General features: G+C 69.0%; 55 protein-coding genes and 1 riboswitch (2 of these 56 only partly in view). Of the genes, 39 read left to right on the top strand and 16 right to left on the bottom strand.

The genetic code is table 11. The features are described from left to right. Positions 1–260, top strand: the 3' portion of a protein-coding gene (locus HF877_RS05690; RefSeq protein WP_169620197.1) for a hypothetical protein. It extends 133 nt beyond the left edge of the window; the window shows 260 of its 393 coding nt (coding positions 134–393); its start codon lies off the left edge, out of view; it ends in the stop codon at positions 258–260. 70 nt (positions 261–330) lie between these two features. Here the strand turns inward: HF877_RS05690 and HF877_RS05685 are convergent, their stop codons facing one another. From HF877_RS05685 to HF877_RS05670, 4 genes are all read right to left on the bottom strand, one after another. After that, a complete protein-coding gene (locus HF877_RS05685) occupies positions 331–1,998 on the bottom strand; it encodes a cytochrome bc complex cytochrome b subunit (protein WP_169620196.1) in 1,668 nt (555 codons plus the stop codon). Next, positions 1,995–3,125 (bottom strand): ubiquinol-cytochrome c reductase iron-sulfur subunit, encoded by a 1,131-nt coding sequence (locus tag HF877_RS05680; RefSeq protein WP_169620195.1) that lies wholly within the window; start codon positions 3,123–3,125, stop codon positions 1,995–1,997. Before HF877_RS05680 ends, HF877_RS05685 begins: the two co-directional genes overlap by 4 nt. Further along, on the bottom strand, positions 3,122–3,994 hold the full coding sequence (locus HF877_RS05675; protein WP_206036642.1) for a cytochrome c: 873 nt from the start codon (positions 3,992–3,994) through the stop codon (positions 3,122–3,124). The genes HF877_RS05680 and HF877_RS05675 overlap by 4 nt, the downstream gene beginning before the upstream one ends. Before the next feature lie 62 nt (positions 3,995–4,056). Then, positions 4,057–4,671, bottom strand: coding sequence for a heme-copper oxidase subunit III (locus HF877_RS05670; protein ID WP_169620194.1), 615 nt, complete (start codon positions 4,669–4,671; stop codon positions 4,057–4,059). 136 nt (positions 4,672–4,807) lie between these two features. Here HF877_RS05670 and HF877_RS05665 point away from each other — a divergent pair, with 136 nt between their 5' ends. Next, the gene (locus HF877_RS05665; RefSeq protein ID WP_240952034.1) at positions 4,808–5,263 is read left to right on the top strand and encodes a hypothetical protein; all 456 of its coding nucleotides are present in this window, start codon (positions 4,808–4,810) and stop codon (positions 5,261–5,263) included. 62 nt (positions 5,264–5,325) lie between these two features. Further along, positions 5,326–6,402 carry an anthranilate phosphoribosyltransferase gene (gene trpD / locus HF877_RS05660; RefSeq protein WP_169620193.1) on the top strand — a complete coding sequence of 359 codons (1,077 nt, stop codon included), beginning with the start codon at positions 5,326–5,328 and terminating at the stop codon, positions 6,400–6,402. A gap of 68 nt (positions 6,403–6,470) precedes the next feature. Here trpD and HF877_RS05655 read toward each other — a convergent pair whose 3' ends face one another. Next, positions 6,471–6,746: an Lrp/AsnC ligand binding domain-containing protein gene (locus tag HF877_RS05655; RefSeq protein ID WP_072699135.1), complete on the bottom strand. Its 276-nt coding sequence runs from the start codon at positions 6,744–6,746 to the stop codon at positions 6,471–6,473. Between the two features lie 33 nt (positions 6,747–6,779). Continuing rightward, on the bottom strand, positions 6,780–8,531 hold the full coding sequence (locus HF877_RS05650) for a DEDD exonuclease domain-containing protein (protein WP_169620192.1): 1,752 nt from the start codon (positions 8,529–8,531) through the stop codon (positions 6,780–6,782). A 504-nt stretch (positions 8,532–9,035) separates the two neighbouring features. Then, positions 9,036–9,198: riboswitch (cyclic di-AMP (ydaO/yuaA leader) on the top strand. Between the two features lie 14 nt (positions 9,199–9,212). Between HF877_RS05650 and HF877_RS05645 the strand changes: the two genes are divergently transcribed. From HF877_RS05645 to HF877_RS05590, 12 genes are all read left to right on the top strand, one after another. Then, a complete protein-coding gene (locus HF877_RS05645) occupies positions 9,213–9,788 on the top strand; it encodes a C40 family peptidase (RefSeq protein WP_169620191.1) in 576 nt (191 codons plus the stop codon). A gap of 201 nt (positions 9,789–9,989) precedes the next feature. After that, entirely contained in the window at positions 9,990–10,979 is a 990-nt protein-coding gene (locus tag HF877_RS05640; RefSeq protein ID WP_169620383.1) for a C40 family peptidase, read from the top strand. A 30-nt stretch (positions 10,980–11,009) separates the two neighbouring features. After that, positions 11,010–12,347: a hypothetical protein gene (locus HF877_RS05635; protein WP_169620190.1), complete on the top strand. Its 1,338-nt coding sequence runs from the start codon at positions 11,010–11,012 to the stop codon at positions 12,345–12,347. A gap of 48 nt (positions 12,348–12,395) precedes the next feature. Beyond that, positions 12,396–13,592: a glycosyltransferase family 4 protein gene (locus HF877_RS05630; RefSeq protein WP_169620189.1), complete on the top strand. Its 1,197-nt coding sequence runs from the start codon at positions 12,396–12,398 to the stop codon at positions 13,590–13,592. 10 nt (positions 13,593–13,602) lie between these two features. Next, positions 13,603–13,992 carry a polyketide cyclase / dehydrase and lipid transport gene (locus tag HF877_RS05625; RefSeq protein WP_169620188.1) on the top strand — a complete coding sequence of 130 codons (390 nt, stop codon included), beginning with the start codon at positions 13,603–13,605 and terminating at the stop codon, positions 13,990–13,992. Between the two features lie 93 nt (positions 13,993–14,085). Next, positions 14,086–14,523 (top strand): SRPBCC family protein, encoded by a 438-nt coding sequence (locus HF877_RS05620; protein ID WP_169620187.1) that lies wholly within the window; start codon positions 14,086–14,088, stop codon positions 14,521–14,523. Positions 14,524–14,552: 29 nt separating this feature from the next. Beyond that, on the top strand, positions 14,553–15,743 hold the full coding sequence (locus HF877_RS05615; RefSeq protein ID WP_169620186.1) for an ArsA family ATPase: 1,191 nt from the start codon (positions 14,553–14,555) through the stop codon (positions 15,741–15,743). Further along, positions 15,740–16,153, top strand: coding sequence for a hypothetical protein (locus HF877_RS05610; RefSeq protein WP_169620185.1), 414 nt, complete (start codon positions 15,740–15,742; stop codon positions 16,151–16,153). The genes HF877_RS05615 and HF877_RS05610 overlap by 4 nt, the downstream gene beginning before the upstream one ends. 17 nt (positions 16,154–16,170) lie before the next feature. Continuing rightward, positions 16,171–17,151 carry an ROK family protein gene (locus HF877_RS05605; protein WP_169620184.1) on the top strand — a complete coding sequence of 327 codons (981 nt, stop codon included), beginning with the start codon at positions 16,171–16,173 and terminating at the stop codon, positions 17,149–17,151. Positions 17,152–17,302: 151 nt separating this feature from the next. Next, the gene (locus HF877_RS05600) at positions 17,303–18,052 is read left to right on the top strand and encodes a lysophospholipid acyltransferase family protein (RefSeq protein WP_169620382.1); all 750 of its coding nucleotides are present in this window, start codon (positions 17,303–17,305) and stop codon (positions 18,050–18,052) included. 55 nt (positions 18,053–18,107) lie between these two features. Beyond that, on the top strand, positions 18,108–18,599 hold the full coding sequence (locus HF877_RS05595; RefSeq protein WP_169620183.1) for a polyadenylate-specific 3'-exoribonuclease AS: 492 nt from the start codon (positions 18,108–18,110) through the stop codon (positions 18,597–18,599). Positions 18,600–18,654: 55 nt separating this feature from the next. Then, the gene (locus tag HF877_RS05590) at positions 18,655–20,040 is read left to right on the top strand and encodes a 3-deoxy-7-phosphoheptulonate synthase class II (RefSeq protein ID WP_169620182.1); all 1,386 of its coding nucleotides are present in this window, start codon (positions 18,655–18,657) and stop codon (positions 20,038–20,040) included. A 57-nt stretch (positions 20,041–20,097) separates the two neighbouring features. Here HF877_RS05590 and pknB read toward each other — a convergent pair whose 3' ends face one another. Then, positions 20,098–22,164, bottom strand: a complete 2,067-nt coding sequence (gene pknB / locus HF877_RS05585; protein ID WP_169620181.1) for a Stk1 family PASTA domain-containing Ser/Thr kinase — start codon at positions 22,162–22,164, stop codon at positions 20,098–20,100. A 211-nt stretch (positions 22,165–22,375) separates the two neighbouring features. Between pknB and HF877_RS05580 the strand changes: the two genes are divergently transcribed. Further along, on the top strand, positions 22,376–22,747 hold the full coding sequence (locus HF877_RS05580; RefSeq protein WP_296549052.1) for an Rv2175c family DNA-binding protein: 372 nt from the start codon (positions 22,376–22,378) through the stop codon (positions 22,745–22,747). Here the strand turns inward: HF877_RS05580 and HF877_RS05575 are convergent. The 4 genes from HF877_RS05575 to HF877_RS05560 form a co-directional block, all read right to left on the bottom strand. Continuing rightward, positions 22,716–23,684 carry a phytoene/squalene synthase family protein gene (locus tag HF877_RS05575; RefSeq protein ID WP_169620179.1) on the bottom strand — a complete coding sequence of 323 codons (969 nt, stop codon included), beginning with the start codon at positions 23,682–23,684 and terminating at the stop codon, positions 22,716–22,718. The genes HF877_RS05580 and HF877_RS05575 overlap by 32 nt on opposite strands. Before the next feature lie 8 nt (positions 23,685–23,692). Beyond that, positions 23,693–25,330 (bottom strand): alpha-(1->6)-mannopyranosyltransferase A, encoded by a 1,638-nt coding sequence (locus HF877_RS05570; protein WP_169620178.1) that lies wholly within the window; start codon positions 25,328–25,330, stop codon positions 23,693–23,695. Between the two features lie 92 nt (positions 25,331–25,422). After that, positions 25,423–26,997: a phytoene desaturase family protein gene (gene crtI / locus HF877_RS05565; protein ID WP_169620177.1), complete on the bottom strand. Its 1,575-nt coding sequence runs from the start codon at positions 26,995–26,997 to the stop codon at positions 25,423–25,425. After that, complete coding sequence (locus HF877_RS05560; protein WP_169620176.1) at positions 26,997–28,070, bottom strand: polyprenyl synthetase family protein; 1,074 nt, start codon at positions 28,068–28,070, stop codon at positions 26,997–26,999. The genes crtI and HF877_RS05560 overlap by 1 nt, the downstream gene beginning before the upstream one ends. Positions 28,071–28,281: 211 nt before the next feature. Between HF877_RS05560 and metF the strand changes: the two genes are divergently transcribed. Continuing rightward, a complete protein-coding gene (gene metF, locus HF877_RS05555; protein WP_169620381.1) occupies positions 28,282–29,208 on the top strand; it encodes a methylenetetrahydrofolate reductase [NAD(P)H] in 927 nt (308 codons plus the stop codon). Positions 29,209–29,232: 24 nt separating this feature from the next. Here metF and HF877_RS05550 read toward each other — a convergent pair whose 3' ends face one another. Genes HF877_RS05550 through HF877_RS05530 form a run of 5 tightly spaced genes read right to left on the bottom strand, consistent with a single transcriptional unit; the run spans position 29,233 to position 34,136 of the window. Beyond that, on the bottom strand, positions 29,233–30,357 hold the full coding sequence (locus HF877_RS05550; protein WP_346765071.1) for a glycosyltransferase: 1,125 nt from the start codon (positions 30,355–30,357) through the stop codon (positions 29,233–29,235). Positions 30,358–30,380: 23 nt separating this feature from the next. Continuing rightward, complete coding sequence (locus HF877_RS05545; RefSeq protein WP_240952066.1) at positions 30,381–31,064, bottom strand: DUF3153 domain-containing protein; 684 nt, start codon at positions 31,062–31,064, stop codon at positions 30,381–30,383. Positions 31,065–31,102: 38 nt separating this feature from the next. Next, positions 31,103–31,954, bottom strand: a complete 852-nt coding sequence (locus HF877_RS05540) for a carotenoid biosynthesis protein (protein ID WP_169620174.1) — start codon at positions 31,952–31,954, stop codon at positions 31,103–31,105. Beyond that, the gene (locus tag HF877_RS05535; protein ID WP_169620173.1) at positions 31,951–33,546 is read right to left on the bottom strand and encodes an NAD(P)/FAD-dependent oxidoreductase; all 1,596 of its coding nucleotides are present in this window, start codon (positions 33,544–33,546) and stop codon (positions 31,951–31,953) included. The genes HF877_RS05540 and HF877_RS05535 overlap by 4 nt, the downstream gene beginning before the upstream one ends. Continuing rightward, positions 33,543–34,136, bottom strand: coding sequence for a GNAT family N-acetyltransferase (locus HF877_RS05530; RefSeq protein WP_296549101.1), 594 nt, complete (start codon positions 34,134–34,136; stop codon positions 33,543–33,545). Before HF877_RS05530 ends, HF877_RS05535 begins: the two co-directional genes overlap by 4 nt. A gap of 268 nt (positions 34,137–34,404) precedes the next feature. On the opposite strand from HF877_RS05530, the gene HF877_RS05525 reads away from it, so the two are divergent. The 22 genes from HF877_RS05525 to ileS all read left to right on the top strand — a co-directional run. Next, entirely contained in the window at positions 34,405–34,944 is a 540-nt protein-coding gene (locus tag HF877_RS05525) for an SAV_6107 family HEPN domain-containing protein (RefSeq protein ID WP_346765070.1), read from the top strand. Between the two features lie 174 nt (positions 34,945–35,118). Continuing rightward, on the top strand, positions 35,119–35,538 hold the full coding sequence (locus HF877_RS05520; RefSeq protein WP_169620171.1) for a DUF3040 domain-containing protein: 420 nt from the start codon (positions 35,119–35,121) through the stop codon (positions 35,536–35,538). A gap of 413 nt (positions 35,539–35,951) precedes the next feature. Further along, entirely contained in the window at positions 35,952–36,383 is a 432-nt protein-coding gene (mraZ, locus tag HF877_RS05515) for a division/cell wall cluster transcriptional repressor MraZ (protein WP_169620170.1), read from the top strand. A gap of 259 nt (positions 36,384–36,642) precedes the next feature. Continuing rightward, positions 36,643–37,653 carry a 16S rRNA (cytosine(1402)-N(4))-methyltransferase RsmH gene (gene rsmH, locus HF877_RS05510; RefSeq protein WP_169620169.1) on the top strand — a complete coding sequence of 337 codons (1,011 nt, stop codon included), beginning with the start codon at positions 36,643–36,645 and terminating at the stop codon, positions 37,651–37,653. A 3-nt stretch (positions 37,654–37,656) separates the two neighbouring features. After that, complete coding sequence (locus tag HF877_RS05505; RefSeq protein ID WP_240952031.1) at positions 37,657–38,457, top strand: hypothetical protein; 801 nt, start codon at positions 37,657–37,659, stop codon at positions 38,455–38,457. A 125-nt stretch (positions 38,458–38,582) separates the two neighbouring features. Next, positions 38,583–40,355, top strand: a complete 1,773-nt coding sequence (locus HF877_RS05500) for a penicillin-binding protein 2 (protein ID WP_346765080.1) — start codon at positions 38,583–38,585, stop codon at positions 40,353–40,355. A gap of 179 nt (positions 40,356–40,534) precedes the next feature. Beyond that, positions 40,535–42,136, top strand: a complete 1,602-nt coding sequence (locus tag HF877_RS05495; RefSeq protein ID WP_346765069.1) for a UDP-N-acetylmuramoyl-L-alanyl-D-glutamate--2,6-diaminopimelate ligase — start codon at positions 40,535–40,537, stop codon at positions 42,134–42,136. Next, positions 42,133–43,662 carry a UDP-N-acetylmuramoyl-tripeptide--D-alanyl-D-alanine ligase gene (murF, locus tag HF877_RS05490; protein WP_169620166.1) on the top strand — a complete coding sequence of 510 codons (1,530 nt, stop codon included), beginning with the start codon at positions 42,133–42,135 and terminating at the stop codon, positions 43,660–43,662. The genes HF877_RS05495 and murF overlap by 4 nt, the downstream gene beginning before the upstream one ends. Then, entirely contained in the window at positions 43,659–44,738 is a 1,080-nt protein-coding gene (mraY, locus tag HF877_RS05485; protein ID WP_169620165.1) for a phospho-N-acetylmuramoyl-pentapeptide-transferase, read from the top strand. Before murF ends, mraY begins: the two co-directional genes overlap by 4 nt. Before the next feature lie 4 nt (positions 44,739–44,742). Then, positions 44,743–46,239 (top strand): UDP-N-acetylmuramoyl-L-alanine--D-glutamate ligase, encoded by a 1,497-nt coding sequence (gene murD / locus HF877_RS05480; protein WP_169620164.1) that lies wholly within the window; start codon positions 44,743–44,745, stop codon positions 46,237–46,239. Positions 46,240–46,307: 68 nt separating this feature from the next. Next, positions 46,308–47,738 (top strand): putative lipid II flippase FtsW, encoded by a 1,431-nt coding sequence (gene ftsW / locus HF877_RS05475; protein WP_169620379.1) that lies wholly within the window; start codon positions 46,308–46,310, stop codon positions 47,736–47,738. Continuing rightward, positions 47,735–48,889 (top strand): undecaprenyldiphospho-muramoylpentapeptide beta-N-acetylglucosaminyltransferase, encoded by a 1,155-nt coding sequence (murG, locus tag HF877_RS05470; RefSeq protein ID WP_169620163.1) that lies wholly within the window; start codon positions 47,735–47,737, stop codon positions 48,887–48,889. Before ftsW ends, murG begins: the two co-directional genes overlap by 4 nt. Further along, entirely contained in the window at positions 48,886–50,415 is a 1,530-nt protein-coding gene (murC, locus tag HF877_RS05465; RefSeq protein ID WP_169620162.1) for a UDP-N-acetylmuramate--L-alanine ligase, read from the top strand. Before murG ends, murC begins: the two co-directional genes overlap by 4 nt. Before the next feature lie 68 nt (positions 50,416–50,483). Continuing rightward, on the top strand, positions 50,484–51,143 hold the full coding sequence (locus HF877_RS05460) for an FtsQ-type POTRA domain-containing protein (protein ID WP_169620161.1): 660 nt from the start codon (positions 50,484–50,486) through the stop codon (positions 51,141–51,143). Between the two features lie 187 nt (positions 51,144–51,330). After that, the gene (gene ftsZ / locus HF877_RS05455; RefSeq protein ID WP_169620160.1) at positions 51,331–52,530 is read left to right on the top strand and encodes a cell division protein FtsZ; all 1,200 of its coding nucleotides are present in this window, start codon (positions 51,331–51,333) and stop codon (positions 52,528–52,530) included. Continuing rightward, positions 52,527–53,285, top strand: coding sequence for a peptidoglycan editing factor PgeF (gene pgeF / locus HF877_RS05450; RefSeq protein ID WP_169620159.1), 759 nt, complete (start codon positions 52,527–52,529; stop codon positions 53,283–53,285). The genes ftsZ and pgeF overlap by 4 nt, the downstream gene beginning before the upstream one ends. After that, positions 53,282–54,022, top strand: a complete 741-nt coding sequence (locus HF877_RS05445) for a YggS family pyridoxal phosphate-dependent enzyme (RefSeq protein WP_169620158.1) — start codon at positions 53,282–53,284, stop codon at positions 54,020–54,022. The genes pgeF and HF877_RS05445 overlap by 4 nt, the downstream gene beginning before the upstream one ends. 31 nt (positions 54,023–54,053) lie before the next feature. Next, positions 54,054–54,713 carry a cell division protein SepF gene (locus HF877_RS05440; protein ID WP_169620157.1) on the top strand — a complete coding sequence of 220 codons (660 nt, stop codon included), beginning with the start codon at positions 54,054–54,056 and terminating at the stop codon, positions 54,711–54,713. Between the two features lie 113 nt (positions 54,714–54,826). Then, complete coding sequence (locus HF877_RS05435; protein WP_169620156.1) at positions 54,827–55,117, top strand: YggT family protein; 291 nt, start codon at positions 54,827–54,829, stop codon at positions 55,115–55,117. 151 nt (positions 55,118–55,268) lie between these two features. After that, on the top strand, positions 55,269–56,108 hold the full coding sequence (locus tag HF877_RS05430; RefSeq protein ID WP_169620155.1) for a DivIVA domain-containing protein: 840 nt from the start codon (positions 55,269–55,271) through the stop codon (positions 56,106–56,108). Positions 56,109–56,153: 45 nt separating this feature from the next. Beyond that, positions 56,154–56,399, top strand: a complete 246-nt coding sequence (locus tag HF877_RS05425; RefSeq protein ID WP_169620154.1) for a hypothetical protein — start codon at positions 56,154–56,156, stop codon at positions 56,397–56,399. A 362-nt stretch (positions 56,400–56,761) separates the two neighbouring features. Beyond that, positions 56,762–57,671 carry the 5' portion of an isoleucine--tRNA ligase gene (gene ileS / locus HF877_RS05420; RefSeq protein WP_346765079.1) on the top strand. Its footprint extends 2,189 nt past the window's final position, so 910 of the gene's 3,099 nt are visible here — the first part of the coding sequence; the start codon lies at positions 56,762–56,764; its stop codon lies off the right edge, out of view.

Here is a 57,671-nt window from a genome sequence, read left to right as displayed (position 1 = left end):
TGGATCGGTGGCTGCAATACACCGTCGCCGGGCTCCTAGTGGGCAACGGGATCGCGCAATTGCGGGCCGAGGACAGTCCCGAAGGGCACCGCCATGCTCGACGGGTCGGCGTGGCCACAGCCGCGACCCTCCTGGCCGTGGACCTGATCTACGTGCCGGCAGGCAGGATCCCCAAGACCTACCTGCTCGACGCCGCGATGGAAGCCGCACTGCTGGCGGGCTGGGGGATGCACGCCGCCGGTGGGGGAGGGAAGCGTTAGCGTCCCTGCACACGAGTGGGGCCCCGAACCTTGGAAGGTTCGGGGCCCCACTCGTGATGAAACGTGCCGGTCAGTGCTTCGTGTCGGGCAGGTTCGTCGTCGTCTCGGAACCGTTCGACTCGCCGTGCACGCGCTCCTGGTACTCACGGAGCGTGGTGCGCAGTTCGGCCTCGGCCTCGTGATGAGCCGCTTCGAGTGCAGCCGTCTCCTCAGCGGGGTCCGGACGCCACCAGCTGCCGGCCCCGGGCTTACCGGCGGTACCGAGACGGTTCATCGTCTTCGGGATCGCGGCGCCCTGGTACTCGAGCGGAACCGGGTGGCCGTGCTCGTCCACCGGGCCGAGCGGCTGGTGGATCTCGACGTACTCACCGTGCGGCAGGCGACGGACGATGCCCGTCTCGATGCCGTGCTCGAGGACCTGGCGGTCGCTGCGCTGGAGGCCCAGGCAGAACCGGTAGGCGATGTAGTACGCGAGCGGCGGCAGCACGACCAGGCCGATACGGCCCATCCACGTCGTTGCGTTGATCGAGATGTCGAACTTGTACGCGATGATGTCGTTGACGCACATGATGGTCGCGACCGCGTAGAAGGCCAGGGCCATCGCGCCGATGGCGGTACGAACCGGCACGTCGCGCGGACGCTGCAGCAGGTTGTGGTGTGCGTCGTCCTTGGTGAACCGCTTCTCGATCCACGGGTAGATCGTCAGGATCACGAACACCAGGCCCATGATCAGGGCGATCCAGAAGGGCTGCGGGATCGTGTAGCGGTTGAACAGGTACAGCTCCCATGCCGGCCAGATACGTGCCAGGCCGTCCGTCCACATCATGTAGATGTCGGGCTGAGAACCTGCGGAGACCTGCGATGGGTTGTACGGGCCGATGTTCCAGACCGGGTTGATCTGGAGGAGGCCGGACATCAGCGCGAGGACCGCGAAGGTCATCGCGAAGAACGCACCGGACTTCACTGCGAAGACCGGGAGGATGCGCACGCCGACGACGTTCTGCTCGGTGCGGCCGGGGCCGGGGAACTGGGTGTGCTTCTGGTACCACACCAGCGCGAGGTGCGCGGCGATGAGCGCCAGGATGATGCCCGGAACCAGCAGGACGTGCAGGACGTAGAAGCGCGGGATGATCAGGTCACCCGGGAAGTCGCCACCGAACAGGGCCCAGTGCATCCACGTGCCGATGACCGGGATGCTCAGCGTGATGCCGGAGAACGCGGCGCGGAGACCGGTACCGGAGAGCAGGTCGTCGGGGAGCGAGTAACCGAAGAAGCCTTCGAACATCGCCAGGATGAGCAGCAGCGAGCCGATCACCCAGTTGGCCTCACGAGGACGCCGGAACGCACCGGTGAAGAAGATGCGCAGCAGGTGCACCACGATGGACGCGGCAAACATCAGGGCAGCCCAGTGGTGGATCTGCCGGACGAACAGGCCGCCACGAACCTCGAAGGACAGGTTCAGGGTGGTCTCGTAGGCACGGGACATCCCCACGCCGCGCAGCGGCTGGTAGACGCCGTCGTACACGACGTGAGCCATCGAGGGGTCGAAGAACAGGGTCAGGTAGACACCGGAGATCAGCAGGATGATGAACGCGTAGAGCGCGATCTCGCCCAGCAGGAACGACCAGTGTGTCGGGAAGACCTTGTTGATCTGCCGACGGATGCCTGCCGACAGGTGATACCGGGAATCGATGTTCTCGGCGGCCTGTGCGGCGCGGGATGGAGTTGCAGTACTCACGGGCGACGCTCCCAAAATGCCGGGCCGAGTGCCTCGGTGAAGTCACCGTTGGCGACCAGGAAGCCCTCTTCGTTCACTGTAATAGGCAGCTGCGGCAGTGCACGAGCAGCGGGACCGAAAATCGGCTTGCAGTACTCGAGTGCGTCGAACTGCGACTGGTGGCACGGGCAGAGAATGCGGTTGCTCTGCTGCTCGTACAGCGAGGTGGGGCAGCCGAGGTGGGTGCAGATCTTCGAGAAGGCGAAGTAGTCGCCGTAGTTGAAGCTCTCCTGGCCCTTGCGCTTGATGGCGCGTTCGGCATCCTCCGTGCGCAGACGGATGAGCATGACGGCGTTGCGGATGCCGCGAAGGCTCTGCAGCAGCGCGTGGTCGTCGCCACGGTCGGATTCACGGAACGGGAAGACCGTCTCCATGCCGCCGGCGTCGAGATCCTCCGGGCGAACCAGGACGATGTCCTGGGGCCGTCCGGTGTCGCGGCGCAGGTAGATGGTTTCGCCCTCGTAGTTCGGGGTCCAGCCCGAGACCCACAGCGGCGACTTGTCGCCCTGTGCCCACGGGTTCTTGATCAAGCCGCCGAGCGGCATGATCAGGCCGACGCCCAGTGCGCCGCCGCCGAAGATCGCGGTGCGCTTGATCAGCTTGCGACGCGGGAGCGTCGACGTGTCGAGCGAATCGGCGAGCTCGGCGACGATCGTCTTGCGATCGACCTCCGTCGACGGGCCGTCGTGGCGATCCTGGATCGACACCTCTTCGGGGATGAACTTCTTCGTGAACTGCACCGCGCCGACACCGATACCGAGGATCGACAGACCCAGGGTGAGGCCGAGCATCGGGGTGTACAGGTTGTACAGGGTGTAGTTCGGGTCGCCCGGGCCCTGGTACTCCCACGGCCAGAACAGGTAGATCGCGATGAACGCGATACCTGCGATGCCGGCGAGCGCGAACCAGATCGCGACGCTTCGCTCGGCGCGCTTCTCGGCGCGGGTGCCCTCGACGGGCCACCGATCCTTGCGGAATGCGACATCGACACCGTCGAGATTCGTCCCGAGCGCGACGAGGTCGTCGCGGCTCATCTGTTCGAGGTTCTCGACCGAGTGCTTGTTAGTCGGCGTTTCGCCGCCACTCATGACCTTGCTCCGATCCACAGTGCAGCGCCGACGACGGCGACAATGCCGATGACCCACATCGTCGGGCCTTCGGCGGCCGGGCCGAACCCGCCCAATCCGTAGCCGCCGGGGTTCGTCGTCTCGCTGGCCGACTTGACGTACGCGATGATGTCCTGCTTCTCCTCGACCGTCAGCTGACGGTCGGAGAACTTCGGCATGTTCTGCGGCCCGGTGAGCATGGCCGTGTAGATCTGCTGTTCATTGGCCGGATCGAGGTTCGGCGCGAACTTTCCGGACGACAGCGCGCCGCCGCGGCCGGTGAAGTTGTGGCACGAAGCGCAGTTCTGGCGGAACAGTTCCGAACCGCGGCCGATGTCGTTGCCACGGAGCGAAGACTGGGAGATCTCGCCGTCTTCGTCACGGATGACCGTCGGGCCGCCGCCGTTCGCCTGGATGTAGGCACCGAGGGCGTCGGTCTGGGCCGCGTTGAACTTCGGTTCCTTGCGGAGCGCCTGGGCCTCGTTGCGCGAGGCCGGCATGCGACCGGAGGACACCTGGAAGTAGACGGCTGCCTCACCGACACCGATCAGGGTGGGACCGCGGTCCTGCACACCCTGCAGGTTGATGCCGTGGCATGTCACGCAGGAGGTCTCGTAGAGCTGCTTGCCCTCGCGGATCAGTGCGCTCTGATCGTCCTGCGCAGTGGCCACCTGCGGGGCAGGGGTCAACGCGGAGGCGAGGAAGCCGGCGCTGAGCAAGCCGACCGCCAGAACCAGGGCGCCCGTGACGCGCCGGCGGAATTTGCGCTGGCGGCGGGACTTGGCAGCGGAAGCTGTCGAGGATCGACCGGGCATGTCACCCTCGGAACCGAGAGGTGGGGATGAACTCATCTGTATCCCTTTTTGTTTTGGGACGGACTGGACGTCAGGGGGCTGCCTGTGCGTTCAGCTGGCTAACGGATGAAATAGATCGTGGCAAACAGTGCGATCCACACGATGTCGACAAAGTGCCAGTAATACGAAACGACGATGGCTGCGGTGGCCTGCGCGGGCGTGAACTTGCTGACGCGGGTACGGACCAGCAGGAACACGAAGGCGACGAGGCCGCCGATCACGTGGAGGCCGTGGAAGCCGGTGGTGATGTAGAACACCGAGCCGTAGACGCTGCTCGAGATGGACGTGCCGTCCGAGACCAGCGTGATGTATTCGTAGCCCTGCCCGAGCACGAAGAACGTGCCCATGGCGAGGGTGATCAGGTACCACCGTCGCAGCCCGAAGACGTCGCCGCGCTCGGCAGCGAACACGCCCATCTGGCATGTGAAGGAGGAGGCGATCAGCACCGTGGTGATCGGAACCGCCAGCCACAGGTTCAAGTGGGTGGGCGGCGGGGGCCACATGCCCTCCGGCGCCTGCGCCCGTGCCACGAAATACATGGCGAAGAGCCCTGCGAAAAACATGAGCTCGCTGGACAACCACACGATGGTGCCGACGCTGACCAGGTTGGGCCGGTTCAACGAGTGCACGCGCTGTGTGATTGCAGATCCTGAAGTCCCTACTGCGCTCGTCACGCTGGCTAGTATGACCCGTCGTAGTACGTCTTGGGCAATCGGGGCCGAAATAGGCGCGTCAGTGCTGGTCGCGCCCAGATAATTTCCCTGGTGGGGTCACTGTGCGGGCCTTCGGGGGACGTGCGAACCTGGTGCTATGAGTACCGGAAGTGGCTTGTGGGACCGGCTCCGCGCGATGGTGTCCAGGCGCCGGGCCCCCCTCGACCGGGAGCGTACGGATCTCGTCGTAGTGGTGTCCTCGTTCGACGACGCCGAGGCGTGTTCGACGGCCTTGACGCGCGGTGCCGAATCGGAGCCGTATTGGACGGAATCCGACGAGGCGGTACTGCGCCACCATCTCACCCTTCCGCCCGACGCTGTCGACCGAGCCGTCGAACTGGCCGCACAGGACGGCTATACCGTCAGCGGCGCCCCGATGGAGGCGCCGGTCGCCGGGGACGCAAGCCTGACAGCACTGGTGTTGCAGCGCACCCAGGTTCTGGACGCGATGCACTGCGCCCAGGAGAAGTCCCGCATGGTCTCGCTCGCGCAGCGACTCGGTGGCACCGCGCTGGGGTGGGACGCGCTACAGCCCCCGGTATCGCCTGACTAAGCTTCGCGGCGGAGGGCACACCGGTGCCCGGTAGGGAGCGGCATGCGGCGAGGTCAGGTGCGATGAACGCGACTCGAGTGGTGGACGGGACGGGGACCACCTGGTCGTCGGTCCTCGGTGCGCTGACTGCCGGGCACGATCTCTCGCGCGAACAAGCACAGTGGGCGATGGAGGAGATCTTCTCCGACAACGCGACCGCCGCGCAGATCGCCGCCTTCGGTGTCGCGCTGAAGATGAAGGGGGAAACCCCCGACGAGCTGCGCGCGCTCGCGGACACCATGCTCGGCTACGCCCGGCTCGTGCCCGTCGACAACGACGTGGTCGACGTCGTCGGCACCGGCGGTGACCGCGCCGACACCGTGAACATCTCGACGATGGCGTCGATCGTCGTCGCGGCGTCCGGCATCCGCGTCGTCAAGCACGGCAACCGGGCGGCATCGTCGAAGAGCGGCGGCGCCGACGTGCTCGAGGCACTGGGCGTCCACATCGACCTCGGGCCGGAGGCGGTGGCCCAGTCGGTCGCCGAGGCAGGCATCGGTTTCTGCTTCGCGCCGGTCTACCACCCCGCGCTCCGGTTCGCCGCGGCCCCGCGCAAGCAGATCGGCATCCCGACAGCGTTCAACGTGCTGGGGCCGCTGACCAACCCGGCGCGCCCGCGCGCGGGTCTGATCGGATGCGCTTTCGAGAACCTCGTCGGCACGGTCGCCGGTGTGCTCGCCCAGCGCGGGAACTCCGCGCTGGTGGTACGCGGCGACGACGGCCTCGACGAACTCACCACCTCGACCACATCCACCGTCCACATCGTGCGGGACGGCGAGGTCCGGGTCGTCACCCTCGACCCGACCGATCTCGGCATCACCCGGGTACCGCTCGAGGCGCTACGCGGCGGAGACGCAGAGAAGAATGCCGCCATCGCCCGCGCGGTCCTGGCGGGGGAGACCGGGCCGGTGCGCGACGCGGTCCTGCTGAACGCGGCCGGCGCGATCGCAGCGTTCCGGGGGATCGGCGACAGTCTCGAGGAGGCACTCGCGGCCGGACTCGAGGCCGCTGCTGCCGCGATCGACACCGGCCGGGCCGAAGAAGTCCTCCGCACGTGGTCCGAGGTGACCACCCGGCTCGGTGCCGCGCCGGGAATATAAGGAGTACGCGAACGGAGTGTGGGCCCGGACTCGTCGGAGTCCGGGCCCACACTCGTCCGCCGGGCGGATCAGCTACCGATCGAGAAACCCGCGTCCACGTCCGCGCTGGAGTAGGACTGGAAAGCGATGTGCGTGACGGTCTTCGTCACGCCTTCGACCTTGTTGATGCCGCGCGTGACCACTTCGGCGATCTGCTCGTGGTCGCGGACGCGCACCAGGGCCACCAGGTCGACGTCCCCGGCGCACGAGTACACCTTGTCTACCCCGGCCAGGTCGGCCACCGCTTGCGCGGTCTCCGGAATGCGGTGCGCTTCGGCGTCGATCAGGACGATGGCGTTGATCATGAGGGCTCCTTGCCTTCCTCGGGTTCCATCAGACTAGGTGGTCGTCCGCTCGTCGGGCGCCACCGCCGATACCGCGCGGGCGTCACGTGCCTTCTCGGCCCACTCGTTCCAGCGACCGGCGCCGAGAGCCGGTTCGCACCACCCGTGGCTGGTGCGGACGATACGGACGCCCCCGGAGTCCAGCCAGCGTGCCACCAGGCCCAGTTCTTCGGGCGAGGCGCCCCGGAACGGCCCCGGGATCGGTCGCACCGTCTCCGCAGCCGCGACGATCGCGTCCACGACGGGCATCGGCGGCACCCCCCGAGGCGCCACCCCGGCGGAGGCGAGTCTTCCCGCCCGCACGACCGCGAACTCCCACCCGCCCTCGTCGCGTGGACGCGCCGCGACGAGTTCGTCCACCGCGGCGAGCGCGGCGAGTCGCTGGGTGCGTCGCAGGGCCAGCAGCGTGCCGGCCGCGCGGTCGCGCAGACGTGCCGCATTCTCGAACAGTTCGTCGAGAACGAGCCGGTCGAGCCGGCCGTGCAGGTCGCGGAGAACCTCGTCGTCGCTACCCCGGATCACGGCGCGGGCCCGTTCGACCTGCGTCGAGTACGCGGCCGCGTCCTGAACTCCGAAGGTCGCGGCTGCACACGCACCCACGGCCTCGGGCAGGCACCGGTCCCCGTGCTTGCCCGTACGGCCGATCCGGCGCGTACAGGTGCGGATCCCGCACAGTTCGGCGAGGTGGGCCGCGACCTCGGACGCCGCTGTGCGCGCCGAGAACGGCCCGATCGCATCGGTCGCGGGGGTGCGGCTGACCGCGAAACGCGGGAACGGGTCGTCTGTGAGCACGATCCACCACCCGCGGGTGGGGTACTTCGAGCGGCGGTTGTAGGGCGGCGCATGCGCTGCGAGCAACCGGAGTTCGCGCACACCCGCTTCGAGGCCGTGGGCGCACTCGACGTGGTCGATGCGGGTGGTCACCGCGACCATTTCACGCAGCCGTGGACGCGTCTCCGACCCGGTGAAGTAGGAGCGGACCCGGCGGTGGAGATCGACGGCGGTGCCGACGTAGAGCACTTCGTCCGACGGTCCGCGGAACATGTAGACACCCGGTCGCCGGGGCAGGTGCGCGGCGAGCGTGCGCTTGGCCCGTTGTTCGCCGGTGACGGCCGGGATGTAGTCCCGGAGCTCGGTGAGACTGTGGACGCCGAGATTGCCGACGCGCTCGATGAGCGCGTGCAGGACGTCCACGGTGGCGCGGGCGTCGTCGAGCGCGCGGTGTGTCGGCTGCGTCGAGACGCGGAAGAGCTGGGCGAGTGCCGAGAGTTTCACCGAGGGTGCCTCGTCGCGGCCGAGGACGCGACGCGCCAGTTTGACTGTGCAGACCACGGGGAAACGCGGCCACGCCGCGCCGCAGTGGGCAGTCGCGGCCTTGAGGAAACCGACGTCGAATCCGGCGTTGTGGGCGACGAGTACCGAACCCGCGGCGAACTCGAGAAACGCCGGCAGCACCTCGTCGATCTTCGGTGCGGCGTACACCATCGCGGTGGTGATGCCGGTGAGCTGCACGATGTGCGGTGGGATCGCACGTCCCGGGTCCACCAGCGTCGCGAACTCGCCGAGGACCTCTCCACCGCGGATCTTGACCGCGCCGATCTCGGTGATCGCGTCGTCGCCCGCCCGGCCCCCGGTAGTTTCCAAGTCGACGACGACGAAGGTGGTGTCTCGGAGCGGGGTGTCCAATTCGTCGAAGCCGAGCTGGACTCCGCGACCGGATTCGGTGAACCGTGGCGGCGACGTCATGCGGCGAGCCTAGGAATCGGCACCGACACGGCCTCCGGCCCCTCCGTCACGGCGTGTGCCCGGGCCGTGACATCACCTCGGAAAACGACGCCGGCAGGGGTCTGGACGGGCGCAAGAGACGAGCGTCACAGGGGTCTTTCGGTTTGGGACACAGGGCCGTTGGACTGCCTCGAAACATACCGATCGGCCCGCCCCCGCGGCCGCGCCGGCACGGGGCGGCCGCGAGGGCGCACCCGCCGGGAGAATGGGCCGGAGACCTGGGAAAGCGTCCGCACGGACGTCGTGGGAACCGGGGTGGACCCCGCCGCGGCGCGCGCGGCGCGCGAGGTAAAGCAGACCGGTCGTTATTGCTTCGTTACCGAAGGGGAGCGTCCGGCGTAAAAGTGACGAAAATTAAACCAAAAGGGACAATGCTCACGCGAGGCACTCGACTTCTCCGTTGCCGTTTCGTAATCTTCTCGAGACCAAGCGGAGAGTTTTCCGGCCCACTCCCGTGTCGGAGCCGCTCGGTCACCGCCTAATCGGAGGCTCCAGTCGCGGAGCATCCGAGCCGGGGACCCACTTAGTACCTGGGGTGAATCCCTTCAGCCGCTCGCCGGCGAAGGGTAGGGCTGACTTCCGGCCCGAACCCGTCAGCTAACTCGGTCGGCGGGTGAACGGAAGAAATGGAGCACCCCCCTCGTGGTTTCGCAGAACAACAAGCGCACCGTTCGGCGCGCGCTCGTCGCCGGAGCCATCGCGCTCGGCGCAGTCACCGTCTCGGCCGGCCCCGCCATGGCGGACACCGTCACCATCCCCGGTGTGGGATCCTTCGACCTCCCCGCCGGCGTCACCCTGCCGCCCGAGGTCGCCAACCTCATCCCCCAGCAGGCCGGAACCGCCCCCGCGCCTGCGGCATTCACCGCCCCGTACACCTCGGTCGGCCAGCGTGCGGCCGACGCCGCCCAGAGCAAGATCGGGTCCCCCTACGTGTACGGCGCCGCCGGCCCGAACTCGTTCGACTGCTCCGGTCTCGTGCAGTGGGCCTACCAGCAGGCCGGACTGAACGTTCCCCGCACCAGCTACGACCAGGCATCTGCCGGTCAGGCCGTGAACATCTCCGACCTGATGCCGGGCGATGTCGTGTCGTTCTACGGCGGAAGCCACACCGGGATCTACGTCGGTGGCGGCAACATCGTGCACGCGTCCACCTCGAGCCAGCCGGTGAAGATCGCGCCGCTCGACTCGATGCCGGTCGATGGAGCACGCCGCTTCTGATCCGTCGGTATGCAGCTACGTGAGGGTGGGTCCGGCTCAGGCCGGGCCCACCCTCACGTCGTAGTCCGGGTTGCTACCACCGGGTAGACACAAACGTATGCCGTTCCGTAACCTCATCGAGACCTTTGGAAAGGATGCGCCTTCGTGGTTTCCGATAGGACGAAGCAGGCAATTCGTGCGTTGCTGGCGGTTGCGGTCTTGATGGCACTGGCCGTCTCCACCTCGCCCGCGGGGGCGCAGCCGGTGGGCGACAGCCCCACGGCCAAGCTCGAACACCTGGCGGACCTGTCCCGTCGGTCCGAACAGACCACCGAAGCCCTTCACAACGCCGGGCTGGACCTCGAGAAGAAGATCGCCGACCAGCAGTCCACCGAGGCGGTCGCCGCCGAGGACCGCGACGCGCTGGATCTGGCGCGCGCCGAGGTCGCCCGGTTCAAGCCCACCGTGGACAAACTCACGCAGGCGAACTACCGGGGTGCCCGCACCAACCGGCTCTTCGCCCTCATGGTCAGTGATTCCCCGCAGCAGATGCTCGACCAGATGGTGCTGCTCGACGTCCTCGGCGCCCAGACGGCCCGCGACGTCGAACGATTCAAGGTCGCCACGGCCGCGGCCGCCGAAGTGGCCGCCTCGTCACAGCGATCGGCGGAAGCCGCCGCCGTCGCCGCCGCGGAGGCGCAGGTACTCCGGGACGATCTGCAACGCCGCAAGGCCGAACTCGAAGCCGATATCGCCGGCGTCCTCGACGCCTTCGACGCGCTGAGCGACCAGGAAAAGGAAGTGCTCGCGGGCACTCCCTTCCCGCCCGGTCTCGACGCCGACACGATCCTGCAGCACCTCGTTCCCGGCACCGGTGGGGGAGCGCTCCGTGCTGCCATGACCCGGATCGGCGACCCGTACGTGTGGGGCGCGACCGGACCGAACCAGTTCGACTGCTCGGGTCTCGTCGTGTGGGCGTACAACCAGGTGGGCAAGACCCTGCCGCGCTCGAGCCAGGCCCAGGCGCAGGGCGGTATCCCCGTCTCGCGCGACAACCTTCAGCCCGGCGACGTGGTGATCTTCTACGACGACGCCTCCCACGTGGGCCTCTACGCGGGTGACGGCAACATCGTGCACGCGTCCACGTTCGGTGTGCCGGTGAAGGTGCAGTCGATGGCAAGCTTCCCTTTCCACAGCGCACGCCGCTACTGACCGGGCGGGCGGCCCCTTACACTGGCCGCCGTGCCTGCGCCTGCGTCGACAAACCGTCATCGGCGGTGGGAACGTCTCGGCTTGGCCGGGCTCGTCCTCGCCGTCGTCACTGCCGGTGTGCTGCTCGTCGTCGCACCCGCGGACTCGGCCGACACCGATCGGACGACCCGCACCGAACTGCAGTCGCTGGTCGATCGCTGGGCGGATGCGGTGCGCCGCGCCGACCGCGACGCGCTGGCGTCGGTGATCGACCCGGCCGCCACAGCGCTGCTCGAGTCCGAAACGCTGCGCGCGGAGTCGCTCCGGGCGGTGCCCCTCGCCGATTTCGGATACGAGATGGGACCCGAACCGGACCTCGACGTACCCACGACGCTCACCGCCGCGTTCGGCGCGGACCCGGTGCGCGCGCACATCGTCTATCTCCGCTACGCGGTCGACGGCGTCGACGAGGAACCGACCCGCCGTCCCGTCACGGCGTTGTTCGTCGAGCGGTCCGGCGGATGGCTGCTCGCAGACGATGCACCCGTGATCCCCGGCGCGGTCACGTGGCGCGGCCCCTGGGACCACGGACCCCTCCACGTCGCGGAGGTCGCGACCTCCGGAGGCCGCTCGCTGGTGATAGGACCCACCGATCGCCGCGACCTCATCGAGGCGACGGCGACCGAACTCGACTCCGCCGTCGACGCCGTCTCCGAGGTATGGGGAGAGGAATGGTCACGGCGCGCCCTCGTCGTCGCGACGGGATCGCGGGAGGAATTCACACACCAGGTGGGAACCCGCCACGACGGCGAGGAAATCGCGGCCGTCGCCGTCTCGGACGCCGTCCGGCCGGGGACGGACACCGCGACCGGGCAGCGGATCGTCTTCGCTCCGGATGCTGGGGAACGCCTCACCCGTCAGGGTCTGCGCGCGCTGCTGCGGCACGAGATGGTGCACATCGCCACCCGGACCGAGACGGTCGACGGCTCCCCGCTGTGGGTCCTCGAGGGATATGCCGACTACATCGGGTACCGCGGAACGGGCACGGACCCAGCGGGCGGCGTCACCGCGAACGACCTTCGTCGGATCGCACCGACCCTCGTCCAGGATTCCCTCCGCAACGGCCTGCCCCGTGCGCTACCCGACGATGCCGAGTTCACCGCCGGTCAGGGCGCACGCAGCGCCTACGAGAAGGCGTGGTCGGTCGCGGCATTCACCGCCGAGGAGTTCGGCGTCGACAGTTTGACGTCGCTGTACCGAGCGCTCTCGACGGGACCGGCCGAGCCGGACGAGGTCGACGACGCGCTCCGGGAGGTCGTGGGACTCGGGACCGGCGACTACGTCGGCCGGTGGGGCGACTGGGTCTCCGAACGACTCACCGTGGGCTGAGCCGACCCGTCCATCCGGACCCGGTCCGGACATCGCTACGGTGTAGCCATGTCGCGAACTCTGCTGGTCACGAATGACTTTCCGCCCCGACCCGGCGGTATCCAGTCGTACCTGCAGGCGTTCGCCGGGCAGTTGCGTGCCGAGGATCTCGTTGTCTATGCGCCTCGCTGGCGCGGGGACAGTCACGTGACGTTCGACGCGCAGCAGCCGTACGAGGTGGTGCGGCATCCCACGACGCTGATGCTCCCCACCCCGGACGTCGCTCGACGCGCCGCGCGCCTCGTGTCCGAGTACGGCTGCGACAGCGTGTGGTTCGGAGCATCCGCACCGCTGGCGCTGATGGCTCCCGCCATGCGACGCGCCGGGGCGCAGCGCGTGATCGCGAGTACCCACGGTCACGAGGTCGGCTGGTCGATGGTGCCGGGCGGACGTCAGGCGCTACGCCGGATCGGCGACCACACCGACACCATCACCTATGTGAGCCGCTACACGCGCAGCCGATTCGCGTCGGCTTTCGGCCCGCATGCCGCGCTCGAGCACCTCCCGTCGGGCGTGGACACCGACGTCTTCTGCCCGGACCCGGTCGCACGCGCCGAGTTGCGCGCCCGGTACCGGCTCGGCGACCGCCCGACGGTGCTGTGCCTGTCGCGGCTCGTGCCGCGCAAAGGCCAGGACATGCTGATCCGCGCGCTGCCCGAGATCCGGCGCCGGATCGACGGCGCGGTCCTCGTCATCGTCGGCGGTGGCCCCTACGAGGACCGGCTCCGCGACCTCGCGCACCGCACCGGTGTCACCGACCACGTCGTCTTCACCGGTGGCGTTCCCGCCGCCGAACTCGCGGCGCATCACACCATCGCCGACGTGTTCGCCATGCCGTGCCGGACCCGGGGTGGGGGACTCGATGTCGAAGGACTCGGCATCGTGTATCTCGAAGCGTCCGCGACGGGTGTCCCCGTGGTCGCGGGGCGGTCCGGGGGCGCGCCCGAAACCGTGCGGGACGGGGAGACCGGGTTCGTCGTCGACGGCACGTCCGTGACCGCGATCGCGACAGCCGTCAGCGGGATCCTCGCCGACCGGGACCGGGCCGCGACGATGGGTGCGGCGGGACGCGAATGGGTCTCGACAGAGTGGCGATGGGACGTACTGGGCGCAAAGCTGCGCCGGCTCCTCGAGGTGGACCCTGCGCCTTCGGCGACGGATCCCGATCGGCGGGGCGACGGACGGACACCCTCGGCGGATATGTGAAGCTGTCCCCGTGAGCAGCATTCAGGTGGCGGACCAAACCTTCATCGCCGCACCCCCGGAACGGATCGCGACCGCGCTGGCGTCGCCCGCGCGATGGCGCGAGTGGTGGCCCGAGCTCGCGCTCACGGTCCGGGAGGACCGAGCCGAGAAGGGCATCCGATGGGCCGTCGCAGGCCCGCTGAACGGAACGATGGAAGTGTGGATCGAACCGGTTCTCGACGGAGCCGTCGTCCACTACTTCCTGCACTGTGAACCGACGGGTGTCGCACCGTCGCGCATCGCATCGCTGAACATCGCCGGCATCACCCGCGAGCGGCGCGTCGCGGGAAAGAAGATGGCGTTCGAGGTGAAGGCACGCCTCGAGGCGGGTCGTCCGGCGGGCGAATCCCCGCGCCTGTGAGGTCGTAGCCGCCGGATACGGTGTGTGGTAGACAACGGCGACGGCGCCGAGCGCGCCGTGTCGGGTGGACGGACGAAAGGGAGCATTCATCGCATGGCCGATAAGACCAAGAGGTCGATCACCATCGATGCGCCGGCCGATCGGGTCATGGCTGTCATCGCCGACTTCGCCGCCTACCCGACATGGGTCGAAGCCGCCAAAACCGTCGAGGTACTGAGCACCGGGCCGGACGGTCTCGCCGACCGGGTCCGCTTCGTGCTCGACGCCGGAATCGTGAAGGACACGTACGTCCTGCGATACCAGTGGGCCGAAGACGGCCGCGCCGTGAGCTGGGAACTCGAATCCGGAGAGATCCAGAAGGCGCAGTCCGGCTCGTACGTTCTCAACGACACCCCGGACGGCGGAACGGTCGTCGACTACCAGCTCACCGTGGACGTCAACATCCCGATGATCGGACTGTTCAAGCGCAAGGCGGAGAAGGTCATCACCGACACCGCGCTCAAGGAACTGAAGAAGCAGGTGGAGGGCTGAGCACCTCGAGCGAGGCCACCCCCGCGCGCGTGCGTGTGTTCTTCGGCAAGGGCGGAGCAGGCAAGACCACGCTGGCCGCGGCGACGGCGCTCGGCATCGCCCGCACCGGCGCACCGGTGCTCATCGCCTCGATCGACCAGGCGCATTCGCTGTCCGGCGTCCTCGACGTCGCCCCCGGTGAAGGTGTGCGCTCGGCAGGCGACGGAGTCGACCTGATCGAGGTCGATTCGCTCGCGTTGCTCGAGCAACGCTTCGCGAGCCTGGCGTCGCTGGCGTCCATCGCCGCGGGCCACGAGCACGGCGACCGCTTCGCTCTGCCCGCGCCCGAAGAACTCACCGGCCTTCCCGGGGTGGAGGAACTGCTCGCCCTCTCGGAAGTGGCGCGCTTGGCCGACAGCGGACGCTGGCACACCGTGATCGTCGACGCCCCCGCATCGGCCGACGCGGTGCGCATGCTCGCGGCGCCGCGCACGATCTCGGATTACATGGACCGCATCTGGCCGCAGCACAGCCGCGTCGAGGCGGCGATCGGACCGGACCCGCGCCTGACGGTCGTCGTGGCGTTGTTCGACCGGATTCTCTCCGGGATCGCGGCCACCCGCGACCTGTTCGAGAACCCGGACAGGACCACCGCCGTGCTCGTCTCCACTCCCGACCGTGCGGGTCGTGCGGAGATGGTCCGGCTCCGCTCGTGGGCCGCTCTGATCGGCCTGACACTCGAGGCCGTCGTCGCCAACGGGATCGTGCCGGCATTCGACGGCGACGGTCCGGCAGCCGGGTGGCTCGCGCGCCGGCGTGCCGACCAACTGGCGGTGCTCGACGAGATGACCTCGATCGTCACCGAGGTGCCGGTGGTCGGGTGTGAGCAACGCGACGAAGAACCGGTAGGGTGGGCGTCTCTCGGAGACCTGGCGACCGATATCCGGGATCTCTGCGATCCGGCCACCCTTCGCGACGGCGTGGAACGGGTTCGCGTACAGCACGAATCGGGGACGGGGGTGGACGCGGTGTATGCGATGCGGATGTATCTGCCGCTGGCGGACCCGGCGTCGCTGACATTGGGACGAGTCGACGACCACCTGGTGGTCGGTGCCGACGGCATCCGCCGCCGGGTGCACCTCGCCTCGGTGCTGCGCAGATGCACGGTGTCCGACGCGGAGTTCGACGGCACCGATCTGCTCGTGCGCTTCGTGCCCGACCCGGCGGTGTGGCCGCAGTGAGCAAGAACGACCACGACGCCCTCCTCGCCGACTTGCGGGTCCTGGCCGACACGGTTCTCGACTACATGGACGGCGTGGCCGAACAACTTGCCGGTCGCGGCGACGTCCCGGACCCGGTTCCGGAGAAGGCGGCAGCGCACGCCGACGCAGGCGAATCCGGGCGGCCGGCGACCACCGGATGCTCCTGGTGCCCGGTGTGTGCGGTGGCGGCGCTGGTCAACGGCGAGAACCACGAGTTGCTCACACGCCTCGCGTCCCAGCTCGCGGCGTTCATCGCGCTGGTACGCGAACTGCTCGCGCGGTATCTCCCACCGCGGCCCGACCCGTCGGCGCCCACGGATCCGACGCCCCCGGAGCCTCGCGACAACGGCGGGGGATTCGTGCCGATTTCCGTCACCATCCGCCCCTGACCCCGCAGGCTGTAGGTATGAACCCGGACCCGCGGCAGCGCGATTCATCCGACCGCCACACGATCGGAATCGATGTGGGCGGCACCAGCATCCGCGCTGCGGTGGTGAACCGTGGCGGCGAAGTGGTCGATTCGGTGCGAGCGCAGACTCCCGGGTCGGCCCCCGTACTCGAGGACGCCCTGCACCGCGTCGTACGGCAGCTCGCCGAACGTAACGATGTCGCTGCGGTCGGTCTTGCGGTCGCGGGATTCCTCACGGCCGACTGCACCACCGTGCGGTTCGCGCCGCATCTCCCGTGGGTCGGTGCCCCGGTCGGGGCGACGCTCACCGAGAGATTCGGGTTGCCCGTAGTGCTCGAGCACGACGCCAACGCCGCGGCGTGGGCCGAGTACCGGTTCGGGGCGGCGGCCGGGAGCAGAGTCGCGGTGGTCGTCGCACTCGGAACCGGAATCGGTGCCGCCCTGCTTATCGACGGCCGGCTGTACCGCGGGGCCTACGGCGTCGCGCCGGAACTCGGCCATCTCCAGGTGGTGCCGGACGGGCGGCCGTGCCCGTGCGGCAAGCGTGGGTGCTGGGAAAGATACTGCAGCGGAACAGCACTCGTCGATACCGCGGTGGAGATGCTTGCCGCGGACCCCGGCAGGTCTCAGCTCGCGGCACACGTCGCCGCCGATCCCGGTTCGCTCACCGGGCGCCGGATCGCCGGCGCCGCGCAGGACGGCGACCCACTCGCGGTGGCCGCGATCGCGGAGTTCGCCCGGTGGCTCGGGCTGGGACTGGCGATGGTGGCCGACATCTACGACCCCGAAATCATCGTGGTGGGAGGCGGGGTGTCCGGCTCGGCGTCGTTGTTTCTCGACGACGCCCGAGAGCGCTACGCCGCCGCGACCACCGGTGCCGGGCATCGGCCTCTCGCGCGGGTCCGCGTGACCCAACTCGGCGACGCGGCCGGGCTCGTCGGGGCGGCGGACCTCGCCCGCACGGCGATCGAGGAGTGAGATCCTCGTCACCTCGGCGGCGTATGCGTGGGGCCGGGCACGTTGCCGATGTGCGTGTGGTGGGCGCATCGTCGTAGAGTCGACCGACGGGCCGGTTGTGCTGCCCGCACCGATCTATGTCGGGGACCGATCTATGTCGGGGAAGGATGCCATGTGGTACTGGCTGTTGAAGTACGTTCTGCTGGGCCCGCTGCTCTTGCTGATGGGACGCCCGAAATTCGAAGGCGGCGAACATATCCCCGTCAACGGTCCGGCCATCCTGGCGAGTAATCACCGCGCGGTCCTCGACTCGTTCTACCTTCCCCTCCTGGTGCGGCGGCGGATCACCTTCCTCGCCAAGAGCGAGTACTTCACCGGCACGGGCCTCAAGGGTCGCTTCCAGCGCTGGTTCTTCTCCGCGGCCGGCCAGGTGCCCATCGACCGCACCAGCGCCGATGCCGCGCAGGACGCTCTCGCGGCCGGCATCCGCGTCCTCGGTCAGCAGAAACTCCTCGGCATCTACCCGGAGGGCACCCGCTCGCCCGACGGGCGTCTGTACAAGGGCAAGACCGGCCTCGCCCGGCTCGCGCTCGAGACCGGCGTCCCCGTCATTCCGGTTGCGATGATCGGGACCGACCAGATGAACCCCATCGGATCCAAGATGTGGCGTCCGGCGAAGGTCACCGTACGCATCGGCAAGCCCATCGACTTCTCGCGTTTCGAAGGGATGGGCGGCAACCGGTTCGTCGAGCGCACCGTCACCGACGAAGTCATGTACGCGCTCATGCAGTTGTCGGGCCAGGAGTACGTCGACATCTATGCGGCCTCCCTCAAGGAGCCGAAGCCCCAGGACATCGCGGAAGGGAAGGCTGCCGTCGAGCCTCCGGCGGCGGATCGCCTGCCCGACACCCAAGCGGGCTGATCGCGCCGCGACCCCGCGGGCACGCTCGCCGGTCCCACCGGCATAATGTGAGTACGTGCGCTACTTCTACGACTGCGAGTTCATCGAGGACGGTCGAACCATCGAACTCGTATCGATCGGTGTCGCCTGCGAAGACGGACGCGAGTTCTACGCGGTGTCAACGGAGTTCGATCCCGACCGGGCCGGGGAGTGGGTGCGCCGCAATGTTCTCCCGAAGCTGCCTCCTCGGTCGCATCCCGCGTGGCGTTCGCGCGAGCGGATCCGCGACGACCTGCTGAAGTTCCTCGTTCCCAGGCCGGGCGTCCAGCCGGAACTCTGGGCGTGGATCGGCGCATACGACCACGTCGTCCTGGTGCAATTGTGGGGAACCATGCCGGAACTGCCGGAGGTACTCCCGAGGTACACGCGCGAACTGCGCCAGCACTGGGAATACGCAGGCCGGCCCCCGCTGCCCCGGGTCCCGGACGACAACCACGACGCGCTCGCCGACGCCCGCCACAACCTCGCGAAGTTCGAGGCGATCGAGGTCGCGCGCCGCTCCCGGTGACACCGCGATACGGGGTGATCGCACGGCAGAGCGCGCCGGGTCATATCCTGGTTCTGTGAACTGGACTGTGGACGTGCCGATCGACCGCTTGCCCGAACTGCCTCCACTTCCGGCGGAGCTGCGCGACCAACTCGACGCGGCGCTCGCCAAGCCGGCGTTGCAACAGCCGAGCTGGCCGGAAGATCAGGCGGCCGCGATGCGGACCGTGCTCGAGAGCGTGCCCCCGATCACCGTGCCGAGCGAGGTCGAGGAGCTGCAGCGACAGCTCGCGTCCGTCGCCCGCGGCGAGGCCTTCCTCCTGCAGGGAGGCGACTGCGCGGAGACGTTCGCCGACAACACCGAACCGCATATCAAGGGCAACATCCGCACGCTGCTGCAGATGGCCGTCGTCCTCACCTACGGAGCGTCGACGCCCGTGGTCAAGGTCGCGCGGATCGCCGGTCAGTACGCCAAGCCCCGCTCGTCCGACACGGACGCGCTCGGCCTGAAGTCCTACCGCGGCGACATGATCAACTCTCTCGTCGCCGAGGAGAGTGTGCGCGCACACGACCCGTCGCGGCTGATACGCGCCTACGCCAACGCCAGTGCCGCGATGAACCTCGTGCGCGCCGCCACCGCCGCCGGTGAGGCCGACCTGCACCGCGTGCACGACTGGAACCGCGCCTTCGTGGCGTCGTCGCCGGCCGGTGCGCGGTACGAGGCGCTCGCCTCCGAGATCGACCGCGGCCTGCGCTTCATGGATGCCTGCGGCGTGGTCGACCCCAACCTGCGCGCCGCGACCATCTTCGCCAGCCACGAGGCACTCGTCCTCGACTACGAGCGCGCGATGTTGCGTCTCGACACCTCCGGTGACGAACCGCGTCTGTACGACCTGTCGGCCCACTTCCTGTGGATCGGCGACCGCACCCGTCAGCTCGACGGAGCGCACATCGCGTTCGCCGAACTGCTGTCGAACCCGATCGGCCTGAAGATCGGCCCGTCGACCACACCGGAGATGGCCGCCGAATACGTCGAGCGCCTCGACCCCACCAACAAGCCCGGTCGCCTGACGTTGATCTCCCGTATGGGCCACGGGAAGGTCCGGGACGTGCTGCCCGGTATCGTCGCTGCCGTCGAGGCCACCGGCCACAAGGTGATCTGGCAGTGCGATCCGATGCACGGCAACACCCACGAGGCATCGACCGGGTACAAGACCCGCCACTTCGACCGCATCGTCGACGAGGTGCAGGGCTTCTTCGAGGTGCACCGTGCGCTCGGCACCCACCCCGGCGGCATCCACATCGAACTCACCGGCGAGAACGTCACCGAGTGCCTCGGCGGCGCTCAGGACATCTCCGACCTCGACCTGCACGGTCGGTACGAAACGGCGTGCGATCCCCGGCTCAACACCCAGCAGTCGATCGAACTGGCGTTCCTCGTCGCCGAGATGCTGCGGGGCTAGCACTCCGCCCCCGATACGGCTCCGCCCCGGATATCACTACCCCGGTGGCGGAACCGATCAGGGCAGCGCGGTCAGTGTGATCGTGCTGCCCTCTTCGGCGCGACCGTTCGCGCCCGGGCTCTGAGCGATCACCACGGAGCGGTCGGAGTCGGCGACCTGCCGCACCGACACGTCGAATCCCAGTTCCCGCAGTTCGTCCCGTGCCGAGCCGACGGACCGTCCGAGCATCGACGGCACCTTGACCGCGTTGGACACCAGCAACGTCAGAGTGCTGCCCGCGCGGACTTCGGTACCCGCCTCCGGATCGGTGCCCGCGACGCGACCGCCGTCGACCTCGGGATCGAACACCTCCCGCACGTCCTGCACCGTCAGGCCGGCTTCGTCGAGGATGCGCCGGGCGTCGTCGACGGTCCGTCCGGCGAGGTCGGGCAGGTCCACCGGCGGGGAACCCTTGCTCACCACCACTTCGACCTGCGACCCGACGGGCAGGACTGTCCCGGGCGCCGGATCGAGCGCTGCGACCCCGCCCTCGGGGACAGTCGTGCTGAAGGCGCTTCCGCCGTCCACGGGCTCGAACGTGCGCCGGCGCAATTCGTCCTCGACGACCGACAGCTCACCTGATCCGGGGACGTTCGGAACCGTGGGCGGCCCCAGCGAGACCAGTAGCGCCACGGAGTTGCCGTCCGGGACACGGGAGCCCGTCGGGGGATCGGTGCCCAGCACCGTCTCGGGCGGGATGTCGTCGGAATACTCGCCGCGTACCTCGGCCGTCAGCCCGGCCGCCTCGATCGCGGAGACCGCGGCCGCGCGGTCCAGTCCGTTGACCGTCGGTACGTCCGTGAGCCGGCCGGCGCCGAGCCACCATCCGGCGATGCCCATGAACAGGGCGAGTACGAGAATCGCCGCGATCCACCCGACTACCGAGCGCCGGTGCCGATGATGCTCGTGCGCGTAGTCGGGCTGCGGCGCGGGCTGCTCCGGGTCGGAGCGAGGATGCGGCTGCGTGACGACCTTGGTGTGCATCGTGCGGGTGGGATGCAGCTCGGCTTGCGGCACCGCGCCGGGATCCGCGGCGGCGCCCTGCTCGGCTACGGCCGGGTGGACGGCGGTGGGAGCGTGCGACGACGTCGACTCCGGCGACGTGATCACCGTCGTGGCAGGTTCCGCCCGGGACGCCGCACCTCCCGCCGCACCTCCCGCAGAGGCAGTAGCTGCGGCGGCGGGCGCCGCGCTCGTCGCGAGAGCCGACCGGCGAGGAGCCGGTACCCGGTAACGGGGAAGGTCGAGCGCTTCACACGCGTCGTTGAGGGCGCGGGCCATCGCCTCGGCGTCGTCGAACCGTTCGCCCGGCTCGCGTTCGGTGGCGCGGCGTACCAACTCGTCGAATTCCTCGGGCACCCCGTCGATCCAGGACCCCGGATCGGGCACGTCCTTCTCGACGCGCTGGTATGCCACGGACAGTGACGTGTCGCCCGAGAAGGGCGTGCGGCCGGTGAGCATCTCGAACACGAGGACGCCGGCGGAGTAGACGTCGCTGCGGGCGTCCGCGCTCCCGGCGGTGACCTGCTCGGGAGACAGGTACGCCGCCGTGCCGAGGATGACGCTGCGCGAGGTCGTGGTGGCCGCCGCGACGGCCCGGACCAGACCGAAGTCGGCGATCTTGACCTCTCCGGCCTCGGAGATGAGAACGTTCTCGGGTTTGACGTCGCGGTGCACGAGACCCGCGCGGTGGGCGACAGCCAGCGCTCCGAGGACGGGCGCGGCGACGGCAGCGGCGGCGTGCGGCGGCATCGGTCCGCGTTCGCGGAGCAGTTCGCGCAGCGTGCCGCCTTCGACCAGTTCCATGACCAGGAAAACGTGGTCACCGTCCTGGCCTTGGTCGTATACGGCGACGAGACCGGGGTGGTTGAGTCGTGCGACGGCACGTGCCTCGAACTCGAAGCGGGCGAGGAACTGCGGATCGGCCGCGAACTGCGGATCCATGACCTTCACCGCGACCGGACGATCGAGACGCAGATCTGTCGCGCGGTAGACCGTGGACATCCCGCCGCGCGCAATCCGCGATTCGATCCGATAGCGCCGATCGAGCACGACGCCGACCATTCGGTCGCCTCCAGCGGTCACCCGGTGTACTCCCGTCTCTGGTGTGGAACATCGGTGTGGAGCATTGATGTGGAACATCGAACCGGCACCGGACGCGACTGCCGTGGTGCCGGCGAGACGGAGTACGTCGTCGCCTGCGCGGAAGCCGATCTCGTCCTCTGTAGATGGTAGCCAGCCCACAAAAGCGGCAGCCGCGTAGATGGCTGCGGGTAGGCGACGATACCGTGGAGCAGTGAGTTCGATTCCCTATTGCGACGACGTCCTCGACCCCTCCATATCGGTCTATCAGCTCGTCGACGTGGCAAAACGCCTCGACGTCCCGATTGTCCGCGTGCACCAGATGCTGCGCGACCGGCAGTTGCTCGCCTTCAAGCGCAACCGCGTCCCCGTGGTGCCCAAGGCATTCTTCGGCGACGACGGGCAGGTGCTCCGCCAGCTTCGCGGCCTTCTCGCCCTGCTCCACGACGGTGGATTCCGCGACGAAGAGATCCTCGAGTGGCTCTTCCAGGAAGACGACACGCTGCCGGGTGACTGCCCGATCGCCGCGCTGCACACCGACTCGGCGCGCGAGGTCATGCGGCGCGCTCAGGCTGCCGCCATCTGACGGACGCCCCGACCGATCCCGCGACGAACTGCGTGAGCACCACCGCCGCGCGGGTGCGGCGCGGGACCGTCACTCGCCGGTCCAGAACCCGGAAGCCGCTCGCCTCGACCTCGTCGAGGATCCGTCCGTAGAGCACGAACGCGGCACGGATACCCGGTCGCACCCGGTCGGGTAGCAGATCCAGACCCGGTTCGGCCTTGCGGTATTCGGCGCGGGCCAGCGCGACCGCGTGGGCCAGAGCCCGCCGGACACGGGGATCCACCGTGCCGGTGCGGCGGCCCTCCCGCAGCAGTTCGACATCGACCCCGAACGACGCCCACAGCTCGACCGGAAGATAGAGACGGTCGCGGTCGAGATCCTCACCGACGTCGCGGATGAAGTTCGTGAGCTGGAATGCCGTGCCCAGCGCGGAGGCGTGCGGCACCGCGTCCGGGTCGTCGACGCCGAACACCGGGAGCAGTTCGAGACCGATCACCACGGCGGAGCCGTACATGTAGTCGTACAACTCGGCCATGTCGCGGTAGTGGCTGTGGTGCTCGGGCGTACCGGGCACATCCATGCGCATCGATCGGAGGAACGCCTCGAAATAGGCGATCGGAACATCGTATCGGCGCACCGTCTCGGCGAGAGCACGCAGTACGAGGCCCAGTTCGTCCGGCCGGCCCGGTTCTCCGGCGAGAGCGGCCCGGAACCGGCGCTCTGTGGCGGCGAGCCCGCGGGCGGCCTCGACGGGATCGTCGACCGCGGTCACGTCGACGAGGTCGTCGACCACCCGCGCGAACCCGTACAGGGCGTGGACCGCGCGTCGCTGCGAGGCCGGGAGCAGCCGCGCCGCGAGGTGGTACGTGCGCCCGTGCTCCGCGGTGAGACGAGCACAGTGTGCGAACGCCGCGTCGAGGTCGTCGGGGCGTGGTCGGGGAGCCTGCGGATCGAACACTCCGGTGATCAGGCCCCGCCGACAGGTGCGGAGCCCGGACCCTCGACCTGTGCGGTGCGGGACCGCGAACTCAGGCGCAGCGGGTCGCGGGTGGTCAGCGACCGAGCGGCGATGACGGCTGCCACCACAGCGAGCGCCACGTGCGCGATGTTGTACATGCCGATCGAACCGTCGGGATTGAAGACCAGCATGAGCCATGTGGACAGGGCGACCAGGATCATCAGGGTGCGATCCGACATGGCGAAGGCCGCGGCCACCGCGAGCGGCCACGAGTAGTACCAGGGCAGCGCTGCCGGGGACAGCAACGTCACGGCGGTGAGAGCCACGACGATGCCCAGCACGGCGTCGCGTTCGGTGCGGCGGAATCGCCACCATGCCCACACGAGGATCACCACGAGCGCGACCGCACACAGCATGCGGGTGACATCGAGGATCGATCCGAGTCGCCACGGCGTGATCCAGGTGCCCACGTGCGCGACCATGGTGGGGAGCGAGAGCCAGTTGATGATCTTCGAAGATCCGGACAGCGCCGTGAGCCAGCCGATACCCACGCCGGCGAGGAGCGAGGCACCGCCGAAGACCGCCACGAACACCGCGAATCCGGCGGCCGCCGCCTTGAAGAACAACCGCACCGGGGCCGCCGGTTCGCGCCCCTCGGCGAGCGCCCGGTCGCGTTCGTGGATCATCCACACCCAGACCAGGAACGGCAGCGCGATCCCGGCGGTGGCCTTGATCGCAGCACCCGCCGACACCAGGGCGATGCCGCCGACATGGCGGCCCTGGAGGACGAGCACGATGCCCGCCGTCATCAGACCGACCATGAGCAGTTCGTTGTGGACGCCACCGACGAGGTGGATGAGCACGAGGGGATTGAGCACCGCGAGCCACAGGGCGATCGCCGGGTTGCCGCCCATGCGGCGTGCGAGGCGGGGCACGGCCCAGGCCATGAGGAACAGGCCCGGCAGCATCGTCACCCGCCACAACCAGGTGCCCGACACGACATTGTCGCCGGTGACGGCCGTGATGCCGGAACCGAGCAGCAGGTGCACCGGACCGTACGGCGTGGTCGTGGTGGTCCATACGTTGCTCACGTTGTCGAGCAGGACGCCGGGGTTGACCACCGGGCCGTCGGTGTAAGGATCGAAACCGGCCCGCAGCATCGCACCCTGCGCCAGATACGAATATGCGTCGCGACTGAACATCGGCGTGGCGACGAGGAGCGGCGCGGTCCAGGCGGGCAGCACGGTCCACAGGTCGCGGAGGCCGACCGTGCCGGCGAGCGTCGCGCGCCCCACGCGGACCCACGCGCCGATCATGATCAGCACGCCCACCCAGAGGATGATCATCGACAGCAGTTGACCGTGACCGAACCGCAGCCACGACAGGAACATCTCTTCGAGAAGCGGGTCCTGCCGCCGGACGCTACCGGCGCCGAAGCTGCCGAACGTCATCAGCACCGAACCGCAGGTCCCGAGGAGGGCTGCGTTGCCGGCGGGGCTCCGCAGAAAGGCTGTGACCCTGCCGGCCGACGTTCTGCCGTCCGGCGCCCGGTTCTTCGAGGCAGGGAGGTCAGAGGGTGGGGACGCTGCCGAATCCGCCGCCGATCGGTCCTGCGGGTCGGCGTCGGGGGCGGCGGGGGACGACATGGGTGTGGGTTCCTCCCCGGAAGCGGTGCCGGCGCGGAGCGCAGGGTCTGGCGAACGATGTTGACGAACAGGTGCTGACGAACGGTGACAGTTTAGTGGAGGCGTGATGTCCCCGGCTCCCTAGTCCGTCGGGTCCGCGGGACCCCGAGCCGTTCGGCGGCCAGCCGTCCCGACATGAGCACAGTGGGGACACCGACTCCGGGAACCGTATCCGACCCCGCGAGCACGACATTCGGGAACCGCGGATCGACATTGCGACGACGGAACGGCCCCGTCTGGCGGAACACGTGCGCCGCGGCGAACGGGCTTCCGGCGATCATGCCCCGGGCGTGCCACGTGGCCGGCGTGTCGACGTGGTCGACCCGGAACTCGTTCGCGACGCCGCGGTAGCCGCGCGACTCCAGCACCGCGAGCAGTTCCCGGCGGTACGGGCCGGACAGCGCGGACCAGTCGAACGGCGCGCTGTCGAGATTCGGGCACGGTGCGAGCACCGAGAGCGGTTCGTGTTCTCTGCCGTCACGCTCGAGCAACTGTCCCGGGTCGGACAGAGCGGGCCGGGTGATGAGCAGAGACGGATCCGACATCAGCCGTCCACGGCCTCGCCGCCGGGTGATCTCGGCGAACGTGCGTTCCCACGCGCCACCGAAATCGATGACGTGGTGATGCCGGGCGCTCCATGCGCCCGAGACCGCGGTGGGGACGGTGCCGTGCAGCACGACCGCCGACGGTGCGGCGAGCGTCCGGCGACGCCGGCGCGCGGGCAGCAGGCTGTCCACCACGGGCGAGCCCGGCGTGAGCACCACGGCGTCGCATGCGTAACGGTCACCCGCCGCCGTGGATACCGCTGTGACACGCCCCGTGTCGACATCGAGCGCCGTGACCTCGCTGCCGAGGTGCAGGCGCCCGCCCGCACCGACGAACGCTGCGGCCATGGTCCGGGCGATCTGGCGCATCCCACCCTGGACGGTGTACACACCGAGTGTGGTGTCCATGTGCGCGATCGCCCCGTACACCGCGAGTGCCTGCGCGGGAGCGACCCCCGCGTAGAGCGCCTGGAACGTGAAGACCCGCCGCAGCCGCGGGTCGGTGACCCGGCGGCCCACCTGAGTGCCGAGTCGGCCGAACCCGCCGATCCGGAGCAAACGCAGCAGGTCGCGGACGGCGGCCGGAGAGGAGACGAGGTCGAGCGGCGAATCGAAATTCGCGTCCATGAAGCGGTCGTACTCCGCGTCGAAGATGTCCGCGAGCCACGCGCGCAGGCGCAGATACCGCTTCGCTTCCTCGGCTCCGCACACTCGCGTGATCTCGGCGGTCATCGCGTCCGGGTCCGAGTGGACGTCGAGGGTGCTGCCGTCGTCGAACCGGGCGTGATAGGCGGGGGAGAGCCGCGTCGTACGCAGTGGCGGATCCACGGAACCGGCATCGGCACCCACCGCGGCGAGTGCGTCGGCGATCAGTTCCGGCATCGTCAGCACCGTCGCGCCGTTGTCGATCTCGTAACCCGGGCCGGTGTACGTCCCGACGCAGCCCCCGACGGTGTCGGCGCGCTCGAGGACGGTGACCTCTTTCCCGGCGCCACGGAGGTGCAGGGCCGCGGCGAGGCCGGCGAGGCCCGCACCGACCACGACCACCCGGTGGGCTCCGGGCACGACGCGCGTGCCGGTCATCAGGCGGCGCGGCGCGTCGCGGCGACCGCCGACGCACGTAACCGCGCTTTGCCCTCCTCGGTGGCGCCGGACGCGTCGAGAGCCTCGAACGCGCTTTCGGTGAGGGCCGTGATCCGCTGCTCGACCTTGTCGACTGCGCCGAGGTCGACGAGCACGCCGCGGATCTCCTCGACCTGATCGTCCGTGAGGTCGGCGCCGATCGCCTCGCGCAGCGCTCGCGCGACAGCCGGGTCGGTCGCGTCCGCGGACTCGAGCGCAAGTGCGAGCAGTACGGTGCGCTTGCCGGACCGGAGGTCGTCTCCGGACGGCTTACCGGTGACGGCGGGGTCGCCGAAAACTCCCAGTAGGTCGTCGCGAAGCTGGAATGCGAGACCGATGTCGGTGCCGAACCGGCGATAGGCGGCGATCAGGTCGTCGTCGGCGCCGGCGAGCACCGCACCGATGTGCAGCGGGCGCTCGATCGTGTACGCCGCCGTCTTGTATCGGTTCACGCGCGTCGCGGACTCGACCGTCTCGTCCGACGCGACCTCACCGACGATGTCGAGGTACTGGCCACCGAGGACTTCGGTCCGCATCGCCGACCACACCGGCGTCACCCGTGCGAGTTGCTCGGCGGACAATCCCGATTCCCGCAGCATGTCGTCGGCCCAGACGAGAGCGAGGTCGCCGACCAGGATGGCAGCGGCCTCACCGAACTGCTCCGCCGAACCCTGCCACCCGGCGTTGCGGTGCCCGCTCGCGAACTCGACGTGCACGGTCGGAAAGCCCCGGCGGGTGGTCGACGCGTCGATGATGTCGTCGTGGACGAGCGCACCGGCCTGCACCAATTCGAGGGCCGAGCAGGCGCGCAGCACGGCGTCGGCGTCAGGTCCGGCCGGATCGCCGCCGGCGCCGAGCCAGCCGGTCCAGGCGAACGACGGCCGGACCCGCTTTCCGCCGCGCAGCACGAACGACTGGAGTGTCGCGACGGCGTCGCGGTATCCACCGCCGACCGAGTCGACCAGTTCGGCGCGGGTGGCGAAGAACTGCCGCAGGGCGTCCTCGACGAGTCCGGGGAGTGAGGGGGCGGGCACGGGATCGGCTCCGGTGGACAGGACAAACCTCCTGGTCGATGTGCACGGCACCGTCGGACGACCACGGTCCCGGCACCGCGGTCCACCCTATCGGGCCCCCGCAGGGGTCGCCGCGGACCGGACGCGAATGCCCGCGCCTTATGCTGAACGCGTGGAAAACGATCTGGTCAGGGCGACCGAGGACAGCGGAGAGTCCCGCACCCCATCCATCGTGGACCGTCTCGGTGCCACACGGTCCGGCAGGATTCCGTTCTCGGTCGAGTTCTCCCCGCCCCGGGACGCCGACGCCGAGGCGCGACTGTGGCGAGCCGTGCGCGCGTTCGAGCGCCTCGGCCCCGCCTTCGTGTCCATGACGTACGGCGCCGGTGGATCGACCCGGGACCGTACCGTTCGCGTCACCGGCGACCTCGCCGAAGAAACCACGATGCTTCCCGTCGCCCACCTCACCGCGGTGGGGCACAGCGTCGACGAGATCCGCGCGATGGTCGGTGCCTATGCCGACCGCGGCATCACCAATATTCTCGCGCTCCGTGGCGACCCGCCGGGAAATCCGCTCGGCGAATGGGAGAAGCACCCCGACGGTCTCGAGCACGCCGACGAACTCGTGCGACTGGTGCGCGACCTCGGCGACTTCCACGTCGGAGTGGCCTCGTTCCCGGAGGGGCACCACCGCTCGCCGGACCTCGACCACGACACCCGCTACCTCGTACAGAAGTTGCGTGCGGGTGCCGAGTACTCGATCACGCAGATGTTCTTCGATGTCGAGCACTACCTGCGACTGCGCGACCGGGTCGCCGCGTGCGATCCCGAACAGGCGGCCAAGCCGATCATTCCGGAGATCATGCCGATCACCTCGCTGCGCTCGGCGCGCCGGAGCCTCGAGCTGTCCGGTTCGAAGCTGCCCGCCGCGCTCGAGGAGCGGTTGGTCCGCGCAGCCGGAGACGGGCCCGAAGAGAATCGCGCCGCTGTGCGCGAGGTGGGCATCGAGGTCGCGACCGAGATGTGCGAGCGGCTGATCGCGGAAGGCGCGCCCTGCCTGCACTTCATCACGCTGAATTTCGCCCGCGCGACCAGCGAGGTGCTCTCGCGGCTCGGGATCGAGGTCCGTTCCTCCGTGCCGGCCGGGCAGCCGGTCTGAGACCCGGCCCGCCCGATCCCCGGGTCACGGCAGCAGGCGGTCCTTCCATACCGCGCGACCCGCGCTGCGGGCCCGCACGGATGCGGCGGTCAGCCACCCGAAGATGACGACGGACACCGGATGCGCGGCGATACCGAGGGCGTCCGCCGCGTCCAGGCGCTCGCCCCGCTCCGTCGATCGCGCGACCGCGCGGGACAACAGTGCCGCGCCGGTGCCGAGCACCCCCCAGCGGCGAGTGCGGCCACGCCCCGCCACCGCGGCGACGGCGGGAACGACGTAGGCGACTGCGTATGCCGTCACGACGGCTGCCGCGCCTGCCGGTGATCCGAACGCCGACCACAACCACCGCGTGTAGCCGCCGGTCAGCGTATGTCGGCCCTCGTACATCCGGCACGACACGAGCGGCCCGCCCGCCGCGACGACGGTGGTGCGCCCGGACCGCCGCAACGTCCGCGCCAGGTCGAGGTCCTCGGTCGGGCTCGCCGCGACCGCGGAATGGCCCCCGATCGCGCGGTAGTCGGCCGTATCGAACGCGAGGAACTGACCACAGGCGACGGCCATCGACGGACGACGGGTGCGATGGGCGACGGCGACCGGCAGTATCGAGAACCAGGACCAGAACAGCAACGGCTGCACCAGACGCTCCGTCACGGTGCCGGCAACCTGGTACGGCCACGGCGACACCAGTGCCGCCGATCGGGACCGGAGAAGTGTGACCGCCGCGGCGATCGCGCCCGGCCGTAGCCGGACATCCGCGTCGATGAAGACCACGACACCGGTCTCGTCCGGGTGGGACTCGGAGAAGGCGCGCTCGCACGCCGCGGCTTTTCCGGTCCAGCCGTCCGGGGGCGGCGTGCTCGATCGCACCACCGTGATCCGCGGATCGCTGTCCGCCGCGCGTCGTGCGATCTCGAAGGTGCCGTCGGAGGAGTCGTCGTCGAGCACGAGCACCCGCAGCCGCGGAACACCGCGCTGTTCCCGGAGGTCGGCGATCACGGATGCGATCCGGGGTGCCTCGTCGCGGGCCGGGACCACCACGGTCACCGATTCGGTGACGGCGGCTCCCTCGCGCAGGCGAGGCAGAGCGAACCGGTTGGCGGCCGCGACGACCGCTCCGTACAGAGCGGCACCGGCGCCCAACGCGACCACTCGGCGGGGGAGGCGGACCCGGCTCAGGATCGGTCCTCGTCGTCGGGCACCGTGGTGCGCCGGCGTACCGGGTCGCGGGTCCACCAGGCGAGTACGCCGACCAGGAGCGCGACACCGAATGTTGCACCCGCCATGATTCCGGCCCATCCGGCCAGGCCCCGGGTGTTCGGGTCGGAGTAGCGCACCTCGGCCCGCAGGGAGCTCACCTCTCCGGCGGGCAGCTTCCACGTCACGATGGAGTCGGATTCACGCGTGCCGTTGGTGGTCGCGACCCGGGCGGGGAAGGCGAGCGTGAACTGCACGTCGGTGCCCAGCGACGGGGCCGATTCGAGGTCGACCCGGCCGTTGAGCGAGACCAGGTCCCCGTTGCGCTGGAGGTTGAGCTGGAGCATCCCCGCACCCTGCTCGGACATCGTCATCAGCTGTTGCACATCGCCGAACGTCAGACCGCTGAAGTAGACCTGGCTGCCCACATAGCCGTCCTGCTCGTATTGCTGGACCTGGACCTTGCCCTCCAGCGACGGGGGTGCCACGAGCTGTGGGCCGGCGTCTTCCTCGTCGGCGGGAATGGTCGCGGCGACGATCTGCCCCGACACACGGTCGTCGGACGAGATACCCATCGACGCCTGGACCCGCAGACAACCGGTGAGGAACGGAAGGGCGAGAAGGACGAGGCCCGCGACCGCGAGGGCGCGGCGGACAGACATGGTGGACTGCTGCACGGGGAATATGGTGCCAGGCGCGGTCACGGTCGGCGGGCCATCCGGGTCGTTGCGGCGAGTCGCACCTCGGAGTCGTCCGGTGGCGTGGACACGAGGGACCGCAGTAGCGGAACGCCGAGAATCCCCATGACGACGAGACCGTAGATCGCGGAAAAGCGGAGTTCGGACGCCTGGAGGAACACGCTGTGGGCAAGGGCGGAGCCGAGCCACGTCCACAGGAACAACGCGATCGGGACGGTGTCGTGCCGGGGTGAGAGGCGTCTCGAGCGGGAGTCGAACACCAGAAGGACTGTGGCCATCGCCGCGGCGACCACCACCCAGCCCGCGTAGTTGGTGAGGGGAATGTGCGCGATGCCCGGCAGACCACCGCCGTTGCACCACACCCACTGGCCGTCCGCGACCATCTGGGGATCGAGGTACAGGTCCCAGCCCACCATCCCGACGGTGACCGCGGCGACGCGGCCCGGGGCCGTACGGGTGATGCGCGTGGCGACACACCACACGGGGTAGAGGCCGGCGGTCCAGGCGAGGGGAACCACGAGCGGTACGTCCGCCACGGCCGGACCGATCCGGTCGACCGCGTAGGCATAGCAGCCGTACGGGTAGCCGGTGGCGGTCCCGATCACCTCGGAGGCGAAACCCCCGCCCGCGGAGACCACGAACAGCACCGCGGCCCACCCGAGGCCGCGGCGCGCGGCGGCATGGGTGAGGGACGCTGCGGCGAGCAGGAGTACCACCGCGACCGTGACCCGGTCCCGCGCGGTTCCCTCGGTGAGCGGATAGGCGATCTGGGCGGCCACAGCGCCCGCGGCCAGTGCGACCGGCACGGCCGTCTGCCACGCCGGGACCCTCCGCCCGGTGCCGGCATCGGTCACCGGGAGATCCGGTTCCAGGTCCGCCGCAGTACACCGCCCCGTGCATCCGCGAGCACCGTGCGCGCGGCACTGCGGCCACTGGCGCCGGAGACCCCGCCGCCCGGGTGGGTCGACGCGCCCGTGAGATACATACCGGGAGCGTCGGGCACCCGGTAGCCGGACAGTTCGGGCAGCGGACGCCACAGGAACATCTGGTCGAGCGACATCTCGACGTGCATCACGTTGCCGCCCAGCAGTCCCAGTTCGCTCTCGATCGAGGCGGGAGTCTGCACGTACCGGTGCCGGACACTGTCGGTGAAACCGGGTGCGCGCAATTCCATCTCCGCGAGGATCCGGTCCGTCTCGCTCTCGGCGACCTCGTCCCAGCTGCGTCCACCGCTGAGCCGGTACGGATGCCACTGCGACCACAGGGTCACCTGGTGCTCGCCCTCGGGGGCGATCGTGGGGTCGATCGCGGAGAAGCTCATCCCGAGCACGGAGGGGCGCGGCGGCAGTTCGCCCGCCATCGCAGCACCGTGTGCGAGGCGAAGGTGCGCGCGATCGTCGACGAGCAGTTGCAGACCGGTGGTGGTGTCGGCGGGTTCGTCGGCGCCGAGGTAGCGGGGAAGAGCATCGGTGCCGAGTCGGAGCACCATTCCGATGCCCGGTCCCACCCGTACCGCGCGGCGCCAGCGTGTCAGTGTGTCGGGGTCGTAGCCGCCCTGCCCGAGCAGTTCGAGGGTGGTGAGGATGTGGCATCCGGCGATCACGGTGCGCGCGGTGAAGGTGCTACCCGACGCGGTGCGCACCGTCCACGTCGACCCGGTCCGGCGGATCTCGGTGACGGCATCTCCGCAGGTGACCGATCCGCCGTCCGACTCGAGGCGGGACAGGAGCGCCTGGGTCAAGGCGCCGCTCCCGCCGATCGCGCGGCCCGGTGGAAGCGTGTGCATCAGCGCGGCGAAGCCGACCATGGCGGCGGTGCCGGGTTCGGACATCGGCGGCCCGGACTGTGCGCCGAACCAGGCGAGCGCGGCCTTGAGCGGTTCGTCGTCGAAGTACTCGTCGAGCAGGGTGTCGCCCGTGGTCAGGAAGCGGCGCGACAGTGCGCTGCCGCCGTCCTTCGCGTCGAGACCCCAGAACGACGACAGCAGATGCCGGCCGGTCGGGGAGTTCGCAAACGACTTCATGACGGCGGCGCTGCGCGGTCCCCAGTCGGTCACGAAGCGGCGGTAGGCGTCGGCCTCCCGTTTGCCGGCTGCCTTCTCGATCGACACGCACGTCCGGTCGAGGTCGCGGTGGAACACGATCCCGGGACGGTCGGTGTTCGGAGGCGGCGGCGCGAAGGCCCAGGGATCACAGTCCAGATACCTCAGCCCGTGTGCGGCGAGGTCGAGTTCCTCCACGATGCCGGAGTGCCGCACCATGATGTGCGCCGACGACCCGCGGTCCACCGCGTAGCCGGGAAATCGTTCGACGGTGGACACGGCCCCGCCCGGCACGGTGTCACGTTCGAGCACGTGGACCGACCAGCCCTCCCGGGCCAGATAACACGCCGATACCAGCGCGTTGTGTCCCGAGCCGACGACGAGGGTATCCAGAACTGGCGTCATGAGGGTCCTGTCGAAGCGGGAGGGGCGAGATGTGGTTCGAGCGGAAGCGTGCGGCCGAGGACGGCGAAAGGCCGCGCGTCGCCGGTGAAGACGAATCTACGTACGACGTCCACGAAACCGAAGCTCCGGTACAGCCGCCACGCACGATTGTCCTCGCCCGGGACCTCCGGGGTGGAGAGCAACACGGTGCGTTCGGTGCGGTCGCGGAGAAGTCGGTACAGCAGGGACCGGCCGAGGCCGAGGCCCTGGATATCGGGTCGCACGTGCAGTTCGGTGAGTTCGAAATAGTCACCGAGGACCGACTCTATGTAGTCCTGCGTCCGGCCCGTGTGCCGCATCCCCGTGCGGACCTGCTGGTTCCACCACTGGTGCGGGTCGCCGCGGTATCCGTAGGCGATGCCGACGAAGGTTCCGGGGTCCTCGGGAAGCGCGACCGCGACGGCCTGCCATCCGGCGCGCCCGGCATGTTCGGACCACATCGGTGCGCGATGCTGCTCCGTCCCGCGCGGGTATCTCATCGCGGCTACGTAGACCGCCAGCAATTGGGGCAGGTGTGCCCGGAACGCCGCGGGGGACAGGTCGACGAAGATCGGTGCGCCGCGAGAGGGCTCGGGACGACGGTCGTTGCCCGTCTCGGCGGGCGGTTCGTTCGATGGGTTCACAGAGGATCGATGCTCGTCTGGGATCGGGGGCCGCCTTCTCTTGACGGGTTGTCGGTGGGTCCGGTTATCATTCAATACGTCGAACGCATGTTCGATACCGGTGATCCGGTGATGTTCGAGGGAAGCGAACATCCCCGGATCACTCCGGGCTCCTACCGGAACACCGGTAATACCACCATCGAGACCACGGTGGTAGGTGGCACTACCGGACACCGGTGGTGAGGTCGAGGAGGTGCACGGCATGTCCACCATAGATTTCGGCATACGAGGACCACGCCACGTTCCGGGCGAGTCGTCCCGCGGCGCCGCGCGATGCGCCGGGCATTCGACATCCGCCCGCGCGGCCACGCTGCTCCGCAAGGCGGACGCACTTCTGTCCGCGGCTGCCGGTGCGGACGCCCCTCCCGAGCGCTTCCGGCTCGCCTATCTCGCTGCGCTGCGAGGTGCGGGCGCGGTGGTGGCGGCGGCGGAGCTGCGCGCCCCGGCTCGTCCGCTGCGGCGGCCCGGCACACGCAACGCGTGGGTCCTGATGGCGCGCGCCGACGAGTCGTTCGCGGTTTGGGCGGACTACTTCGCCGATCGCTCCGCCACGCGCACCGCGGTCGAAGCCGGGGTGGCGCGAGCGGTGGATGCCGACGGCGCCGGCGAGTTCTACGACGAGGTGGGCCGCTTCCTCCACGACGTCGAGGACTATCTCGCCAGTGAAGAAGGTGCCGAAATCGCCTCTACGCGGTGACTTTTGTCCCCATCCGGCTCCCATTTTCGTGAGCCGTCCGGGAACTCGGCCACAGAGTTGGTGGTCCCGGGAGAGATGTACTCGTATTATCAACACCAGGCGGCCGTCAAAGTCGGCCCCCCGTCGGATTCACCCAGAATTCGGTGGCCACCGTTTAGTGCCGGGGGAGGTACCGTGCCACTCTCCGAGCACGAGCAGCGCATGCTCGATCAGATCGAGAGCGCGCTCTATGCTGAGGACCCCAAGTTCGCCTCGACCGTCCGCGGGAAGCGGCTGGGGATGGCGTCGAACCGACATCGGCTACAGGCCGGTGTGCTGTTCGTCTTGGGATTGACACTGTTGATCGCTGGAGTCGCGTTGCCGGTCAAGCCCGGTGGGTTCCCGGTCATCAGTTTGCTCGGGTTTCTGGTGATGTTCGCGGCTGGTGTTCTGCTCCTGGTAGGCGGTCGTCGACGATCGAATGCGGGAGACGCACCCACCCGGCCTGCTTCCGGGAGGACCGGCGGTACCGGACCTCGGGGCGGAAAGAAGTCCGGCGGAGGGTTCACCCACCGCATGGAGGAGCGCTTCCGAAGGCGCTTCGAACAAGACTGACGCATCACCGCTTCACACGTATTACGGCGCGACCCGACGGGTCGCGCCGTAGTCGTGTCCGGGGAGGTCAGCGGCCTGCGGGCGGCCTGGCGCGGCCGTATCTCCACGACGCCCCACCTTCCGGCTCGGTGTCCTCGACGGTCCTCCGGCGTTGTCGCGCCACCAGGGCTTTTGTCCGGCTACGTGTGATGGAGATCGCACCGGAACGTCGGCGTGTTCGGGGCCGCCGGCCGGGGGACGAAATCGCCCCCACTTTCCGCCACTACGGGTGAGCTGGAACTTTTGCCGCAACACACGCGAAACGGGTGCGGTAATCGGGCTGCGGTGGGGGAAAGTGGGGTACTGTGGGTCGCGGCGGGAGGCTGAGCCCGTCATAGACGAAAGATCCGTCCGACCAAGGCGGGAGGTGCCGAGTGTTCCTCGGTACCTACACGCCGAAGCTGGACGACAAGGGCCGGCTCACGCTGCCGGCCAAATACCGAGACGAGCTGGCGGGAGGGCTGATGATCACCAAGGGGCAGGATCACAGCCTCACCGTGTTCCCTCGGGAAGAGTTCGCTGCCTTGGCGGAGCGCGCTGCGGGTGCTTCTCGCAGCAACCCCCAGGCTCGCGCGTTCCTTCGGAGCCTCGCTTCGGGAACGGACGAGCAGCGTCCGGACGGTCAGGGCCGCATCACATTGTCCTCGGCGCACCGCAAGTACGCGGGGCTCACCAAGGACTGTGTGGTGATCGGCTCGGTCAAGTATCTGGAGATCTGGGACGCCGAGGCGTGGGACAACTACTTGGCCGAACACGAAGAGGACTTCTCCGAAGCGAGAGACGAGGCACTGCGCGACATCCTGTGACCGCGACATCTCGTGACGGAGCCACGGCTGCGCGGCGAATGCCGCGAGGTCTCTGCCCGACGCCGGCCCTGACGCACTTCCCCAGCGCCAGGTCCGGACAGGGAAGCCCCGACGCACTTCCCCAGCGTCAGGTCTCCCTCGCTCGGACAGAGACCTCGAGGCATTCGCCGTCGCCGTATCCGGAACCGGTGCGACACCGAGCATCTCGAACGAGTAACCGACAGACCGTATGCGGCCCGAGCAGGATTCCGGAGGAGACATGGTGGACGGCGAGGACGAGTCGACCGCGGACGAGCACGGAGAATTCGGGCATGTCCCCGTCCTTCTCGGCCGGGCCGTTGAGATCCTCGGCCCCGCGATCGAAGCGGTGGGCCCCGGTGGCGAAGGTGCGGTCTACGTCGACGCCACGCTCGGTCTCGGTGGGCACGCCGAGCACTTTCTGAGAACCTATCCAGGTCTTCGCCTCGTCGGACTCGACCGCGACCCGGATGCGCTGTCGATCGCGCAGAACCGGCTTGCTGAGTTCGCCGATCGCACCGACTTCGTGCACACGCGATACGACGGCTTCGCCGACGCGCTCGAGCAGTGCGGCCTCGACAGCGTCGGGTCCGTGCACGCCGTTCTGTTCGACCTCGGAGTCTCGTCGATGCAACTCGACGAGGCGGAACGCGGTTTCGCGTACTCCAAGGACGCTCCCCTCGACATGCGGATGGATCCCACCACGGGCATCACGGCCGCGGACGTGCTCAATACCTACAGTCACGGCGACCTCGCGAGGATCCTCCACACGTACGGGGAGGAACGCTTCGCGGGCAAGATCGCCTCCGACATCGTCCGCACCCGGGAGAAGACCCCGTTCCGCACCAGCGGCGAACTCGTCGAACTGCTCTACCGGGCGATCCCTGCTGCGGCGCGCCGTACCGGCGGCCACCCCGCCAAGCGAACGTTCCAGGCGCTGCGCGTCGAGGTCAACAGCGAACTCGACTCGCTGCGTGACGCGATTCCCGAGGCCCTCGACGCGTTGGCCGTGGGAGGCCGGATCGTCTTCATGTCGTACCAGTCCCTCGAAGACCGGGTGGTGAAGCAGGAACTCGCTCCTCGCGCGAAATCGCGCAGCCCCGAGGGACTCCCGGTGGAACTGCCGGGGATGGGACCCGAGCTTCGCATGTTGACCCGTGGTGCCGAACGCGCCTCGGACGACGAGATCGAGATCAACCCACGTTCGGCTCCCGTCCGCCTGCGTGCTGCAGAACGAATCGCCAGGAGGTAACCGATGACCGTACAGGTGGCGTCGTCGCCCCACCGCGGGCCGGCTCGATCCACGGCGGCGCAACGCGCATATCAGCGCCGGAACCAGCGCGCCGCGCAACTCGGTGTGCCTGTGGCGCAGACGCGCGGACGTACCACCGGAGGCGGTCGTGTCCGGACCCGAATCCCGTTCGTGGCCACTATTCTCGCTCTGCTCGGGGTGGGTATGGCCGCGACGCTCCTGCTCACGAGTGGTGCCGCGGAGGACACCTACCACCTGAGTACCGCGCGCGCCCACAACGAGACTCTGATTCAGCAACGAGCAGTGCTGCAGCGCGACGTCGAGGCAGGAAACTCCGCACCGGTACTCGCCGTGGAAGCCGCGAAGCTCGGCATGATCCCCAGTTCGCAGGTGGCGCGGATCGTCGTCGCCGAGGACGGATCCGTCCGCGTCGTGGGAGAAGCCGTCCCCGCCCAGGGCGCTCCTCCGGCTCCGCTCAACCGCGGGCGGGCGAGCACCGAGACACGTGGGCAAGCGCCCCTGTCGGGTAGTGCCGGCGTCGAAAACCCGCGCCCGCTGTCCGAGGTCGGTGAAGAACCGACCCCGCGCCCGAGCGGAACGGACGCGCTGGCCGAGAACGCTGCGCCCCGCCCGGCGAACCCGCAGACCGCCACGCCGGAGCTCCCGAATGCCGGGGCCCCCGGGGTGGAAGCGGAACAATTGGTTCCCGTGAGCGAGATGCCCCGACCCGAGGACGCCGCGCCGCAGGCCGCCGAGGCTCTGGGCGCCGGGCAACCGGCGGAGCCCGAGGACGGGCGCCGGTGACGCGAGGCTCCACCTCTCGCCGTGTACCGCCGGGTCGTGCGACACCGGCAGCACGCGGCGGCGCCCGACGCGCTCGACAGGCTCCGGCTCGTGGCGGCTCCACCGGCTTCGAGTTCCGGAACCGGATCGGGCGCGGGGTCATGTTCTTGGCGTTGGCCGCCGTCGCCGTGCAGTTGCTGGTGGTCCAGGTGTTCCAAGCGCCGACGCTGTCGGCCGAGGCTGCGAGCCAGCGGACCACCCGTCTCGTCGAACCTGCGACCCGGGGGACGATCGGCGACCGCAACGGGAACCCGATCGCCTACACGATGGAAGCGAAAGCGCTGACTTTTCAACCGGTCCGCGTCCGAAAAGAACTGGAAGAAGCACGCGAGAAGGACCCGTCGGCGCCTGCGACCGACGAATATCTCGAGGGCGTCGCCAAGGCCGTGCACAAGGCACTCGGTACGGCGGCACCCGAGAAGGACGTGCTGGAGAAACTCGAAAGCGACGAGAGTTTCGTCTATCTCGCGCGCGGGGTCGACCCGGGTGTCGCAGCCGAGATCGTCGAGGAATACGACATGGTCGGTCTCGAACGGCAGGACATCCGGCTGTATCCGGGCGGTTCCCTCGCCGCGAACATCGTGGGCGCGACGGGCTGGGACGGACACGGTCTCATCGGCCTCGAAGCCTCGATGGATTCGATGCTGGCCGGTACGGACGGTTCGTCGACGTACGACCGGGGTTCCGACGGTGCGGTGATCCCGGGCAGTTGGCGTGACCGGCAACCCGCCGTGAACGGATCGTCCGTCGAACTCACCATCGACAACGACATCCAGTACTACGTCCAGCAGCAGGTGCAACGTGCCCGCGACCTGTCGGGTGCGAAGAACGCGTCGGCGGTCGTCCTGGACGCGCACACCGGCCAGGTGCTCGCGATGTCCAACGACAACACGTTCGACCCGTCGATCGGGGTGGCCAACAACCCGCCCGACGCGGAGCAGGGCAACCTCGCGGTGAGTTCCCCGTTCGAGCCCGGGTCGGTGAACAAGATCATCACTGCTGCCGCGGCCATCGAGGACGGCCTCACCACCCCCGCCGAGGTACTCCAGGTGCCCGGCACCATCACCATGTCCGGTGCCACGGTCAAGGACGCGTGGGACCACGGGGTGGTCCCGTACACCACGACCGGCGTGTTCGGAAAGTCCTCGAACGTGGGAACGCTGATGCTCGCGGAGCGGGTCGGTGAGGACCGCTACGCCGAAATGCTGAACCTGTTCGGACTCGGGCAGCGCACCGAGGTGGGCCTGCCGGGCGAATCCGCCGGCCTGGTGCCCAGCCGCGAGCAGTGGTCCGGTGGCACCTTCGCGAACCTGCCCATCGGGCAGGGCCTGTCGATGACGTTGTTGCAGATGACGAGCATCTACCAGGCGATTGCGAACGACGGCGAACGCGTACCTCCGCGGATCGTCCGGGCGACGATCGGACCGGACGGGTCCCGGGAGGAGACACCCCGGCCGGACCCGGTGCGTGTCGTGAGCCCGCAGACCGCCGCGACCGTGCGCGACATGTTCCGGTCGGTGGTGCAGGACGACACCGGTAACCAGCGCGGGACGGGCACCGGAGCCGCGATCGAGGGTTACCAGATTTCGGGTAAGACGGGCACCGCCCAGCAGGTCGACCAGAACTGCAAGTGCTACTCGAATTCGGACTACTGGATCACCTTCGCCGGTATCGCCCCGGCGGACGATCCTCGGTACGTCGTCGGGATCATGCTCGACGCACCGACGCGCAGTGCCGACGGGTCCGGCGGTCAATCGGCCGCGCCGCTGTTCCGCGACATCGCGTCGTGGTTGCTGCAGCGCACCGGAGTGCCGCTGTCCACCGATCCGGGGAGCAAGTTGATCCTGCAGATCGACTGATCGTCCGACCGCCTGCTGCCCTTGCCCCGGCACGTCGGTAACGTGATACGCCGGAACGAACGCAACCGTTGAGCCCGGCAGCGAGACGCTGCGGCGATAGTGAGAGGAACCTGGTGCCTGTGTCATCGAGTCCGGATCCGACGCCTCCGGAGGAGGGCCGTCGGCCCGAACATCCACCGGTGACGCGGATCGAGGATCTCGCCGCCGCGATCGGCGCCGAGCTGACCGCGGTGGGGAACGAAGCGCCGGCCGGGGACACCTCGGTGACCGGCATCGATCTCCGGGCACAGGGCATCCGACCCGGCGATATCTTCGCGGCCCTGCCCGGTGCACGCGCGCACGGCGCGTCCTTCGCAGCCGAGGCCCTCGACCGGGGTGCCGTCGCCGTCCTCACCGATGCGGAGGGATGCGACCTCGTCGCTGCGGTCGCGTCCGGCCCCGTCGCGGTCCTGGTGCATCCCGATCCTCGTTCGGTACTGGGCGCTGCCTCGGCGACGGTGTACGGACATCCGTCCCGCCGGATGCGCGTCGTCGGCATCACCGGCACCTCCGGCAAGACGACCACCGCCTATCTCGTCGAAGCGGGGCTGTCCGCGGCCGGGCATGTCGCAGGTCTGGTGGGCACCGTCGAGACCCGCATCGACGGCATCCGGATACCCAGCGCCCTGACGACGCCGGAAGCTCCACAACTCCACGCTCTGTTCGCCGTCATGCTCGAACGCGGTGTCGACACCGTGGTGATGGAGGTGTCGAGCCATGCGCTGGCGCTCGGACGCGTCGACGCCACGGACTTCGACGTCGGTGCGTTCACCAATCTGTCGCAGGATCACCTCGACTTCCACAAGGACTTCGAGGATTACTTCGGCGCGAAAGCGCGACTGTTCGCGCACGACTCCCCGGTGCGAGCCGCCCGCGCGGTGGTATGCGTGGACGATCCCTGGGGCGAGCGGATGGCCGAGGTCGCCGCGACCGGCCGCGCCGGCGAGGACGCGGTGTGGACGCTCGGCACCGCACCGGGGACCCCGGCCGATTGGACGGTTTCCGACCCGACCACCGACCCCGACGGAGCGCAGGACTTCACGCTGACCGGACCCGCCGGCGACGGGCACCGCATGTCGGTCGCTCTGCCCGGGCGGTACAACGTCACCAACGCCGCCCTGGCGGCAGCGATCTGCACTGCCGTGGGCGCCGACCTCGACGCCGCGATCCGCGGCATCGCCACCGTCTCGGTTCCCGGACGGGTCGAACGTGTCGAGCGAGGACAGGACTTTCTCGCGATCGTGGACTACGCCCACAAACCCGCGGCTCTCTCGGCGGTGGTGGACACTCTGCGCGGCAGCGCCACCGGCCGGATCGCGGTCGTCGTCGGGGCCGGAGGAGACCGCGATCGCGGTAAGCGACCGCTCATGGGCGAGGTCGCCGCTCGCGGAGCCGATCTGCTCATCGTCACCGACGACAACCCCCGCAGCGAGAACGCCGCCGCGATCCGCGCGGCGGTGCTCGACGGGGCATGGGCCGTCCCCGGCACTGAACGCGGTGACATCCTCGAGATCGGCGACCGTGCGGCCGCCATCGATGCCGCCGTGCAGTGGGCCCGCCCGGGGGATGTCGTCCTCGTCGCCGGTAAAGGCCACGAGACCGGTCAGGAAATAGACGGCACGAAGCATCCTTTCGACGACCGAGAGGTGCTGGCCGCGTCCATCGACCGCCGCAGCACCTCCGGGTACGACGGTCACATCCCGCCCGCTGTGGGCGGTCCGCATCACGGAGGCACTGCATGATCCCGATGACACTCGAACGCATCGCGGAGGTGGTCGGGGGAACGCTCTACGACACCGATGATCCGTCCGCCGAGGTGACCGGCACGGTGGAGTTCGATTCCCGGAAGATCGGCCCCGGGGGCCTGTTCCTCGCGCTGCCCGGCGCCCGGTCGGACGGCCACGACCACGCGGCCGCAGCGATCGAGGCCGGGGCGGTCGCGGTGCTTGCGGCGCGACCGGTCGGTGTTCCCGCGATCGTGGTGCCGGCGCTCGCCCCCACCGACACCAACGCGCTCGCCCTCGAGCACGACGCCGACGGTTCGGGCGCTGCGGTCCTCGCGGCGCTGGCCGCTCTGGCACGGTCGGTCGTCGACACCCTCACCGCACGCGGGCTGACGGTCGTCGGCGTCACCGGATCTGCCGGCAAGACGTCGACCAAGGATCTGCTCGCGGCGGTGCTCTCACCCCTCGGCCCGGTGATCGCCCCGCCCGGATCGTTCAACAATGAACTGGGTCATCCGTGGACGGCGTTGCGCGCCACCGAGGACACCCGGTTCCTCGTGCTGGAGATGTCCGCGCGTGGTCGCGGGCACATCGCGACACTGGCCGCCATCGCACCGCCGAAGATCGGCGTGGTGCTCAACGTCGGCACCGCGCACCTCGGCGAGTTCGGGTCGCAGGAAGTCATCGCCCAAACAAAGGGCGAACTGGTCGAGGCACTGCCCGACGCCTCGGAGGGTGGCGTCGCGGTGCTCAACGCAGACGATCTCCTCGTGGCGCAGATGGCAGCGCGGACAACGGCACGCGTGGTGTGGGTCGGCAGCGGAGACTCTGCCCATATCCGCGCCGAAGACGTGCGCCTCGACGACGAGGCGCGGGCGTCGTTCACCGCCGTCTTCCGCGAGGACGCGGGGGAGCGCCGCGTACCGGTGACCCTCGCGGTGCACGGTGAGCACCAGGTCTCCAACGCCCTGTCGGCCCTCGCCGTCGCGGTCGAGTGCGGGGCGACCCCCGAGCAGGCCGCCGGCGCTCTCGCCGCCGCATCGCCCGTATCGGCGCACCGTATGGCGGTGCGCACGCGCGCCGACGGCGTCACGATCATCGACGACGCCTACAACGCCAACCCCGATTCGATGCGGGCGGGTATCAAAGCACTGGTGACGATGGCGCGAGCCGGAAACACCCGTCGCCGCACCTTCGCGGTGCTCGGCGAGATGGCAGAACTCGGCGACGACTCCGTCGTCCAGCACGACGCGATCGGCCGGCTCGCGGTCCGGCTCGACGTCAGCCGCGTCATCGCGGTCGGACCCACGAGACAGGTCCGTGGCCTCTACCAGGGCGCTGTGATGGAAGGATCCTGGGGCGAGGAAGCCTGCCACGTGCCCGACGCGGACGCGGCGATCGCTCTTCTCCGTGCAGAACTGGAGCCGGGCGACATCGTTCTCGTCAAGGCGTCACAATCGGTCGGACTGTGGGCGGTGGCCGATGCCCTGCTCGGCGACCCAGCCGACAACACCGCTGCTACGGGGACGGAGGACGCCCGGTGAGACAGATTCTCTTTGCCGCAGGTATCGCACTTGCGGTGTCGATCCTGCTCACCCCGGTCCTCATCAAAGCCTTCTCCCGGCAGGGCTTCGGCCAGGAGATCCGGGTGGAGGGCCCGCAGAGCCATCAGGCCAAGCGCGGCACGCCCACGATGGGCGGCGTCGCGATTCTCGCCGGCCTGTGGGCCGGATACTGGGGGTCGCACCTGATCGGCCTGGGCTACGACGCTCAGGGACCCACGGCGTCGGGCCTGCTCGTCCTCGGCCTGACCACCGCGTTGGGCGGCGTCGGTTTCCTCGACGACTTCATCAAGATCCGCAAGCAGCGCAACTTGGGGCTGAACAAGACGGCCAAGCTCGTCGGCCAGCTGGTCGCAGCCGTGGCCTTCGGCATCCTCGCGCTGCAGTTCCGCAACAGTGACGGACTGACGCCGGCCAGCACCGACCTGTCGTACGTGCGCGACATCGCCACGGTGTCGATGGGTTCGATCGTGTTCATCCTCTTCGTCTATCTGCTGGTCAGCGCGTGGTCGAACGCGGTGAACCTCACGGACGGGCTCGACGGGCTCGCCGCGGGCTCGATGGCGCTCGTGCTCGGTGCGTACGTGATCATCACGTTCTGGCAGTACCGCAATGCGTGCGTGGTCGAACCGACCGCCGGGTGCTACGACGTCCGCGACCCGCTCGACCTCGCGCTGCTGTGCGCGGCCGCAGCGGCCGCGTGCATCGGCTTCCTGTGGTGGAACGCCGCTCCCGCGAAGATCTTCATGGGCGACACCGGTTCGCTCGCCCTCGGCGGGATGCTCGCCGGTCTGTCGGTCACCACCCGCACCGAACTGCTCATGGTCGTCATCGGCGCGCTGTTCGTCGCCGAAGCCGCGTCGGTGGTCATCCAGGTGGCGGTGTTCCGCTCCAGCCGACGGCGCGTGTTCCGCATGGCGCCGTTCCACCACCACTTCGAACTCGGCGGATGGGCGGAAACCACGGTCATCATCCGGTTCTGGTTGCTCGCCGCCATCGCCTCGGCGATCGGCCTCGCCCTGTTCTACAGCGAGTACCTCGCGGCGATCGGGGACTGACGCCATGACCTACGATCTCGAGCGACTGCGCGGAGCCCGCGTCCTCGTCGCGGGTGCCGGGGTGTCGGGCCGGGCGACGATCGCGCCGCTGTCCCATCTCGGCGCCCACGTCACCGTCACGGACCGCAACGCCGATGCGCTGGCACGGTGCGCCGAACTGGGAGCCGACACGGTCGAGCTGGACCGCCTGCTCGAAGACAACACGTCGCTGCGTGATTTCGCCCTGGTCGTCACGAGCCCCGGTTTTCCGCCGAGCGCACCGCTGTTGTCGCGGGCGGCCGGTGCCGCCCTTCCCATCTGGGGCGATATCGAGTTGTCGTGGCGCATCGACCGGGCGGAGATCTACGGTCCTGCCCGCAGGTGGCTGGTGGTGACGGGCACCAACGGCAAGACCACCACGACGACGATGCTGCACGCGATCCTCGAGGCTGCCGGGATCCCCAGCGCGGCCTGCGGCAACATCGGTCTGCCGGTGCTCGACGTGCTTCGCCGCAGTGAGCCCCGCGCGGATGTGCTGGCTGTCGAACTGTCGTCGTTCCAGCTGCATTGGGCTCCGTCGGTGCGGCCCGACGCCGGCGTGATCCTCAACATCGCCGAAGACCATCTCGACTGGCACGGCGGCATCGAGAACTACATCGAGGCGAAGCTTCGCGCGCTGACCGGGACCGTCGGGGTGCTCGGACTCGACGACCCCATCGCAGGGTCGCTGCGCGACCGATCGCGCGCCGTCTTCACCGTCGGATTCACGCTCGGCTATCCCGATGCCGGCGAACTCGGGATCAGCGGCGACGTTCTCGTCGACCGCGCGTTCGCGGACTCCGCGGTGCTCGCGTCCGTCGACGACGTCACACCTCCGGGGCCCGCGGGCCTGTCCGATGCGCTGGCGGCAGCGGCGCTCGCCCGTGCCATCGACGTCCCGGAATCGGCCGTGCACGACGGGCTGCTGCGGCACCGGGTCGGGCCGCATCGCGCCGCACCCGTCGGGGTCGTCGACCAGGTCCACTACATCGACGACTCGAAGGCCACCAACCCGCACGCCGCGCGCAGTTCACTTCTCGCCCACGATCGCGTGGTGTGGATCGCTGGAGGCCTCCTCAAAGGCGCCCGCGTCGACGATCTCGTGGTCGAAGTGGCACCGCGGCTCTCCGCGGTGGTGCTGCTCGGACGTGACGCCGGGGAGATTGCCGACGCACTCACGCGACACGCACCCGAGGTCCCCGTGGTGCTGGTGGACACGCGCGACGATGGTGCGATGACCAGTGAGCTCCCCGGAGAGGCGCGTGGGCAGGCCGGACCGAGACGAGTCGCCGTGCCCGGCGCCGACGCCCCCACGGCGATGCGTGTCGCCGTGCAGGAGGCCGCCGCGCTCGCCCGGCCCGGTGAGGCGGTGTTGCTGGCGCCGGCCGCCGCGTCGCTCGACATGTTCGCCGACTACGCGCAACGCGGTCGCAGTTTCGTCGCCGCTGTGGAAGAACTCCGCCGGGGCGGGACCGAGCGGTGATCTCGAAGCCAGGCCGAGCGTCCCGACGTCCGGCCGTGGAGGCCCGTGGCGGGCGGCTCGGCGCGTGGATGGCCCGGCCACTCGCATCGTTCCACCTCGTGGTGACGATCGCCGTGCTGCTCACCGTGCTCGGCCTGGTGATGGTGCTGTCGTCGTCCAGCGTCGGGGCCGTGGTGTCGGTGGGGTCCGCCTACGGGCTGTTCACCTCCCAGCTGGTCTTCGCCGCGATCGGCATGGTCATCTTCTATATCGCGTTGCAGATACCGGTCCGGTTGCTGCGCAAGTACTCGTTCGTCGCATTCGCAGCGTCGGTCGCCGCGCTCGTCCTGGTGCTTATCCCCGGCATCGGCACCCTCTCGCAGGGCACACGAGGCTGGTTCGTCGTCTTCGGAGTGTCCCTGCAGCCGTCCGAGGTCGCCAAGATCACGCTCGCATTGTGGGGCGCCCACCTGCTGGCATCGCGACGCGCAGAGAACTCCACGCTCAAGGAGATGCTCGTCCCGCTCCTCCCCGCCGCGCTGGTCGTGACGGGGCTGATCGTGTTGCAGCCCGACCTCGGTACCACGGTGTCGCTGGTCATCATCGTGCTGGCGCTGCTGTGGTTCGCCGGGTTGCCGCTCAAGGTGTACCTCGGGATGCTCGGGACCGCGGTCGCGCTCGCGGCGATCCTCGCGGTCACCGCCGGTTACCGCTCACAGCGCGTGCGCGCCTTCTTCAATCCGGGCGACGACCCCCAGGGCATCGGATATCAGGCACGCCAGGCCAAGTTCTCGCTGGCGGACGGGGGGCTGTGGGGCCGCGGCCTCGGCCAGAGCCGCGCGAAGTGGAGCTACCTTCCGAACGCGCACAACGACTTCATCTTCGCGATCATCGGCGAAGAACTCGGTTTTCTCGGCGGCGCCGCGGTCATCGGCCTGTTCGGCCTGTTCGCCTTCGTCGGGCTCCGCATCGCGATGCGGTCGGTCGACCCGTTCCTGCGTCTGTTCACCGCCACGGCGACCACCTGGATCATCGGCCAGGCCTTCATCAACATCGGCTACGTCGTCGGTGTGCTCCCCGTGACGGGTCTCCAGTTGCCGCTGGTGTCCGCCGGTGGCACCTCGACCGCGACGACACTTCTCATGTTCGGGCTGATCGCCAATGCTGCCCGCCACGAACCGGAGGCCATCGCCGCACTCCAGGCGGGCCAGGACGGCCGGTTCGCGCGGCTGATCCGGTTGCGGCAACCGGAACCGTACCTGCCGCCCCGGGGCGGAACGCGTACCGTCACAGCACGGGCAGCCCAGCGCCGTGGAGACCCGCGGGCCGCCGGCCGCGACGACCGTGGCCGTTCTGCCGGTGCCGGTACCCGGACGCGCCGCGCGCCCGCCCGGGTGGACGGCGCACCCACGCGCAGAGCCGAACCCGCACGGGAATCGGCCCGTGCCGCCCGTCAGAAGACCGCCCGCACCACACGCGGTGCGAATGGACGAACCGGAGAGCGAGGGAATCGTAGGTGAGTGGGGAGAAGTCTGCCCTGTCCGTGGTGGTGGCCGGAGGTGGGACCGCCGGCCACATCGAACCGGCACTCGCCGTGGCCGATGCCGTCCGGGAACTCGTGCCCGATGCGAGGATCACCGCGCTCGGCACCGCGCGCGGATTGGAGACGACGCTCGTGCCGCGGCGCGGGTATCCCCTCGAGCTGATCCCGCCGGTGCCCCTGCCCCGCAAGCCGACCCTCGACCTGGCGAAGCTGCCCGCCCGTGTGGTGGCCTCGGTGCGCCGCACCCGCGAAATCCTCGACGAGGTCGATGCCGACATCGTCGTCGGGTTCGGTGGATACGTCGCGTTGCCCGCCTATCTCGCCGCCGGCGCCGGACCGCTCCGGAGGCGGCGTCGCATCCCCGTGATCGTGCACGAGGCCAACGCGAGCGCCGGTATTGCGAATCGGATCGGCGCGCTGCGCGCCGAACGGGTACTCGCGGCAGTGCCGGGATCGGGGATCCTCCGCCGCGGTGACGCGCAGATCGTCGGTATTCCGGTGCGCTCGTCCATCACCCGTCTCGACCGTCGTGCGCTGCGGGCTGAGGCGCGCCGCCACTTCGGGCTGCCCGACGACGTGCCGGTACTGCTCGTCTTCGGCGGATCCCAGGGCGCACGCTCGATCAACGAGGCAGTCGTCGGGGCATCCGGCGCGCTGGCCGAGGCGGGGATCGCCGTGCTGCATGCGCACGGTCCGAAGAACACCGTGAGCGTTCCTTCCCATCCCGGCCATGCGACCGCGCCGTACGTCGCGGTGCCGTACCTCGAGCGCATGGACCTCGCCTACTCGGCGGCCGACGCCGTCGTGTGCCGTTCGGGTGCGATGACCGTCGCGGAGGTGTCGGCCGTGGGACTGCCCGCGGTATACGTGCCGCTTCCACACGGAAACGGGGAACAGGCACTCAACGCCCGTCCCGTCGCCGCCGCCGGGGGTGCGATGATTGTCGCGGACGGCGATCTGACGCCCGAGTACATCGCCGGCACTGTGGTCCCGCTCCTGCGCGACCGGCAGCGAATCGACGAGATGGGCCGGCGTGCGGGCGCGGCCGGACACCGCAGTGCCGCCGACGAAGTGGCACGAATCGTGCTGGACGTGGCCGGTACGGAACCGAACAGGAGCGAACGATGAGTGCGCAGTTGCCCGCAGAACTCCAGCGGGTGCACATGGTCGGGATCGGCGGCGCCGGAATGTCCGGTATCGCACGCATCCTCCTGGCTCGCGGCGGACAGGTATCCGGGTCGGATGCGAAGGAGAGCCGCGGCGTGCTCGCACTGCGAGCGCGCGGCGCCCAGGTTCGCATCGGGCACGACGCCGGTGCCCTCGACCTGCTCGAGGGCGGTCCGACCGCGGTGGTGACCACGTTCGCCGCGATCCCGCAGAACAATCCCGAACTGGTCGCGGCACGGCAGCGCGGTATCCCGATCCTGCTGCGGCCTACGGTCCTCGCATCGTTGATGCGCGGGCACCGGACCTTCCTCGTCTCCGGTACGCACGGCAAGACCTCGACCACGTCGATGCTGGTGGTCGCGCTGCAGCACTGCGGGTTCGACCCGTCCTTCGCGGTCGGCGGTGAACTCAACGAATCCGGCACCAACGCCCATCACGGCAGTGGGGACGTCTTCGTCGCCGAGGCCGACGAGAGCGACGGCTCGCTCCTGCAGTACGACCCCGACACCATCATCGTCACGAACATCGAGCCCGACCATCTGGACTACTTCGGCACTCCCGAGGCCTACACCCGCGTGTTCGACGACTTCGTCGCGCGCCTGCCCGAAGGTGGGCTGCTCGTGGTGTGTCTCGACGACCCGGGTTCGGCCGCGCTCGCCGAGCGTGTCGTCGCGTCGGGCCGCCGCGACCTGCGGATCCTCGGGTACGGCACGTCCGATGTCATCGGCACGGATCCCGAATACCGTGGCGTGCCTGTGGGCGTGCGACTGCTGGACTGGGAAGCCAAGGACATCGGCGGTGTCGCCGAGTTCCATCTCACCGGTGAAGAGGGTCCGCGCACGGTGCGCCTGTCGGTGCCCGGCCGGCACATGGCGCTCAACGCTCTCGCGGCGTTGCTCGGGGCACTCGACGCCGGTGCCCAGGTCGACGAAGCGATCGAGGGTCTCGCGGGATTCGGTGGGGTACACCGCCGTTTCCAGTACACCGGCCGCGAACACGGCGTGCGGGTGTTCGACGACTACGCGCACCATCCCACCGAGGTCCGGGCCGTTCTGGCCGCAGCCGCCGAACTGGTCGCGGGGGAACCGCTGCGGTACACCGAATCCGGGACGGAACGTCCCCGGGTGATCGTGGTGTTCCAGCCCCATCTGTATTCGCGGACAGAGACGTTCGCCACCGAGTTCGGTGCCGCGCTCGATCTCGCGGACGAGGTGGTCGTCCTCGACGTGTACGGAGCCCGTGAGGAACCGATTCCGGGGGTGAGCGGCGCACTGGTCGCGCGGGCGGTGACCAAACCGGTGCACTATCAACCGGATCTGTCCGCGGTGCCCCGTCAGGTGGCGAACCTCAGCCGACCCGGTGACATCGTGATCACCATGGGCGCGGGCGATGTCACGATGCTCGGCCGGCAGATTCTCGACGCCCTGCACAGCCGGCCCAGCCGGTTCCGGTCCACCGCTTCCGGACCGGAGTCGGCAGGCTCGTGACGCCCTCCTCCACCCGAACGCGGGATCGACGCGACCGCAACACCGCCCGGCGCCCGTCGGGTCGTTCCGTGCGGGTGCGAACGGTGTTCCTCGGCGCCGGTGTCGTGGTGGCATTGCTCGCCGCGATCGCCGTCGCCTGGTTCTCGCCGCTGTTGTCGGTGCGCACCATCGACGTCGAAGGAATCGGCGTCGTGACACGGGAAGAGGTGCTCGACGCGCTCGCGGTCGCAGAAGGCACACCGCTGCTCCAGGTCGATACCGCCGCGGCAGCGCAGCGCGTCGCGACTCTCCCGCGTGCGGCGTCCGTCCGGGTGCAGCGTGAGTACCCGTCGTCGGTGCGGGTGACTGTCACCGAGCGTCAAGCGGTCCTGTATTTCGAGGCGTCCGACGGCACCCACTCGGTCGACGCCGAGGGCGTCGATTTCGCGGTCGAACCACCGCCGCTCCTGACTCCCCGTCTCGTCACCGCGACACCGGGCACCGGCGATCCCGCGACGGTGGCCGCGGTGCGCGTGCTCGACGTGCTGCCACCGGAACTCGGTGTGCAGGTCGACGCCGTGGAAGCCCGCTCGGAGACGGATATCTCGCTCGTTCTGGCGGACGGCCGGGTGGTGGTGTGGGGGAGTGTGGAAAGATCGGAACGCAAGGCAGCGGTGATTCTTCCGTTGCTCACCCAGCCAGGTCAGCAGTTCGATGTCGCCAGCCCGGACCTCCCGACGGTCCGCTGAGGAGATCGCCGCGAAATTCGTGCGCTCTCTCCGGCGAGTCCACTAGCAAATCCCCGTTGTGGTGCCATAGCGTTTCGAACCAGTCGCGCACTTGACATCACCTTCAAGCTATGGTTGAGGGTTTTCACGGTGGCGGCGACATCGATTGATCGAAGCGTGACCCGAAAACCCAGGAAGGCGAGAGCCCATGACGCCCCCGCACAACTACCTCGCCGTAATCAAGGTCGTCGGTATCGGCGGTGGCGGCGTGAACGCGGTCAACCGCATGATCGAGCAGGGACTCAAAGGAGTCGAGTTCATTGCCGTCAACACCGACGCGCAGGCTCTGCTGATGTCCGACGCCGACGTCAAACTCGACGTCGGCCGTGAACTGACCCGCGGACTCGGCGCCGGCGCCGACCCCGAGGTGGGCCGCAAGGCCGCCGAGGACCACAAGGACGAGATCGAAGAGGTGCTCAAGGGCGCCGACATGGTCTTCGTGACTGCCGGCGAGGGCGGCGGAACCGGCACCGGTGGCGCACCCGTCGTCGCGAGCATCGCCCGCAAACTCGGCGCCCTCACCGTCGGCGTCGTCACGCGTCCGTTCTCGTTCGAAGGCAAGCGGCGCGGGAGCCAGGCAGACAACGGCATCCAGTCGCTGCGCGAATCCTGCGACACGCTCATCGTGATCCCCAACGACCGGCTGCTCCAGCTCGGGGACGCCGCGGTGAGCCTCATGGACGCCTTCCGTTCCGCCGACGAGGTGCTCCTCAACGGCGTTCAGGGCATCACGGACCTCATCACCACCCCGGGTCTGATCAACGTCGACTTCGCCGACGTGAAGGGCGTGATGTCCGGCGCGGGATCCGCACTCATGGGTATCGGCTCGTCGCGGGGTGAGGGTCGCGCGATCAAGGCCGCCGAGGCCGCGATCAATTCGCCGCTGCTCGAAGCGTCGATGGAAGGCGCACGGGGCGTGCTGCTCTCCATCGCCGGCGGTTCGGATCTCGGCCTGTTCGAGATCAACGAAGCGGCATCGCTCGTGCAGGAAGCCGCGCACATCGACGCCAACATCATCTTCGGCACGGTCATCGACGACTCGCTCGGAGACGAGGTGCGGGTCACCGTGATCGCCGCCGGCTTCGATGCCGGCACTCCCGCCCGCCGACCGGTGGAATCCGCTCAGCCGGCACAGACCACCACCCGCTCCGCGGGCATCGGGGCCGGGCGGGCCGGTGAACTCGGCCGTTCCGAGCGTGAGAACGCGGACGCGGTTTCGTCCCGGGAGCCCGCTTCCACGCCGGTGGGCGGCGGTCTTCCGCCGACGACCGGTGGAGCTCAGCCCCGTCCCGTCGACGACGAGGACGACGGCGACGACGTGGACGTGCCGATCTTCATGCGCCGTTGACCGATTCGCACACCGGGTTGCGTTCTCGCCGGGTCGTGACCACACGAGCCGGCGGGATCTCGGCCCCGCCCTACGACAGTTTCAACCTCGCCGGCCATGTCGGCGACGATCCCGCGGCTGTGGCCGCCAATCGTCGCCGGCTGGCATCGGTGATCGGCTTGCCCGAAGAACGCTTCGTCTGGATGGAGCAGATCCACAGCCGGAACGTGACGGTGGTGGACGGCCCGGTGCAGGGGGAGGTTCCCGCAACCGACGCCCTCGTGACACGGGCGACGGATCTTGCCCTCGTTGCCCTCAGCGCCGACTGTGTGTCGATTCTGCTGTCGGACGACGAGGCGGGGGTCATCGCGGCGGTGCACGCGGGGCGTGTCGGTGCCCGGATCGGGATCCTCCCGCGCGTACTCGACGTGATGCGCGATCTCGGCGCACGACCGGAACGCATTGCCGCGCTGCTCGGTCCGGCCGCCAGTGGGGCCAACTACGAGGTTCCGGCCGCGATGCGTGACGACGTGGAGGCGCATCTCCCCGGCAGTGCCACCCGAACAGCCCGTGGCACACCCGGTCTCGACCTCCGCGCGGGACTGAGGAGGCAACTCCTCGACCACGGTGTCACCTCGGTCGCCGAGGACCCGCGGTGCACGATCGAGGATCCGATGTTGTTCAGCCACCGGCGCAGTGCGCCCACCGGCCGGTTCGCCTCGGTGGTCTGGCTCGAGGACACCACCGCGGGCGGTGCGAAGGAGGACCCGGCGTGAACTCGGCCGAACAATCCCCGCAGGATCGCCGCGCGGAACTTTCCGCCCGATTGCAGGTTGTGCGTGAGCGTCTCGCTGCTGCAGCCCGCGCGGCAGGACGCGATCCGTCGGAGGTCTCGCTGTTGGTGGTGACCAAGTATTTTCCGGTCACCGATGCGGTGCTGCTCCACGAACTGGGTTGCCGCGCTTTCGGGGAGTCCCGGGAGCAGGAGGCGGCGGCGAAGATCGCGCAGTTCCGCGAGAGGGTGCCGGACGAGGTCGAGTGGCACATGATCGGCCGACTCCAACGGAACAAGGCGCGTGCCGTCGCACGCTGGGCGCACACGGTCCATTCGGTCGACAGTCTTCGGCTCGCCGGCGCTCTCGCCAAAGGTGTTGCCGCCGCGCAAGATTCAGGAGAACGCTCCACGCCGGTGCGGGTGCTGCTCCAGATCAGCCTCGACGGCGACCGCGAGCGCGGTGGGGTGGTCGCCGACGAACTGGACTCCCTTGCCGACGCCGTCGCCGATTCCGGTGAGCTCGAACTCGGGGGAGTGATGGGTGTCCCGCCACTCGGGTGGGAACCGGACGCGGCCTTCGAACGCCTGGCGGAACTGCACGCGCGGTTGCTCCAGCGATATCCCGGCGCAACGGAGTTGTCGGCGGGCATGTCGGGTGATCTTGAACACGCGGTGCGATGGGGATCCACTTGTGTGCGTGTCGGAACGGCTGTGCTGGGTATACGGCCGTTAGCCTGATGGGAACCGCCACGTGAGGGAAGGGCGATCGATGAGCACGCTCCACAAGTTCAAGGCCTACTTCGGAATGGTGCCGCTCGAGGATTACGAGGACGATTACCTCGATGATCCGTCGAGTGCGCGCCGTGAGCGGGATCGCGACTACGGCGAACCGCCGTACTCCTCGTACGCCCCGTCGCACCGCGACGAGTACCCGCCCGTCCGGCGTGACGACAGCGTCCGTGAATTCGCGGACGACGACTTCGATCGCTACGAACCGCCGGCCCGGGCTCCCCGGGTCGAGCCGATCACGGCGCGGGCACCCCGATCCGTAGCGCCGGCACGTGTGCCGGCCCGTTCGGCGCTCGGCGCCGAAGCTCGACTCGACCGCGTGGAACCCCGCCGCGGCGCTCTGTTCGACGAAGGTGGACCGTTGTCGAAGATCACCACCCTGCGACCCCGGGATTACGGGGAGGCACGCACCATCGGCGAGCGGTTCCGCGATGGCACGCCGGTGATCATGGATCTGGTGGAGATGAGCAACGCCGACGCCAAGCGACTCGTCGACTTCGCGGCGGGCCTCGCCTTCGCCTTGCGGGGTTCTTTCGACAAGGTCGCGACGAAAGTGTTCCTTCTCTCGCCCGCAGATATCGACGTCTCCGCCGAAGAACGCAAGCGCATCGCGGAGACCGGCTTCTACAACCAGCAGTAACCGACGCGCGCCGTCACCCTCACGGCTCGCGAACACGCCCGGCCATGATGCAGATCACTGCAGGCCGGGCGTTTCGGTTTGGCTAGCTTGTGTTCGTCGGGCATTGTGGAAACGTGGCCGTATTCGAGGTGCTCTGGTTCCTGCTCTTCATCTTCTGGCTTCTGCTGATCGGGCGGATCATCGTCGAGTTCATCAGGACTTTCGCTCGGGACTGGAAGCCCTCGGGTTTCGTCGTGGTGGTGCTCGAGGCAATCTTCACCGTCACCGATCCGCCGGTGAAGTTGTTGCGGCGGTTGATTCCGCCGCTCAATCTCGGCGGTGTCCGGCTCGACCTTTCGATCATGGTCCTGCTGTTCATCGTGTACTTCCTCATGGCGTTCCTGCCGCGTGGCGGGGTTGTATGACGCGCCGTCCCGGCGCGGCCACGAGGCTCGTGACGACCGCGATGTGCCAGAATGGGAAGCCGGATACAGTGAGTTTTGATACGCGTGACGCACTGTCGATAACACCGAACGCCTGCTTGACCGCTTATTTGACGCGTGAAGGGACCCTTCCATGCCGCTGACACCAGCTGATGTGCACAATGTCGCGTTCAGCAAGCCCCCTATCGGGAAGCGCGGATACAACGAGGACGAGGTCGACGCATTCCTCGATCTCGTCGAGCAGGAATTGACCTCCCTGATCGAGGAGAACGCCGACCTCCGTCAGCGCGTGGCCGAACTCGACCAGGAGCTGGCCGAGGCCAAGAAGGCCCCGCGCTCGGCGTCCTCCGCTCCGGCAGCCCAGGCCAAGCCCGAGCCGGCACGGGTGGTCGAGACTGCGAAGCCGGAACCCGCACCGACGCCGGCGCCCGTGGCGGCTGCCGCGCCGACGAGCGGTGACGCCAGCATGCAGGCCGCCAAGGTGCTCGGACTTGCCCAGGAGATGGCCGACCGGCTCACCGGCGACGCCAAGACCGAGGCCGAAGAGCTCGTACGCAACGCGCGGACGAACTCGGAGCAGCTCGTCTCCGACGCGCGGACGCGCAGCGAAGCGATGATTGCCGACGCACGCCAGAAGTCCGACGCGATGCTGTCGGATGCGCGTACCCGGTCCGAGACGCAACTGCGTCAGGCCAAGGAGAAGGCCGATGCCCTCCAGGCCGACGCGGAGAAGAAGCACACCGAGATCATGGCGACGATCAACCAGCAGCGTTCGGTGCTGGAAGGACGAATCGAGCAGCTCAAGACGTTCGAGCGCGAGTACCGCGTCCGCCTGAAGTCGTACCTCGAATCGCAGCTCGAGGAACTCGAGCAGCGTGGCTCCGCGGTGCCCGTCGACGGCGGCCAGGATGCGTTCAATCAGTCCAATTCCTCGTCCTTCGGTTCCACGTCCTTCGCGAAGGGCACCAACTGACCGAGCTCTACGGTCGCTGTTGCCCCGCGGTTGAGGAGGAGCGTCGTGCTGGTCGTGACGCTGGTGCTCGCAGCAATCGGATTCGGTCTTCTCGTCATTGCGCTGATGACCGGTTCGGTGGTGTGGGCGTGGGGTTGCATCGCGGTGTGCGTGGTGGGGGCGGTGCTCCTGCTGGTCAGCGCACTCGGCGCGCGTAACGCGTCGGCAGGCGATCGCGCCGCCCGAACGGGCCGCTCGTCGTCTCGCACGCCGAAGAAGGCCCCGGAAGACCAGGGTTCCTCGGACGAGTGATCGCTCCCTACAATGGGAAGCGCACAATCGTCGAAGATGAGCAGTACCCCCGCCCAGCGGGGCGGCGTCGATCCGGCCATCACCGGGGAGCCTTCGGAAGAACAGCGATGCACCGCTCGTGTGGGCACCGCTCAGTAGAACCGAACGGGTGGGCCCGTCACAGCCCGAAGAACGAGTGGCTCGTTCCGCAGGAGCGAGCAAGCGGGGTGGTACCGCGGTGACCGTGCGAAGGGCACGGTGATCGTCCCCGTGCCGGAAGACACAGGCACGGAGGTATCAACGCTGTGACCGACAATCACGCTGCATCGGATCGCACCCCGGAACCCACGGCGACGCCGGCGGAAGGCAGCGGGTATCCCCGAGTGGACTACGGGCTCCCGCGCGATTCCGGCGTCGACTTTCCCGACCTCGAGGAACGGGTCCTCGCACACTGGGCGAAGGACGACACGTTCCGGGCGTCGCTCGAGCACCGCGCCGGCGCCGAGGACTACGTGTTCTACGACGGCCCGCCGTTCGCGAACGGTCTGCCGCACTACGGCCATCTCCTCACCGGGTACGTCAAGGACCTCGTGCCGCGGTTCCAGACCATGCGCGGCAAGAGGGTCGATCGCCGATTCGGGTGGGACTGCCACGGACTTCCCGCCGAGCTCGAGGCGGAGAAGCAACTCGGCATCACCGACAAGTCGCAGATCGACACGATGGGTCTGGCGGAGTTCAACGAGTACTGCAAGCAGTCGGTGCTGCGGTACACGGGCGAGTGGCGCGACTATGTCACCCGGCAGGCCCGGTGGGTCGACTTCGACAACGACTACAAGACGCTGGACCTGGACTTCATGGAGTCGGTCATGTGGGCGTTCAAGTCGTTGTACGACAAGGGCCTGATCTACCAGGGTTTCCGCGTGCTGCCCTACAGCTGGTACGAGCAGACTCCCTTGTCCAACCAGGAGACCCGTCTCGACGACGCGTACAAGATGCGTCAGGACCCGGCCGTCACCGTGGACATGGTGCTGCGGGCACCGGGCAGCGAGCTCGACGGGGCGAACGCGCTGATCTGGACCACGACGCCGTGGACGCTGCCGTCCAACCTCGCGATCGCGGTACACCCCGACATCACCTATGTCGCGGTGCGGGCGGGCAGCGGTGACGAGGCCAAGACCTATCTGCTCGCGAAGGACCGGCTCGGCCATTACAGCCGCGAGCTCGGAGACGAGCCGGAGGTGCTCGCCGAGTACACCGGAGCGGATCTGGTCGGTCTCGCGTACGAGCCGCCGT

Source organism: Rhodococcus sp. BL-253-APC-6A1W, assembly GCF_012843405.1.
Taxonomy (GTDB): domain Bacteria; phylum Actinomycetota; class Actinomycetes; order Mycobacteriales; family Mycobacteriaceae; genus Rhodococcus.
Note: the sequence above shows the minus strand (reverse complement) of the source record. Positions and strands in the feature narration are given on the sequence as shown.

Excerpts from the sequence above, each read along its gene's own strand:
- HF877_RS05680 (WP_169620195.1), bottom strand. The coding sequence starts at position 3,125 with ATGAGTGGCGGCGAAACGCCGACTAACAAGCACTCGGTCGAGAACCTC.
- HF877_RS05675 (WP_206036642.1), bottom strand. The coding sequence starts at position 3,994 with ATGAGTTCATCCCCACCTCTCGGTTCCGAGGGTGACATGCCCGGTCGA.
- HF877_RS05665 (WP_240952034.1), top strand. The coding sequence starts at position 4,808 with ATGAGTACCGGAAGTGGCTTGTGGGACCGGCTCCGCGCGATGGTGTCC.
- trpD (WP_169620193.1), top strand. The coding sequence starts at position 5,326 with ATGAACGCGACTCGAGTGGTGGACGGGACGGGGACCACCTGGTCGTCG.
- HF877_RS05655 (WP_072699135.1), bottom strand. The coding sequence starts at position 6,746 with ATGATCAACGCCATCGTCCTGATCGACGCCGAAGCGCACCGCATTCCG.
- HF877_RS05650 (WP_169620192.1), bottom strand. The coding sequence starts at position 8,531 with ATGACGTCGCCGCCACGGTTCACCGAATCCGGTCGCGGAGTCCAGCTC.
- HF877_RS05640 (WP_169620383.1), top strand. The coding sequence starts at position 9,990 with ATGGCACTGGCCGTCTCCACCTCGCCCGCGGGGGCGCAGCCGGTGGGC.
- HF877_RS05630 (WP_169620189.1), top strand. The coding sequence starts at position 12,396 with ATGTCGCGAACTCTGCTGGTCACGAATGACTTTCCGCCCCGACCCGGC.
- HF877_RS05620 (WP_169620187.1), top strand. The coding sequence starts at position 14,086 with ATGGCCGATAAGACCAAGAGGTCGATCACCATCGATGCGCCGGCCGAT.
- HF877_RS05605 (WP_169620184.1), top strand. The coding sequence starts at position 16,171 with ATGAACCCGGACCCGCGGCAGCGCGATTCATCCGACCGCCACACGATC.
- HF877_RS05600 (WP_169620382.1), top strand. The coding sequence starts at position 17,303 with ATGTGGTACTGGCTGTTGAAGTACGTTCTGCTGGGCCCGCTGCTCTTG.
- HF877_RS05570 (WP_169620178.1), bottom strand. The coding sequence starts at position 25,330 with ATGTCGTCCCCCGCCGCCCCCGACGCCGACCCGCAGGACCGATCGGCG.
- crtI (WP_169620177.1), bottom strand. The coding sequence starts at position 26,997 with ATGACCGGCACGCGCGTCGTGCCCGGAGCCCACCGGGTGGTCGTGGTC.
- HF877_RS05545 (WP_240952066.1), bottom strand. The coding sequence starts at position 31,064 with ATGTCTGTCCGCCGCGCCCTCGCGGTCGCGGGCCTCGTCCTTCTCGCC.
- HF877_RS05535 (WP_169620173.1), bottom strand. The coding sequence starts at position 33,546 with ATGACGCCAGTTCTGGATACCCTCGTCGTCGGCTCGGGACACAACGCG.
- rsmH (WP_169620169.1), top strand. The coding sequence starts at position 36,643 with ATGGTGGACGGCGAGGACGAGTCGACCGCGGACGAGCACGGAGAATTC.
- HF877_RS05505 (WP_240952031.1), top strand. The coding sequence starts at position 37,657 with ATGACCGTACAGGTGGCGTCGTCGCCCCACCGCGGGCCGGCTCGATCC.
- murF (WP_169620166.1), top strand. The coding sequence starts at position 42,133 with ATGATCCCGATGACACTCGAACGCATCGCGGAGGTGGTCGGGGGAACG.
- murD (WP_169620164.1), top strand. The coding sequence starts at position 44,743 with ATGACCTACGATCTCGAGCGACTGCGCGGAGCCCGCGTCCTCGTCGCG.
- ftsW (WP_169620379.1), top strand. The coding sequence starts at position 46,308 with ATGGCCCGGCCACTCGCATCGTTCCACCTCGTGGTGACGATCGCCGTG.
- murC (WP_169620162.1), top strand. The coding sequence starts at position 48,886 with ATGAGTGCGCAGTTGCCCGCAGAACTCCAGCGGGTGCACATGGTCGGG.
- ftsZ (WP_169620160.1), top strand. The coding sequence starts at position 51,331 with ATGACGCCCCCGCACAACTACCTCGCCGTAATCAAGGTCGTCGGTATC.
- HF877_RS05440 (WP_169620157.1), top strand. The coding sequence starts at position 54,054 with ATGAGCACGCTCCACAAGTTCAAGGCCTACTTCGGAATGGTGCCGCTC.
- HF877_RS05430 (WP_169620155.1), top strand. The coding sequence starts at position 55,269 with ATGCCGCTGACACCAGCTGATGTGCACAATGTCGCGTTCAGCAAGCCC.